Source organism: Sphingopyxis indica, from assembly GCF_900188185.1.
GTDB lineage: Bacteria > Pseudomonadota > Alphaproteobacteria > Sphingomonadales > Sphingomonadaceae > Sphingopyxis > Sphingopyxis indica.
The window spans coordinates 167534-222607 of sequence record NZ_FZPA01000004.1; the positions used below are offsets into that span (position 1 = coordinate 167534).

A 55074-nucleotide genomic window follows, 5' to 3' on the forward strand; every position below is an offset into this window, starting at 1 on the left:
CGGTTGCATCCACTTCATCGTCAATAACCAGATCGGTTTTACGACGAGCCCGCAATTTGCCAGATCGTCCCCCTATCCGTCGGACGTCGCGAAGGGCGTCCAGGCGCCGATCCTGCACGTCAACGGCGACGATCCCGAGGCGGTGACCTTTGCGTGCAAGCTCGCGATCGACTTCCGCCAGCAGTTCAAGCGCGACATCGTCATCGACATGTGGTGCTATCGCCGCTTCGGCCACAATGAGGGCGACGAGCCGGGCTTCACCCAGCCGCTGATGTACAAGATCATCCGCAAGCATCCGCCGGTCAGCGAATTGTTCGGCGCGCGGCTGGTCGATGAGGGCGTGATCGACGGCGATTATGTCGCGACGCACCGCCGCGAATTCGTCGCGCACCTCGAAGAAGAGTTCGAGCTCGGCGCGAGCTACAAGGCGAACAAGGCCGACTGGTTCGCGGGCCGCTGGTCGGGGCTCTATGCGCCGAAGGACGAAGGCAATACGCGCCGCAACGTCGATAGCGGGGTGACAAGCAAGCTGTTCGATGCGGTCGGCCGCGCGATCACGACGATCCCCGACGATGTCGATGTCCACAAGACGCTGCGCCGGGTGATCGACGGGCGCGCCGAAATGTTCCGGTCGGGCGAGGGCTTCGACTGGGCGACCGGCGAGGCGCTCGCCTTTGGCACCCTGCTCAGCGAAGGCTATCAGGTGCGCCTGTCGGGTCAGGATTCGGGCCGCGGCACCTTCAGCCAGCGCCATGCGGTATGGGTCGACCAGACGACCGAGGCGAAATATGTGCCGCTGAAGACGCTGCCGCACGGCCGCTTCGAAGTGCTCGACAGCCCGCTTAGCGAATATGGCGTGCTCGGTTTCGAATATGGCTATGCGATGGCCGATCCGAAGAGCCTCGTGCTCTGGGAAGCGCAGTTCGGCGACTTCGCCAACGGCGCGCAGATCATGATCGACCAGTTCATCGCATCGGGCGAAGCGAAGTGGCTGCGCGCCAACGGCCTCGTCCTGCTGCTGCCGCACGGCTACGAAGGGCAGGGCCCCGAGCACAGCTCGGCGCGCCTCGAACGCTTCCTGCAGCTGTGCGCGGGCGACAATATCCAGGTGTGCAACATCACCACGCCGGCGAATTATTTCCACGTCCTGCGCCGCCAGATGCTCCGCGACTTCCGCAAGCCGCTGATCATCATGACGCCGAAGTCGCTGCTCCGCCACAAGCTCGCGGTCAGCAGCCGCGACGAGTTCCTCGGCGACAGCCACTTCATGCGCATCAAGTCCGACATGACGCCCCCCGCCGACGACAGGATCAAGCGGCTGGTGCTCTGTTCGGGCAAGGTCGCCTATGACCTGATGGAAGCGCGCGACAGCGCCGGCCTCGACGATGTCAGCGTGGTGCGGATCGAACAGCTTTACCCCTTCCCGGGCGAAGCGCTCGCGGTGCGCCTCAAGCGGATGACGAATCTCGAAACGGTCGTCTGGGCGCAGGAAGAGCCGCGCAACAACGGCGCCTGGTTCTTCGTCGAATCGCTGATCGAGGAATCGCTGGACGAAGCCGGGCACAAGGGTATGCGCCCGCGCTACGCCGGCCGTCACGCCGCCGCCTCGCCCGCGACCGGCCTGATGAGCCGCCACCAGACCGAGCAGGCGGCGCTCGTCGCCGACGCGCTCGGCCTCAGCGTCCGCGCCGAAATCCGCCGCACCAAGAACAAAGCCTGATCCCCAAGGAACGAACCCCATGAGCACCGAAGTCAAAGTTCCCACCCTCGGCGAAAGCGTCACCGAAGCGACGATCGGCGAATGGCTGAAGCAGCCCGGCGAGGCGGTCGCGGTCGACGAACCGATCGCCAGCCTCGAAACCGACAAGGTCGCGGTCGAAGTGCCCTCGCCGGTCGCGGGTGTGATGGGGCAGCAGGTCGCCGCGGTCGGCGACACGGTCAATGTCGGCGCGGTGATCGCGACGATCGAAGCGGGCGACGGAAAGGCTGCTCCGGCAGCGGCGCCTGCGCCGAAGGCAGAGGCTAAGGCCGAAGCCGCCGCGCCTGCGCCTGCCGCGACCGGCGGCGAGAGCGTCGATACCGTCACCACCATGTCGCCCGCGGTGCGCCGCCTCGTCCTCGAGCATGGGCTCGACCCGACGAAGATCAAGGGCAGCGGCAAGGATGGCCGGCTGACCAAGGAAGATGTGCTCGCCGCGGCCAACGCGGCGCCCGACGCATCGCCCGCGCCGAGCCCCGCCGCCGCCGCCGCCGCGCCGGCGAGCGCCCCCGGCCGCCAGGAAGAGCGCGTCAAGATGACGCGGATGCGCCAGACGATCGCCAAGCGGCTGAAATCGGCGCAGGACACCGCGGCGATGCTGACGACCTTCAACGACGTCGACATGTCGGCGGTGATCGAGGCGCGCACCCGCTACAAGGATCTGTTCGAAAAGAAGCATGGCGTGCGGCTGGGCTTCATGGGCTTCTTCACCAAGGCGGCGTGCCTCGCGCTCAAGGATATTCCGGCGGTCAACGGCCGGATCGACGGCGACGAGATCGTCTACAACAATTTCATGGACATCTCGGTCGCGGTCAGCGGCCCCGCGGGCCTGGTCGTGCCGGTGATCCGCAACGCCGAAACCCTGAGCTTCGCCGAAATCGAAAAGACGATCGGCGACTTCGGCAAGCGCGCCAAGGACGGCACGCTGACGATGGAGGACATGACCGGCGGCACCTTCACCATCTCGAACGGCGGCGTGTTCGGGTCGCTGATGTCGACCCCGATCATCAACCCGCCGCAGTCGGCGGTGCTCGGCCTCCACCGCATCGAGGACCGCCCGGTCGTCGCCAATGGCGAGGTGGTCGTGCGCCCGATGATGTATCTGGCGCTCAGCTACGACCACCGGCTGATCGACGGCCGCGAGGCGGTGACCTTCCTGAAGACGATCAAGGAAGCGATCGAGGATCCGACGCGGCTGCTGATCGACCTTTAAGGATGGCTGGGCGCGTCGGCGCAAAGGAGAAGGGCATGAGCTTGCAGTCGTTCGCCGCGCGCCGCGCCCTGCTTCCGCTTGCCGGGCTCGCCGCGCTGACGGGGTGCGGCGAGGCCGAAAAGGCGTTCGACGACGGCTACAAGACGCAGTTCGTCGAATCCTTCACCAAGACGTGCCAGTCGAGCGCGACCAAGGGCGGCGCGCCGGCCGATGTCGCGGCAAGCGTGTGCCAATGCGCGGCGGACGAACTGGTCGCCAAATATGGCCCGGGCGAGCTGCTGTCGCTGTCGGACGAGGAAGCGCTGCCGGTGATGCAGGGCTGTGCGCGGCAGGCGGGGCTGGAGGTTTAGACCGATGGTCGCGGCGCACGAACCGCTGTTCGCCTATGGCAGCCTGCAACGCGCCGACGTGCAGCGCGAGCAGATCGGGCGGCAGCTGGTCGGGACGGCGGACGCGCTCGCGGGCTTCCGCCTCGGACGCCTCGCGATCGACGATCCCGAGGTCGTGCGGCGGAGCGGCGAGACGCATTATCCGGTGCTCACCGAGGACGCCGCGGCTTCGCAGCGCGTCGCGGGCACCCTATATTGGCTGACGAAGACGGAATTGGCCGCGGCCGACGCCTATGAGGCCGAAGATTATGAGCGAAGGCGGGTGACGCTGGAATCGGGCCGCACGGCCTGGGCCTATGTCGCGGCGCCGGGGCTCGAAACGGAGTGAATGATGGCTGACTATGATTATGACGTGCTGGTGATCGGTGCCGGTCCCGGCGGCTATGTCGCGGCGATCCGCGCGGCGCAGCTCGGGCTCAAGACCGCGTGCGCCGAAGGGCGCGAGACGCTGGGCGGCACCTGCCTCAACGTCGGCTGCATTCCGTCGAAGGCGATGCTCCACGCCTCCGAATATTATGACGCCGCCGCGAACGGCGCGATGGAGAAGATGGGGATCAAGGTGAAGCCCCAGCTCGATCTCGACACGATGCACGGCCAGCGCAAGGACGCGGTCAAGGGCCTGACCGGCGGCATCGAGTTTCTGTTCAAGAAGAACAAGGTCGACTGGCTGAAGGGCTATGCCAAGTTCACTTCGGCCGACACGGTCGAAGTCGCGGGTAAGGCGGTCCGTGCGAAGAATATCATCATCGCCACCGGCTCGTCGGTGACCCCGCTTCCCGGCGTCGAGGTCGACAATGACAAGGGCGTGATCGTCGATTCGACCGGCGCGCTCGAACTCGCCAGAGTGCCGGGGCATATGGTCGTGATCGGCGGCGGGGTGATCGGGCTCGAGCTTGGCAGCGTGTGGCGCCGGCTGGGCGCCAAGGTCACCTGTGTCGAGTTCCTCGACCAGATCCTGCCGGGCATGGACGGCGACGTCCGCAAGGAAGCGAACAAGATCTTCAAAAAGCAGGGTATCGAGTTCAAGCTCAAGACCAAGGTGACCAAGGCCGAGGTGAAGGGCAGGAAGGCGGTGCTGACGCTCGAACCCGCCGCGGGCGGCGACGCGGAAATGCTCGAGGCCGATGTCGTGCTGGTGTCGATCGGGCGGCGGCCGAATACCGACGGCCTTGCGCTCGACAAGGCGGGTCTCGCGACCAACCAGCGCGGCCAGATCGAGGTCGACCATGATTTCCGCACTGCGGTCGACGGCATCTGGGCGATCGGCGACGTCGTGCCGGGGCCGATGCTCGCGCACAAGGCCGAGGACGAAGGCATCGCCTGCGCCGAGAATATCGCGGGGCTGACCGGAATCGTGAACCATGACGTCATCCCGTCGGTTGTCTATACCATGCCCGAAATCGCCGGTGTCGGCCTGACCGAGGAGGCGGCAAAGGAAAAGGGCGAGGTCAAGGTCGGCAAATTCCCGATGCTCGCGAACAGCCGCGCCAAGACCAACCACGAGCCCGACGGCTTCGTGAAGGTGATCGCCGATGCCAAGACCGACCGCGTGCTCGGCGTGTGGTGCATCGCGAGCGTCGCCGGCACGATGATCGCGCAGGCCGCGCAGGCGATGGAATTCGGCGCGACGAGCGAGGACATCGCCTATACCTGCCACGCGCATCCGACGCACAGCGAGGCGATCAAGGAAGCCGCGATGGCGGTCACGGGCAAGCCGATCCACATCTGATCGGGGCGCCCCGGCGGGAACGATAGAAAAAGGGCGGCAAGGTCACTCCTGCCGCCCTTTTGTTTTCGGCAGGATGCCGAATGCAGACTAGGCCTGCGGTTCGGAGTCCGGTTCCTCCGTCGGAGCGGGTGCCGGATCGTCGGTCGGCGCCGGTGCCGGCTCTTCGGTGGGCGCGGGAGCCGGCTCGGTGGTCGGATCGCTGGAGGGATCGGTCGTCGGTTCGGGGGCCGGAGCCGGCTCTTCGGTCGGTGCCGGGGGCTGGGTTTCCTGGGCAATCGCAGCCAGCGGCGAAACGACGAAGCTCGCCGCTATGACGGACATAATCGCAATCTTACGCATGATATCTCCTGTGAGTTGAGCGATGAGGTCGGAACCGGACCGCCTCGATCGCGCCGGGCTTGCCTTTTTCCGCAAACCGTGGGCCGCAACGTGCCCGCCTCCGCCATGGTTCCGGCCCGCCGCCGGCTCCGCGTTCATTGTGGGACGGATGCCTCGATTCGTGCGGCGGGTCGTTCGTATCGGACCGAACGGCCTCGGCCCAACCGACGGTCAGCGCTGCATCAACGCGCGCCAGCGCATCCGGGCCGCATCGCTCCACACGCCTTCGGCCGACGGATAGAATTCGGCGAAGACCGGCACGTCGTCGGGGAGGATCACCCACGGCTGCTTGCTGCTCGTGAAAATATGGACGTCGGGCGGGAAGGGCGCCGGATCGTCGAGCGTTCCGACGCGGACGAAGGACGAGCGCCGTCCCGACGTCGCATAATGACTCCACAGGGCGACGCGGCAGATCGGACAGCGCGCGATTTCCTGTCCCTTGCCGCTTTCCGAAGGGGTCGGAACATAATCGGGCGTCCCTTCGACCTCCAGCCGGTCGCTTTCGATCACCGCGTTGACAACAAAGGCGCTGCCGGTCTCGCGCTGGCACCAACGGCAATGGCAGCAGTGAACGATCATCGGCGCGTCGGTCATCCGGTAGCGGACCGCGCCGCAGCTGCATCCGCCTTCCATCGCCCGCTCCTCTCCGTTGTGCGCCGACGCGTGCGATGATAGCGCCGCAGGCGATGGATGCGCAAACCCTCGTTCGCCTGCTCGACCTTGCCGGCATCGGCGTCTTCGCGCTGACCGGCGCGTTGATGGCGGTGCGCCTCCGCCAGACCTTCGTCACCGCGGGCTTCTTTGCGCTCGTCACCGGGGTCGGCGGCGGCAGCGTTCGCGACCTGCTCATCGGCGCACCGGTGTTCTGGGTGCAGGACGGCGCGGTCGCCGCGGTGTGCATCGCGATCGCGCTGATCGTCTGGGTGACCCCCGAGCGCTGGTGGCGGGGGGATTTGCTCGAATGGGCCGACGCGGTGGGGCTCGCGGCCTATAGCGTGTTCGGCACCTGGAAGGCGATCAGCTGGGGGGTGCCGGTCGTGCCGGCGCTGTTGATGGGGATCATCACCGGCTGTGTCGGCGGCATCATCCGCGACGTGCTCGCGAGCGTGCCGTCGATCCTGTTGCGCCCCGAAATCTATGTGACCGCGGCGGCGCTCGCTTCGGGTCTTTATCTGCTCTTGTTGTGGGCCGGCGCGAGTACCGTCGCCGCCGCCGCCTCCGGCGCCCTCGCCGGCTTCGCGCTGCGCGGCGCGGCAATCCGCTGGTCGCTCGCGCTCCCCGTCTATCGCGCGGGCGAGGATAAAGAGTTTTAAATTGTCATATTTTTCGTTAAGCAGGAACCTAATGATACCGGGATGACGCCCCGGTGAAAGAAACTGATCGAGGGTCGCAACCATCCTCCCGGGTTCATGAATTTCCTTTTGCTTTCCTTCGGCGCCGGCGTGGAGGCACCCCCCTGCACCGGATCATGCTCGAATGACGGGTTCGCGGTGTCCGCGCTGGTCCTGCTGTCGGCGCTGACGCTCCTCTGGTTCGCCGGACGCGCATTGATGCCACATTGGCGCAGCCTTGCGGCGAGGATCCTTCGGTCGCGGACGTCGAGCATCCGGATGCGGTCCGAAAGGCTCTGGATCGACGCACTCTTTTGAAAGAAGCCACGCCAACGCGGGGACCCATCTTCTGACGATCAACCCCGGGGCCGTCCGAAGATGGGCTCCCGCCATCGCGGGAGCGCACGGTTCATTCAATCAAACCTGACCCCGCGCTAGTTGAGCAGCAGCGCGATGCTGGCAAGCCAGCCCTTCGTCCCGGCCGCCCGGCGCGGCAGTGCTGGCTGATAGGCGCGGCAGTCGAGGCACGCGGCCTGCACCGACCCCGCATCGGTCAGCAGCGACAGATCCTGCACCAGCCGCCGCTCGGTCAGCTGGCGGTTCAGCGCCGCGAGACCGAACCAGCCGCGCGGCGCGCGCGCCGTCTGGTCCTTGTCGGGACCGAACAGCTCGGCCAGCATCTTCGAAAATTCGCTCGGCTCGTCCTCGAAATATTCGGCGTGATAGTCGCCGTCGATCTTCGCGAGCTTCGCCGCCGCCGCCATCGCGTCGGGCAGCCCGCCGAACTGATCGACGAGGCCGATCTGGCGCGCGGTGCCGCCCGCCCACACGCGCCCTTCGGCGATCGTGCGGACCTTTTCGATCGGCTGCTTGCGGCTCTTGGCGACGAGGCCGGTGAAGCGCGCGTAGATATCTTCGACGCTCGCCTGCGCGAGCTGGTTGAACGTCTCGTTCACCCCGCCGAGCAGGTCGGGCTGGCCCGACAGCGGCGTCGTCGCGATGCCGTCGGCGTTGACGCCGATCTTGGCGAGCGCCTTGTCGAAGCTCGGCAAAATGCCGAACACGCCGATCGAACCGGTGATCGTGTCGGGCTCGGCAAAGATGCGGTCGGCGGGGGTGGAGACCCAATAGCCGCCCGACGCGGCGACATTCGCCATCGACACGACGATCGGTTTCTTCTTCGCCTTCGCGGCGAGCAGCGCCTGGCGGATCTGTTCGGATGCCATCACCGAACCGCCGGGGGAGTCGACGCGCAGCACGATCGCTTTCACAGCGTCGTCGCTCGCCGCGTCGAGGATATGGTTCGCGATCGTCTCGCCGCCCGCCGTGCCGTTCGACGCCTCGCCATCGACGATCTCGCCGACGACGGGGACGACGCCGATCGTGCTGCCCTTCTCTTCGGGCGGGTTGGCCGCAACCCAGGTGTCGAGCGGGATCGCGTTATAGTCCCACGGCCGGCTGTCGTCGGACACGCCGCTGATTTCGGCGACGCGCTCGTCGAACGCCATGTGGCTGCCGAGCTTGTCGACGAGCCCGGCATCGAGCGAGGCTTTCGACAGGTCGTTGCCTGCCGCCTTCACCAGCCCGGGCGTGTCGGCGATGAAGGCGTCGAGCTTTGCCTTGGACCGCGCCTTCTTCACCTCGCCCAGCCAATCGTCCCACAACACGCCCGCATAGGCCAGGTTGGCTTCGCGCGCCTCGGGCGACTGGTCGCTGCGCAGAAAGGGTTCGACCGCGCTCTTGAAGGTGCCGACGCGATAGATGTGCGCCGTGATGCCGAGCCGGTCCATCAGCCCCTTGTAATAGAGCCGCGACCCGCCCGGCCCGGCGATCGCGACGCCGCCGATCGGGTCCGACCAGATTTCGCTCGCGTGCGCGGCGAGCTGATAGCTGTCGGTCGTGTAGGCGGTGGCAAAGGCCAGCACCGGCTTCTTCTTCGCGCGCACCTTGTCGATCGCGGCACCGATCTCGGACAGCGACACCTGCCCGCCGCCAAGGAAGCGATCGAGGTCGAGCACCACCGCGCTCACCCGGTCGTCGTCGGCCGCGGTCTCGATCGCATGAACGACGTCGCGGACGCGAAATTCGCGCAGCTGTTGCCCGCCCGACAGCGCGGCGAGCGGATCGACCTCGGCGGGCTGCTCGGTGACGACCCCGTCGAGTTCGAGCACGAGCGCGCCCTTGCTTACCGGCAGCGCGGCATTGGGGCGCCCGGTGAGCAGGCCGAACAGGACGACGAAAAACAGCAGCAGAAAGATCAGCGCGAGCCCATCCTTGATCGCGACGAGCAGGTTCCAGACCTTGCGCGGAAAGCTGGTCGCAGGGCGCGGCGCGGGGGCGCCCGGCGGCGCGGCGCGCACGGGGATGGCCCAGGGACCCTGGCTGTTCGGCGGCGTAGAGGTGGTGTCGGTCATGTCTGCAGAAGTAATCGCGGCATCCACCCTTGGCAATGCACGCTTCGACGGACGACGTTTGGGGCCGGATCTAGAGCCAGCCCTCGCGTCGATACCAGCGAACGGTTTCGGCGAGCGCGTCGTCGGTCGCGATTTCGGGTTGCCACAGATCGGACGGCGGACAGGCGCCATCGGCGACCACCCAGTCGGGATGCGCGATATAGCGCGCGCGGTCGGGGGTCAGCTTGGCGCGGCCGCGGCGCAGCAGCGGGTCGAGCCGCCCGCCGGCTTTGAGCAGCGATGCCGGAATGGCGAGCGTCGAGACGCGGCTGCGCCCGACCGCGCGGCCGATCGCGCGCGCGAAGGCGCGGTGGGTCCAGCCGCCCGGCTCGCCGTCGTCGGGTTCATAGACCTGCGCGATGCTCGCCTCGCGATCGGCGGCGAGTGCGACGAGCAGCCGCGCGAGCTCGTCGACATAGATCGCCGACATGCGCCCGGCGGGGGGAAGCAAGGCGATGCCGCGCCGCGCCATGCGAAACAGGTCGAGCATCTCGGTGTCGCCGGGTCCGAAGACCGCGGGCGGGCGCACGATCGTCCAGTCGAGCCCGCTTTCGCACACGATCGTTTCGGCGCGCGCCTTCGACCAGCTATAGTTCGACAGTTCGGCCTCGCGCGCGGCGAGCGAGGAGACATGGACGAAGCGCGCGACCCCCGCCGCGCGCGCGGCGTCGACGACATGGCGCGTCGCGGTCGCATTGCCCGCCTCGAAATCGGCGCGCGTCGGGACGTTGACGACCCCCGCGATATGCATCACCGCGTCGCTGCCCTGCGTCATCGCGGCGAGCGCGTCGGGCCGGTCGAGCGCGCCCGCGATCCAGGTCACGCCTTCGCGCTCGGGCTGGGGGCGGCGGGTGAGCGCGCGGACGTGCCAGCCCGCCGCGACCGCCCGCGCCAGCGTTGCCCGGCCGACGAAGCCGGTCGCGCCGGTCATCGCGAGGGTGGGGGTCATCTTCCCCCCTCCCGCTTGCGGGAGGGGCAGCGAGACTTGCGAACTTGTTCGCTAATCGCAGCGGGGTGGGCCGTTGCAACGTCGCTGCCCACCCCCAACCCCTCCCGCAAGCGGGAGGGGGGAGGCATCGCCCTGTGCCTATGCGATTGCCCGCCCCCCTGAAGGGAAGGGGCTTCAAAAGATCGGCTGGCCTTCACAGCAGCACCAGATGATCGCGGTGGACCATTGCGCTGCGCGGGGCATAGCCGAGCGCGGCGGCTTGCGCCTCGCGCCCGAGGCCCAGGATCGCGGCGGCGTCGGCGGCGGGATATTCGGACAGGCCGCGCGCGACGGTGCGGCCGTCGGGGCCGGCGATGTCGAGGATGTCGCCGCGCGCGAACTCGCCGCTCGCGCTTGTGATCCCCGCGGCGAGCAGGCTCGCGCCGCCCTGCAGCGCCTTGACCGCGCCCGCGTCGATGACGAGCCGGCCCCTGGCGGTGAGCCCGCCGGCGAGCCACGCCTTGCGCGCGCTCGCGCCCTTTTCGGCGACGAAGATCGTGTGCCGCGCCGCGGTCGACAGCGGCCGCTCGATGCGGCCCGAGGTGATGGCCAGATGCGCGCCGGCCGCGCCGGCGATGCGCGCTGCGGCGATCTTCGATACCATGCCGCCCGATCCCATGCCCGACGCCGATCCCGCATCGGCCATCGCCTCGATCTCGGCGTCGATGCGCTCGACGCGCGCGATATGCTGCGCGCCCGCCAGCGCCGGGTTGCGGTCGTAAAGCCCGTCGATGTCGGACAGCAGCACGACGCCCTGCGCCCCCGCCGCCTGCGCGATGCGCGCGGCGAGCCGGTCGTTGTCGCCGAAACGGATTTCCTCGGTCGCGACGCTGTCATTCTCGTTGATCACCGGCACCACGCCAAGGCCGAGCAGCCGGCCCAGCGTCGCGGCGGCGTTGAGGTAGCGGCGGCGATGCTCGAGGTCGTCCAGCGTCACGAGCATCTGCGCCGCGGTCAGCCCCTCGGCGCCGAGCACCTCGGCCCACACCTGGCTCAGCGCGATCTGCCCGGTCGCCGCGGCCGCCTGCGCGTCCTCGAGGCTCGCGCGGCCGCCCTTCGGCAGTCCGAGCCGCCGCGCGCCGAGCGCGATCGCGCCCGACGATACCACCGCGACCTGCTGCCCCGCACGGGCGCGTTCGGCGATGTCGGCGGCGATCCCTGCCAGCCAGTCGCGCCGCACCGCGCCGCCTTCGTCGACGAGCAGCGCCGACCCGATCTTGACGATCAGCCGCGGGCAGGAGGCGGGGGCGAAAAGGCTCATGCCTGCGCCGATAGCGCGGCATCGGGGGAGTGCCAATGCGAATGTCTGCACTGGTGGCCGGGATATGCTATGCTGTCGCTCTCATCGAGCCCTTCTGGAGAGTCGCGCTACCCCATTTGGAGGAGCGGAACGATGACGACCGAACTGAACGAAGAAAAGCTGCACGCCTTCGTCGGCAAGATGCTCGGCGACGTCGGCGGCGGGATGAGCGTGCCCACGGTGCGGCTGGGCTTCCGGCTCGGGCTGTTCGAGGCGCTCGCCGGAGGACCGGCGACGGCGCGCGAGCTCGCGGCGCGCGCGGGTGGGCTGCACGAACGCTATGTCCGCGAATGGGCGCTCGCGCAGGCGGCGAACGGCTATATCGACTATGATGCGGACGCCGATCGTTTCAGCATCTCGCCCGAACAGGCGATGGTGTTCGTGAACCCCGACAGCCCCGTCTATCTGGCCGGCGCGTTCGAGATCATCGCGGCGATGATCGAGGCCGAGGCGAAGGTCGAGGAATGTTTCCGGCACGGCTCGGGCGTGCGCTGGGGCGATCATGCCGGCTGCCTGTTCTGCGCGACCGGCGCCTTTTTCCGCCCCGGCTATGTCAACAATATCGTCCAGGCGTGGATCCCGTCGCTGGGCGGCGTCGAGGCGAAGCTCAAAAAAGGCGCGCGCGTTGCCGACGTCGGCTGCGGCGTCGGCTTTTCGACCCTGCTGATGGCCGATGCCTATCCCGAAAGCGAATTCGTCGGCTTCGATTTCCACGAACCGTCGATCGAGGAGGCGCGGCGCCACGCCGAAGGCCATGGCTATGGCGACCGCGTGCGCTTCGAGGTCGCGACCGCGAAGGAGATCGCCGAGGACGGCTTCGACCTGATCACCATGTACGACTGCCTGCACGACATGGGCGACCCGCGCGGCTGCGCCCGGCATATGCGGCAGATATTGGCGCCCGAGGGAAGCTGGATGATCGTCGAGCCGATCGCGGGCGACAATCCGGAGGAAAATATGAACCCGGTCGGCCGCCTCTATTACAATGCCTCGACGATGATCTGCGTCCCCACCTCGCTCGATCAGGAAGTGGGCGAGGGGCTCGGCGCGCAGGCGGGCGAGGCACGGCTGTCGCAGATCGTGCGCGAAGGCGGCTTCCGCAATGTACGCCGCGCGACCGAAGGGCCGTTCAACATGGTGCTCGAGGCGCGCTGAGCCGAAGCAAACTCCACCGTCTCCCCGAGCGAAGACGAGGGGCTCGTTCGAGCGGAGCGAGAACCGCAGCGTCGCAGCCTCGACTTCGCTCGGCCGAGCCCCTCGTCTTCGGCCAATGGCCGAAGTTTATCCTGAGCGCCCGCCAGGGCAGTCGAAGGGCTCGGGGAGACGGAATCCTCTGGATTTTCTGCATTCGCCTAAATCGGCGACCAGTCGCCCGGCGCCTCGTCTTCGGCTTCCTCGTCGGCGCCGGGTTCGGGCTGGCCGACGGCTTCGAGCAGCTTGTCGAGCACTGCTTCGACCCCCGCGCCGCTCGCGCCCGACAGCGCCATCACCGGCGCGCCGCTCGCTTCGGCGAGTTCGGCCGAGAGCGCCGCGATCAGCTCGTCGTCGAGCGTGTCGATCTTGTTGAGCGCGACGATCACCGGCTTGTCGATCAGATCGGCGCCATAGGCTTCGAGCTCGTCGCGCACGATGCGATAGCTCGTCGCGACGTCGGCGTCGTTCGCATCGACGAGGTGCAGCAGCACGCGGCAGCGCTCGATATGGCCGAGGAAACGGTCGCCGACCCCGGCGCCGTCGGCGGCGCCTTCGATCAGCCCCGGAATGTCGGCGATGACGAACTCATGCCCCTTGTGGCTGACGACGCCGAGCTGCGGGCGCGTCGTCGTGAAGGCATAGGCGCCGACTTTCGCCTGCGCATTGGTCACCGCGTTGATGAAGGTCGACTTGCCGGCGTTGGGCAGGCCGACGAGCCCCGCGTCGGCGAGCAGCTTCAGCCGCAGCCACACCCACATCTCCTCGCCCGGCCAGCCGGGACCGTGCTGGCGCGGCGCGCGGTTGGTCGAGCTTTTGTAGCTCGCATTGCCGCGTCCGCCATCGCCGCCGCGCAGAAAGACGACGCGCTCGCCCTCTTTGGTGAGGTCGGCGAGCAGCGTGCGCTCCTCGTCGTCGGCGAGGATCTGGGTGCCGATCGGCACCTGAATGACGAGGTCGGGGCCGCCCGCGCCGGTGCGGTCGCGTCCCGCGCCGGGCGTCCCGCGTTTCGCCTTGAAATGCTGGGTATAGCGAAAGTCGATCAGCGTGTTGAGGCCCGCGACCGCTTCGAACACGATATCGCCGCCCTTGCCGCCGTTGCCGCCGTCGGGACCGCCATATTCGATATATTTCTCGCGCCGAAAGCTGACGGCGCCGGGGCCGCCGTCGCCCGACTTCACGAAAATCTTGGCCTGGTCGAGGAAGTGCATCGCCGCCCTTTAGGGGGAAGGCGGGGATTTGGCTAGGTGGCGCCGGATTTCGCAGGCAGCGGGATCAAGCGTCGGTATGGGGATTTTTGAGGTAGGGGGAGCGGCCATATCCCAACCCCTCCTCTTCAGAGGAGGGGCAGCGAGACTTGGGCGCTTCGCGCCCTAGTCGCAGCGGGGTGGTGCTCGAAGCCTTGCGCGCTGTCGCGCGCCACCACCCCAACCCCTCCTCTGAAGAGGAGGGGCTTACTATACTTGCAGCCGTTCAAAGCCCGTCACTCGCGCTATGCTTTCAGCTCTCCGCCTTCCCGCCCTGCTCCGCCCAGAAGGCGGTGATGCGCCCGGTGATCAGCTCGGTCGCAAGCGCGCGCGCCGTGTCGCGCGGCAGGCCGAGCGCTTCGGCCATCGGGCCGCCGAGCTGGGCATCGCCCATCGCCATCAGCACGAGCGCCAGCGTATCCTCGTGCATCAGGCGCTTTTCGTGCGCGTCGGGGGTCATGCCGTCGATCAGGCGGTGGATCGCGCCGATGATCGGGTCGAGCGCATCGTCGTTGCCCGTCGCCGCCATCCATGTCGAAAGCGCGCCCGCGCCGCCGCTGTCGAACGCATCGAAGGCGAGGTCGACGATCTCGCGCACATTGCGTTCGCCGGGCGGCGATCCGGTCATCTTGGCCGCGATCGTGTCGCATACCGTTTCGGCGAGATAGGCGGCGAGCGCCTTTTGCAGTCCCGCGGCGCTGCCGAAATGATGGAGGAGATTCGCGTGCGTGCGGTCGATTCGCGCCGCGACGGCCTTCAGCGTGACCGCCTGCGGCCCCATTTCGATCAGGATCTGCCGCGCCGCTTCGAGCGCGACCGACCGGCTCTCTTCCGGGCTCAGACGCTTCTTGGCTATTGACACCACTGTAAGTAATTCCTAGATATTCGACCCTGAGGCTTTCCCGCGCCTGCCACACCTAAACGCTGCCGAGGAACATATGTCCAGCCTTTCGCACACGCCGACCCCGCAGGACCTTTCGATCACGCCGCGCGATCGCCGCTTCGGCCGCGACGACAGGCAGGGGCGCTGGTGGCTGAACGGCGACCCCGTCGCCTCGGCCTTCCACACCGCGCTGTCGGTGACCTTTCCAAAGGGCGAGGCGATGTTCATCGAGGCGGTGAAGGCGCACCGCGACGGTGTGCCCGACAAGCTGGCGCGCGAAATCCGCGCCTTCACCCAGCAGGAAGTCATCCACAGCCGCGAGCATGTCGTGTTCAACCGCAAGGCGGCGGAGGCGGGTTACGATCTTTCGGAGCTCGAGGGCGACGTCGATCAGGTGATGGAACTGATCAGGCAGCGTCCGCCGATCGTCAACCTGATGGCGACGATCGCGCTCGAACATTATACCGCGATGCTCGCCGCGATCATGCTGTCGAACCCCAGGATGTACGAAGGCGCCGAGCCCGAATGGGGCGCCTTGTGGAAATGGCACGCGATCGAGGAGATCGAGCACAAGGGCGTCGCCTATGACACCTGGCTCCATGCGACGAAGGACTGGAGCCGCTGGCGGCGCTGGAAGGCGAAGTCGCTGATGATGCTGGTCATCACCACGCGCTTCTGGCCGAGGCGGGTCAAGGGCATGAAGGCGCTGCTCGCGCAGGACGGGCTCACCGGCTGGCGCGTGACGGCGCGCATCTGGTGGTATCTGCTCGGCTCGCCCGGCGTGCTGCGCAAGAGTTTCCTGCCCTGGCTCGCCTATTTCCTGCCCGGCTTCCACCCGTGGAACCACGACGACCGCGCGCTGATCGGCAGATATGAAGGCGATTACGCCGACGCGCTGATGCCCGGCGACAAGGTGGCGGCCGCAGCCTGACGGCTTGTCCCCGCATCGGCGGGGTCGGGGTACGAGGGCGGTTCCGATAGGGTTCGCGCAAAGGCGCTAAGAGCGCAAAGAGGCCGGTTCGGGCCGGCAGGCCCCATTTCCAGCTTCGTTGCGGCATCCGCACCGTCGATCGGCAAACCCGCTTCGCGGGCTCGCGCAACCTCTTTGCGTTCTTTGCGCCTTTGCGCGAACTGAAAATAATATCAAGTTCGGGCCTACTTGCCGCCCGCGGGGCGCGCTGATAGCGCAGCATCATGCCCGCCTCGCCCCCCGTCATCGAAACCGCGCGCCTGCGCCTGCGCGAACCCCGCCTAGCCGACAAGGACGACCATATCGCGATGTGGGCCGACGCGCGCGTGACGCGCTTCATCGGCGGCGAGCCGCGCGCGCCCGACGTCAGCTGGGGAAAGTTCCTGAGTTCGGCCGGGCTATGGCCGGTGATGGGGTTCGGCTATTGGGTCTTTGCCGACAAGGCCGATGACGCGCTGATCGGCATGGGCGGTCTGTCCTATTTCTGCCGCGGCATAGCCGAACTCGAAGGATTGCCCGAAGCCGGCTGGGCGTTCGATGCCGACCATTGGGGCGGCGGGCTCGCGACCGAAGCGATGACCGCCGCGCTCGGCTGGGCCGACGCGCATCTCGACGCCAAAGAAGTGCGCTGCATCATCGACCCCGGCAATGCCGCGTCCGAACGCGTCGCGGCGAAACTGGGCTTCGCCCGCATCGGCGACAGCGATGCGCTGGGGCATGTCGTGGCGATCTATTCACGGCCGCGGGGCGGCTGAATTGGTCGTCATTGCGAGCGGAGCGAAGCAATCCAGAGAGGTTTGCGCTACGCTGGATTGCCGCGTCGCCTTCGGCTCCTCGCAATGACGACTTGGATCACACCGCCTCGACCACCAGCACGCCGCCGTCGGCACTGACGACGCGGACCTTGGTGCCCTCGGCGGCGTCGGGGCCGCGCACCGGCCATTCGCCGTCGCCGACCTTCGCGCGGCCGCGGCCGTCCTCGATTGCCTGCGTGACCGTCAACACCTCGCCGATCAGGCGGCCGCCGCGCTGGTTGAGCAGCGGGTCGGTCGAAACGATCGGATTGTCGCGCAGCCATTTGCGAGCGCCATAGAGGATGATGACCGCCAGCACGGCGAAGATACCGAGCTGAAGCGGCACGCCGATCGGCAGCACCCATGCGACGATGCCGGTGATGACCGCTGCGCCGCCGAGCCAGATCAGGAAAAAGCCCGGCGCGACGATCTCGGCCGCGGCGAGCAGCACGCCGAGCGACAGCCACGCCCAATGCGGTTCCATGTTCGCGATCCAGTCGGGCATGTCAGCGCGCTCCCGCCTCGCCGCGCTTGCCGAGCGCATCCTTGGCAAGTTCGCCGATCCCGCCCAGCGTGCCGATCAGCTGCGTCGCCTCGACCGGGAAGAGGATCGTCTTGCTGTTCGGGCTCGTCGCGAACTGGCTCACCGCCTCGACATATTTCTGCGCGACGAAATAGTTGATCGCCTGCGCATTGCCGCTCGCGATCGCGTCCGACACCATCTGCGTCGCCTTGGCCTCGGCCTCGGCCTCGCGCTCGCGCGCCTCGGCGTCGCGAAAGGCGGCTTCGCGGCGGCCTTCGGCCTGCAAGATCTGGCCCTGCTTCTCGCCCTCGGCGCGCAGGATTTCGGAGGCGCGCAGCCCCTCGGCCTCGAGGATCGCGGCGCGCTTTTCGCGTTCGGCCTTCATCTGCCGCGCCATCGCGTTCGAAATGTCGGCGGGCGGGCGGATGTCCTTGATCTCGACGCGGGTGATCTTGACGCCCCACGGCGTCGTCGCATCGTCGACGACGTGCAGCAGCCGGGCGTTGATCTCGTCGCGCTTCGACAGCGTTTCGTCGAGGTCCATCGAGCCCATGACGGTGCGCAGGTTCGTCGTCGTCAGGTTCATGATCGAGAGATAGAGGTCGCTGACCTCATAGGCCGCCTTCGCGGCGTCGAGCACCTGAAAGAAGACGACGCCGTCGACCGCGACCATCGCATTGTCCTTGGTGATGATCTCCTGCCCCGGAATATCGAGCACCTGTTCCATCATGTTCACCTTGCGCCCGACGCGGTCGAAGATCGGCATGATGAAGTTGAGGCCCGGCTGCGCGGTGTGCGTGTAGCGGCCGAAGCGTTCGATCGTATAGGCAAAGCCTTGCCGCACGGGCGTCAGCGCCCAGATCAGGAAGACGAGTGCGAGCAGCACCAGCGCGAGCGCGAAATACATGATCATCCCCTCTTGCAAATTGCCCGCCCACTATTGCGGCAACCGCCGCGCTGCGCCACAGAAAAGCGCATGACCCAGGCCGATTTCGCTCCCCGCTCTTTGCTCTACGTCCCCGCCTCGAACGCACGCGCGCTCGAAAAGGCGCGGGGCCTCGCCGCCGACATGCTGATCATCGACCTCGAGGATGCGGTGCCCGAGGATCGCAAGGACGAAGCGCGCGCGGCGATGCGCGCCGCGGTGGCCGAAGGCTATCCGGGCAAGCGCGTCGCGGTGCGGATCAACGCCAGCGGCAGCGTGCATCAGGCCGCCGATCTGGGCGCGGTCGCGGGCCTCGCGCTCGACGCGGTGGTGCTGCCCAAGGTCGATGCGCCCACCGATCTCGATGCCGTGCGCGGCCTCGGCGTGCCGATCCTCGCGATGATCGAGACCCCCGCGGCGATCTATGCCGCGCGAGAGATCGCCGCCGATCCGGCGGTGCGCGGGCTGATCGCCGGGCTCAACGACCTCGCGCACGCGCTGAGACTGCCCGGCGGCGACCGCGGCGCGATGAGCCTTTCGATCCAGGCGATCGTCCTCGCCGCGCGCGCGGGCGGCGTCTGGTGCTTCGATGGCGTCTATAATGCGATCGACGACGCCGGGGGGTTCGCCGCCGAGGCGGCCGACGGGCACCGGCTCGGTTTCGACGGCAAGACGCTGATCCACCCCTCGCAGGTCGATCCGTGCAACCGCGCCTTTGCGCCCACCGAGCGCGAGGTGGCCGCGGCCGAAGCGCTCGTCGCCGCCGCGACCGGCGGCGCGCAGCGGCACGAAGGCCGGATGATCGAGGATATGCACGTCGCGGCGGCGCGCGCGCTGCTCGCGCGGGCCGGGCGCTCGTAAATCGGGCGAGGGACGCTGGCTGATTTCGCGCAGAGGCCGCAGAGAGCGCAGAGGGGCTGAATCTTGTTCACGCGGAGACGCGGAGACGCGGAGATGGCCCGGCCGACAGGCCTCTTCATCTCTGCGGCCCTTATCTGGAACGCGGGAATCGGAAAAAAGGCCGCTCCGCGGCATGCTCCAATTCTCCGCGTCTCCGCGTCTCCGCGTGAACCGAAATCTCTGCGCTCTCTGCCGTCTCTGCGCGAATCCAATCCCGCCGCCGCCCGTCGAACGCGCCTTGCCTAGCCCACCCCGCCGTGCCATGCGGCCGGTCCATGCAGAAATCCGCTTTTCGTGCCGCGGTCGCGGCCGTCGCTTTCCTCGCCTTCGCCGCGCCCGCTGCTCATGCCAAGGGCGCCGATACGCGCATCGCCGAAGCCGATCTCGCCGCGCATATCCGCACGCTCTCGAACGACGCCTTCGAGGGGCGCGCGCCGGGCACCGAGGGGGAGGATCGCACCATCGCCTATATCGTCGGCGAATGGGCGAAGGCGGGGCTCGAGGCGGTGCCGGGCAGCGCGACGCCGTGGCTGCAGCCGGTGCCGCTCGTCGAAAGCGAGGCGCTGGGCGGCACGGCAAAGTTCAAGGTGCGCGGCCGCGATGCGAAGCTCGAGGAGGACGGGATCATCGTCAGCGGGCGCGACGCATCGGTGTCGCTAGAAGACCTCCCGGCGCTTTTCGTCGGCTATGGCGTCGATGCCGCAGGCCGGCCCAATGCCGACGTGCGCGGCAAGCTCGCGATCATGCTGATGGACACGCCGCCCTTTGGCGAGGCGCAGCCGCGCTATCGCGAGCGGCGGCAGATGCTCGCCGATGCCGGCGCGACCGGGGTGCTGGTGGTCGCGACCGACGCGGTGCCGTGGACGCAGCTTCGCGACGCGCTGGGCGGCAAGACGGTGCGCCTCGGCGGCGACGCCGGCGCGGGGCCGCAGGTCAGCGGCTTTATGTCGCTCGAAGCCGCCGACGCGCTGTTTACGCGCGCCGGCCTCGACGGAGCGGCGCTGCGCGAGGCGGCGCGCGCAGCCGATTATCGCGGCGTGGTGCTGCCGGTGACCGCCGACATCGAAACGCGCACCGCGGTGCGGTCCTTCGCGAGCCACAATGTCGTCGCCCGGCTGCCCGGCGCCAATCCCGACGGCAAGGCGGTGCTGTTTCTCGGCCATTGGGATCATCTGGGCATCTGCCGCCCCGACGACGACGCCGACCGCATCTGCAACGGCGCGGTCGACAATGCGAGCGGCATTGCCGTGCTGATCGAGGTCGCGAAGCGGCTCGCCGCGGGCGCGCGTCCCGATCGCGACATCTATTTCCTCGCGACGACCGCCGAGGAGAAGGGGCTGCTCGGCGCGCGCTGGTTCGCCGATCATCCGGTCGTGCCGCTCGGCGACATCACCGTCGCGCTCAACCTCGACACCGTCGCGATCGCGCCGCGCGGCACGCCGGTCGCGACGATCGGGCGCGGCAAGCCGGCCTATGACGCGCTGGTGAGCAAGGTCGCGGCCAGGCTGGGCCGCACGATCGACGACGACGGCGAGGCCGATGCCTTCGCGCAGCGGCAGGACGGCTGGGCGCTCGGCGCCAAGGGGGTCACGGCACTGATGGTCGGGGGCAGCTTTTCGGACATGGGGCTGCTCGAGGCTTTCCTTGGCAGCGATTATCATCGGCCGGCGGACGAGTTCTCGGACAAGATCCCGCTCGGCGGCGCGGCCGAGGACGCCGATCTGCACGTCGCGCTGGGGCGGGCGTTCGCCGACCGCAAGCGCTGGCCGGGCGAGTAAGCCCGGATCAGCGCGTCAGCACGTAATAGGCGACGTAGAACCAGCTGAAGAGCCCGTGGACGATCGCCCACAGCACCGACTTGTGCGTGGTGAAGCTGATCGCGATCGCCAGCGCGCTGCCGAAGCCGACGCCGCTGCGGATCACCTCTTTCTGCACGATGACCCGCCGTTCGGTCATGCCGCCTGTTTCGCGCGCTCGGTCATTTCCTGATTGAGCATTTCGGCAAGCAGGAACGCCAGTTCGAGCGACTGCCCCGCGTTCAAACGCGGGTCGCAATGCGTGTGATAGCGATCGGCAAGATCCATCTGCGTCACGTCCATCGCGCCGCCCGTGCATTCGGTGACATTCTGCCCGGTCATCTCGATATGGATGCCGCCGCCGTGCGTGCCCTCGGCGCGGTGGACGGCAAAGAAGCCGCGCACTTCGGCGAGGATGCGCTCGAAGGGGCGCGTCTTGTAGCCGGTCGAGGTCTTGATGACGTTGCCGTGCATCGGGTCGCACGACCAGACGACGGGATGGCCCGATTCCTTCACCGCGCGCACCAGCCTGGGCAGATGCGCCTCGATCTTGTCGTGACCATAGCGCGTGATCAGCGTCATGCGCCCCGGCACATGGTTGGGATTGAGCGTGTCGAGCAGGCGCAACAGCGTGTCGGGCTCGAGGGTCGGGCCGCATTTCATGCCGACCGGATTGCCGATGCCGCGCAGATATTCGATATGCGCCGAACCTTCGAAACGCGTGCGGTCGCCGACCCACAGGAAATGGCCCGAGGTGTCGTACCAGCCGCCGGTCAGGCTGTCCTGCCGCGTCAGCGCCTGCTCATAGGGGAGCAGCAGCGCCTCGTGGCTGGTGTAGAAGCTCGTGCCCTTGATCTGCGGCACCGTCTCCGGCGTCACGCCGCACGCTTCCATGAAGGCGAGCGCTTCGGAAATGCGCGCCGCGGTTTCCTGATATTTCTTGGCCCACGGGCTGCGGTCCATGAAATCGTGCGTCCAGGCGTTGACCTGATGCAGATTGGCATAGCCGCCGTGCGCGAAGGCGCGCAGCAGGTTCAGCGTCGCCGCCGACTGGTTGTACGCCTTGATCATCCGCTTCGGATCGGGCTCGCGCCCCTCGGCCTCGAAAGCGATGTCGTTGATGATGTCGCCGCGATAGCTCGGCAGTTCGGTGCCGTTCACCTCTTCCATGTCGGCCGAGCGCGGCTTGGCGAACTGGCCCGCCATGCGGCCGAGCTTCACCACCGGCATCTTCGAGGCAAAGGTCAGCACGACCGCCATCTGGAGCAGCACGCGGAAGGTGTCGCGGATATTGTTCGGATGGAATTCGGCGAAGCTTTCGGCGCAGTCGCCGCCCTGAAGCAGGAACGCCTTGCCCTCCGCGACGCGCGCGAGTTCGCTCGTCAGCTCGCGCGCCTCGCCCGCAAAGACGAGCGGCGGATAGCCGGCGAGTTCGCGCTCGGCGGCGGCGAGGGCGGCTTCGTCCTTATAGGTCGGAAGCTGTTTCGCCTCGTGCGAACGCCAGCTTTGCGGTTGCCAATTCTGCGTCATAATCGGGTCTTTGCTGTCCATTAACGAATCGCGCGCTGCCTTGGCGCGATTGGGCGCGCTAGGCAAGGGCAAGGAAATTAGCATTGTCGGTGCTTTTCCGCACCTATGCTTTTCTTGGGGGCGCGAAACTGTTAATTTGCTATGGATCACAGAGGGCGCGCGTCCGGGGGCGACGTCCCATGTTCGGCAATCGTTAAGGCAATTTGCTTAGGTCCCTAAGCGGGACCGCAACGCGAAAACGATGGGCGATGGGGAATATGGACCCGGCTTGGTTCGGCTATGCCGCCCTTTTGTCGCTTCTGGCGATGGGTTTCCTTGCCCGAATCGAATTTATCCGGCTGGCGCTCGCGATCGCGGCGCTGCTCGCGCTGCCCTTCGCGCTGTTCGAATGGCACAGCATCGGCGCGGCGGCGCTGCTCGTCGCGATTCTGGCGCTCAATCTCGCGCTCGCCGCGCGCGGCTGGTATCGTGACGTCGGCACGCATTTCACGGCGGAAGAGCTTGCGCTGCGCGGGCTGCATTTCGACCGGCTCGGCGCGAATGATGCGCGCCGGCTGATCGACCAGGGGCACTGGATCTCGGCGAAGCGCGGCGAAGTGCTGATCCGCGAGAATCAGGCGGCGCCGAGCCTCTTCTACCTCGCCGAAGGGCGCGCGCTGATCCAGCGCGACGGCGCCGACGTCGGCACGCTCGCCGACGGCGCGCTGATCGGCGAAGCGACGGTGCTCGACGGCAGCCATGCGACGGGAACGGTGATCCTGACCAGCAACGCGCGGCTGTGGTTCGTCCCCGCCGCGGCGCTGCGTGCCTATCTCGCCGCCAACCCCGACATCGCCGCGGTGCTGCACGAAGGCTTCGCGCGCGCGCTGCGCGGCAAATTGGCGAGCGCAAACACTCGCATTGCCGATATGCCGCCGCTATCCTGACCGCATGGACCTGATTCTCTATGGCATTCCCAATTGCGACACGGTGAAGAAGGCGCGGCGCTGGCTCGACGCGGCCGGCGTGCCCTATCGCTTCCACGATTTCCGCAAGGACGGACTCGACCCCGAAAAGCTGCAAGGCTGGATCGACGCGCTCGGCTGGGACAAATTGCTCAACAAGAGCGGCACGACCTTTCGCAAGCTGCCCGAAGCCGACAAGGCCGGTCTCGACGCCGCAAAGGCGAAGGCGCTGATGCTCGATCAGCCGGCGATGATCCGCCGCCCGGTGGTCGAGGCGCCGGGCGGTGTGAGCGTGGGCTTTGCGGCCGATGACTGGCAAGCGCGCTTTGCGGCATGAGGCGATGGCGCGCCGCGCTCCTCGCCCTGCTGCTGCCAGCGGCGTGCAGCGCTGAGCCGATGGCGGCCGAGCCGACCCTTGACGGCAAGCCGCCGATCGTCATCGCCCATCGCGGCGCGTCGGGCGAACGGCCCGAACATACGCTCGCAAGCTATGAGCTCGCGATCGAACAGGGCGCCGACTTTATCGAACCCGACCTTGTCCTCACCAAGGACGGCATCCTCGTCGCGCGGCACGAGAATGAGATTTCGGAGACGACCGACGTCGCCGATCACCCCGAGTTCGCCGCGCGCAAGGCGACCAGGACGATCGACGGCAAGGCGGTGACCGGCTGGTTCACCGAGGATTTCACGCTCGCCGAACTCAAGACCCTGCGCGCAAAGGAGCGCATCCCGCGGCTGCGCGGCACCGCCTATGACGGCCGGTTCGAAATTCCGACATTCGAGGAAATTCTCAAGCTGCTCGCCCGCGTCAACAAAGGGCGCGCGCATCCGGTCGGCGTCTATCCCGAAACCAAGCACCCGAGCTATTTCGCGTCGATCGGCCTGCCGCACGAAGCGCCGCTGCTCGCGCTGCTCGATAAATATGGCTATCGCGGCCGCGCCGCCCCGGTGTTCATCCAGAGTTTCGAGGTCGGCAATCTGAAGGCGCTGCGCGCAAAGAGCGACCTGCCGCTGATCCAGCTGATGGACGGCGAGGGCGGTCCCGCCGACGATCCGGAGATGAGCTACGCCGCAATGGCGACTCCGGCGGGGCTCAAGGCGATCGCCACCTATGCCGACGGCATCGGGCCCAACAAGACGATGGTGATCCCGCGCGGCGCGCTCGGAACGCTGGGGCAGCCGACGCGTCTCGTCGGCGATGCCCATGCGGCGGGGCTGAAGGTTCATCCCTGGACCTTTCGCCGCGAAAATTATTTCCTTCCGCTTGCCGGCAAGGGTGGCCTCGACCCCGCCGGGCACGGCAACCTCGCGGCAGAGATCGAAGCCTATCTGGCGACGGGCGTCGACGGGCTGTTCAGCGACAATCCGCGCGAAGCGGTGCCCGCGGCGAAGCAAGGAGCAAAGCGATGACCGAACGCGCATTGGGCCGGAGCGGCCTCTCGATCCGTCCCTTCGTCCTTGGCGGCAACGTCTTCGGCATGACCGCCGACAAGGCCGCGAGCTTCGCGGTGCTCGACCGCTTCGTCGAACTCGGCGGCGGGATGATCGACACCGCCGACGTCTATTCGGCGTGGGTGCCGGGGCACAGGGGCGGCGAGTCCGAAAGCATGATGGGGGCTTGGCTGAAGGAGAGCGGCGCGCGCGACCGGGTGCTGATCGCGACCAAGGTCGGGATGATGGAGGGCGGCCTCAAGCCCGACCGCATCCGCAGCGCGGTGCGGGGCTCGCTCGACCGGCTCGGCATCGACACGATCGACCTCTATTTCGCGCACAAGGACGATCCCGACGTGCCGCTCGACGAAGTGCTCGGCGCGTTCGGCGAACTCGTCGACGCGGGCACGGTGCGCGCGATCGGCGCGTCCAACTATTCGGCCGGCCGGCTTGCCGAGGCACTGCGCGTGTCGGCCGAAAAGGGACTGCCGCGCTTCACCGCGATGCAGCCCGAACTCAACCTGATCGACCGCGCGCAATATGAAGGGCCGCTGCAACAGCTCTGCATCGCCGAGGGGCTGGGCGTCGTCACCTATTTCAGCCTCGCCTCGGGCTATCTGACCGGCAAATATCGCGACGAAGGCGACCTCGGCAAAAGCCCGCGCGGCGGCCGCGTCGCACCCTATATGAAGGGCCAGGGGCCGGCGGTGCTCGCCGTCATGGACCGGATCGCGGCCGAAACGGGTGCGACGCTGTCGCAGATCGCACTCGCCTGGGTCGCGGCGCAGCCCGGCGTCACCGCCCCGATCGCCAGCGCGACGTCGGTGGCGCAGCTCGACGAGATCATCGGCAGCCTCGACGTGATGCTGACCGCCGAACAGATTGCGGCGCTCGACCAGGCGGGCCGCGCATAGGGGCTGGCCCCGCTTCGTCCCCGGCATTGCCGCACATATCTCGTGGCGGCGTCATTCGTCGCTCCACCGGAACACCGCCTCGATCGGCTTGCCGAAGACGCGCGCAAGGCGGTACGCGACCTCGAGCGACGGGGAATATCTGCCCTGCTCGATCGCGGCGATCGTCTGGCGGGTGACCCCGACGCGCTTGCCCAGCTCGGTCTGCGTCATTTCTGCGGCGTGGAATCGTAGCGTTCGGATGTCATTGAGGAACGGCGGCTTCGTCACGGCTTCGCATCTCCTCGCCAATGCTCCCGAGCCAATGTCATATAAACTTAACATCGAGTCAAATCCATATAACAAGAACGGCGGAACTGCTTTTGCACTGCAACATCGGCGGCTACCCCGGCGCCATGTCCACGCTTCCCAAAACGCTCACCCTCGACACGTCCACCAGCCGCGCCAATCCGACGCCGCAGCCGATGAAGCGGCTTACCGTGCCGCGCATCCGCCAGCGCAAGGGCGGCGAGCCGCTCGTCATGCTGACCGCCTATACGGTGCGGCAGGCGCAGCTGCTCGACCCGCATTGCGACATGCTGCTTGTCGGCGATTCGCTCGCGCAGGTGATCTATGGCCTGCCGCACACGGTCGGCGTCACGATGGAGATGATGGCGCTGCACGGCGCCGCGGTGGTGCGCGGCAGCTATCACGCCGCGGTCATCGTCGACATGCCCTTCGGCAGCTATGAGGGCAGCCCCGAGCAGGCGTTCGACAATGCCGCGCGGTTGCTCAAGGAAACCGGCGCCGCGGCGGTGAAGGTCGAGGGCGGGCGGGTGCTCGCGCCGACGATCGAATTTCTGACCCAGCGCGGCATCCCGGTGATGGGGCATGTCGGATTGACCCCTCAGGCGGTCAATATCCTCGGCGGCTATGGCGTGCGCGGCAAGAGCGAAGAGGAAGCGCGCGCGATCGTCGACGACGCCGTCGCGGTCGCGCAGGCCGGCGCCTTTTCGATCGTCATCGAAGGCGTGCTCGAATCGATCGCGATCGAGATCACCGGCAAGGTCGCCTGCCCGACGATCGGCATCGGCGCCTCGGCGCAATGCGACGGGCAGGTGCTGGTCACCGACGACATGCTCGGCATGTTCGAGCGCGTGCCCAAATTCGTCAAACGCTATCAGGACATGTCGGGCGTGATCAGCGGCGCGGTCAAGGAATATGCCGACCAGGTCAGGTCCCGTTCATTTCCCACCCCCGATCAGATCTACGCCGGCTGACCATCGCGTCGCCGGACGGGCGCGGCCGAGTGAAACGCTTGGCCTTTTGCCGTGCCGTCGCTAAGGAACCCAGCGGCGCGCCGTGCGCCCGGCGTCCGAACGACGAGATGGAGGATTGATTGGCCCTGAGCCCGACGAACAATGCCGCGCTGTTGCAGGAAGTCGACGAGGCCGTCCGCAGGGACCGGCTCGATTCGATCTGGAAATCCCACGGGCGCCTGATCGTCGCGGCGGTGGTCGCGGCGCTGCTCGCCTTTGGGGGCTACCTCTTCTGGCAGCACCGGCAGAATGAGGCGCGGGGCGAGCGCGCCGAGGCGCTGGTCGCCGCGCTCGACAAGCTCGACGCCAACCAGCCGCGCGGGGCGACCGCCGATCTTGAAAAGATCGCCGCGGGCGACGACGCCGCCTATCGGTCGATCGCGCTGATCCAGCAGGCGAATATGCAGGCCGAAAAGGGCGACATGAAGGGCGCCGCGGCGCTTGTCGCAAAAGTTGCCGCCGACCAGGACATCGACCCGGCGCTGCGCAACATGGCGCTGGTGCGCCAGACGGCATTCGAACTCGGCACGATCAAGCCCGAAACGGTGATCGCGCGGATGAAGCCGCTCGTCGATGCGAAAGACCCGGCCTCGCCGTGGTTCGCGAGCGCTGCCGAGCTGACCGCGATCGCGCACTACAAGCTCGGCCAGTTCGATCAGGCGGGCGCGCTCTACGGCCGCATCGCCAAGCTGCCCGACATTCCGAAGTCGCTCCAGTCGCGCAGCGTGCAGATGGCGGGGATGCTGGGGGTCGACGCCGTCGCGGACCGCGCCGACGACAGCGCCGCCAAGGACCGGAAAGGCGAAGCCGCGCCCAAGGCAGCGGCCGCCGCGAAAAGCGAGGAAGTCCAATAATATGCGGAAAAGGCAGTTTGTACTGACCGCGGCGCTGTTCGCGCTGCCGCTGGCCGGATGCAGCGTGTTCAAGGGCGATGGCCCCAAGAAGACCCCGACCGTCGGGGAGCGCGTCTCGATCCTGTCGGACGACAACAGCATCAAGGTCGACCCGTCACTCGCCGAAACCGCCGTCGTGCTGCCCGAACCGGTGGTCAACGCCAGCTGGGCGCAGTCGGGGGGCAATGCCTCGAAATCTATGGGCCACCTCGCGCTCGCCGCCTCGCGCAGCCTGGTCTGGAGCGCAGAAGTCGCGGGCAGCACCAAGGCGCAGCGCCTCGCCGCGTCGCCGGTGATTGCGGATAACCGGCTGTTCGTCGTCGACACCGATGCGGTCGTGTCCGCCTTTGCCGCCGATACGGGCGCAAAGCTTTGGAACACCGCGATCGGCAGCACGGGCAAGGATTTCAAGGATTCGCTGTTCGGCGGCGGCGCCGCGGTCGAAGGCGACGTGGTCTATGCGACGAGCGGGGTCGGCGACGTCGCCGCGCTCAATGCCGCCGACGGATCGGTGATCTGGAAGGTGAAGCCCGCAGGCCCGCTGCGCGGCGCGCCGACGATCGCCTTCGGCGGCGTCTATGTCATCACGCAGGACAATCAGATCATCGCGCTCAACGCCGCCAACGGCGCGGTGCTGTGGCAGGCGACCGCCTCGCTCGAGGCGGGCAGCGTCTTTGGCGCGGCGTCGCCGGCGGCGGGCGAAGCGACGATCGTCGCCGGCTTCTCGTCGGGCGAGGTGCAGGCCTATCGCTACGAGAATGGCCGCGATCTGTGGGAGGACGCGCTTGCGCGCACCTCGATCGCGCTGTCGGTCTCGACGCTGACCGACGTCGACGCCGACCCGGTGATCGACCGCGGCCGCGTCTTCGCGCTGGGGCAGGGCGGCCGCATGGCGAGCTACGAGCTCAACACCGGGCTTCGCAGCTGGGAAATCTCGATCGCCGGCATTTCGACCCCCTATGTCGTCGGCGAATGGGTCTATGCGCTCACCGACGATGCGAAGCTGCTCTGCGTCGCGCGCGCGTCGGGCAAGATCCGCTGGATCCGGCAGCTCCGCCGCTACCGCGTCGACAAGGAAAAGAAGAAAGAGGATCCCGTGCGCTGGACCGGCCCGGTGCTTGCGGGCGGGCGGCTGATTGCGGTGAACAGCCTTGGCGAGCTTGCCGAAATCTCGCCGGCCGACGGCTCGACGATCGCGACGCAGGAGTTCGATTCGCCCCTGTCGCAGACGCCGGTGGTCGCCAATCAGACGCTCTATATCCTTTCGGACGACGGGCGGATCACCGCCTGGCGGTAACGACTGAATTGGATTCACACCGTTCGTCCTGAGGAGGGACTGAGCCCGTCGAAGGCCCGTCTCGAAGGACGCGAGAGTTGCGCTACCGTCCTTCGAGATGCCATTTCGACAAGCTCAATGGCTCCTCAGGACGAACGGCTGTGGTCTTGTGCGGCTGCGATGCCGCAAGGAAGATAGGATAAAAGCATGGCGCGATCCGCGACGGTCGCCATTGTCGGCCGGCCCAATGTCGGCAAATCGACGCTGTTCAACCGGCTCGTCGGTAAGCGCCTCGCGCTCGTCGACGACCAGCCGGGGGTGACGCGCGACCGGCGCGAGGGCGACGGGCAGCTGCTCGGGCTCAATTTCCGCATCGTCGACACCGCGGGGTTCGAGGACCACGACGCCGCGACCTTGCCGGGACGGATGCGCGTGCAGACCGAAAAGGCGGTGCGCGAGGCCGACGCCGCGCTGTTCATGATCGACGCGCGCGCCGGCGTCACTCCGCTCGACGAGGAAATCGCGCGCTGGCTGCGCAGCGAGGACACGCCGATCATCCTCGTCGCCAACAAGGCCGAGGGCAAGCAGGGCGAGGCGGGGCTGATGGAGGCCTATGCGCTCGGTTTCGACAATCCGCTCGCGCTCAGCGCCGAGCATGGCGAGGGGCTCGTCGAGCTGTTCGACGCGCTGCGCCCGATCGTCGAGCCCTTCATGGAAGCCGAAGAGGCGGAGACCGCGGACCTCGACGAGGAGGGCGAGGAACCGCTCGGGCCCTTGAAGCTCGCGATCGTCGGCCGGCCGAACGCCGGAAAATCGACGCTGATCAACCGGATGATCGGCGAGGACCGGCTGATCACCGGCCCCGAAGCGGGGATCACGCGCGATTCGATCCGCGTCGACTGGCAATGGGAAAAGGATGGCGCGGTCCATCCGATCCAGCTGTTCGACACCGCGGGAATGCGCAAGCGCGCGAAGGTGCAGGACAAGCTCGAGAAATTGTCGGTCGCCGACGCGCTGCACGCGGTCGATTTCGCCGAAGTCGTCGTGCTGCTGCTCGACGCGACCAAGGGGCTCGAGGCGCAGGATCTGCGCATCGCCGACCGCGTGCTCGAGGAAGGACGCGCGCTGATCGTCGCGCTCAACAAATGGGACGTTGCCGACAATCCATCGGCACTGTTTAATGGCGTGCGCGCCGCACTCGACGACGGGCTGTCGCAGATCAAGGGCGTGCCGCTGCTCAGCATCTCGGGTGCGACGGGCAAGGGGATCGACACGCTGGTGCGCGTCGCGTTCGAACAGCGCGACATCTGGACGCGCCGCGTATCGACCGCAAAGCTCAACCGCTGGTTCGAGGGCGCGGTCACCGCCAATCCGCCGCCGGCGCCGGGCGGCAAGCGGATCAAGCTGCGCTATATGACGCAGGCGCGCACCCGCCCGCCGACCTTCGTGATCTTCGGCAGCCGCACCGACGCGCTGCCCGCGAGCTATCATCGCTATCTCGTCAACGGGATGCGCAAGGAACTGGGCTTTCAGGGCGTGCCGATCCGCATCAACTTCCGCAACACGCGCAACCCCTATGGCGAGTGACCGCGCCGACGAGGCGGGACCGGTTATCGTCGACGCGCGCGGGATGCGCTGCCCGTGGCCGGCGCTGCGGCTCGCGCGCGCAATGCGCGGCGCCAGTGACGTGCGGCTGATCGCCGACGATCCGCAGGCGGGGCGCGAGGTGGCCGCGCTCGCCGCCGAGCGGGGCTGGTCCGTCGAAACCGAGGGCGCGGAGCGCTGGCGCGTTCGCCGCTGACCCATTTCGGGACTCGGCGCGCGTGCGCCGCTTCGGCTGTAACGCCTTTTTTACCCCCTTTCGGCATGAAGGCGCCGGGACCAAGGACCGATTTTGAACACCGAGGAACGCAACGTTGGACGAGACCCTGGTCGATTGGGAGGAATTCCGCGCGACGCGTAGCCAGCTGGGCGCCGCGTTCATCCGGATTCTCGGCTATTTTCGCGAAGACGGCACCAAGTCGGTCGCCGCGATCGAGGAGGCGATGCGCGCCCGCGACGCGCGCGGCCTCGTCATGCCTGCGCATACGTTGAAGAGCGAGGCGCGCCAGTTCGGCGCCGAACGGCTCGGCGCGCTGTCCGAAGACATCGAAATGTTCGCGCGCCGCTGCGTCGAAAGCCAGGTCAGCCCCGAGGAATATCTGCCGCGCGTCGTCGAACTGCGCACATTGTTCGAGCAAACGCTCGGCGCGCTCGAACGCGAGGCCAATCCGCTCGTCCAGCGCCGCCCGGCCAGCTTCGGCCGCGCTGCTCCCAGCTATTGAAGCGCGCGCCGCCGCATCGGTTGCAGCTTCGCACGCGCCAGGCTGCGCCATAGCCATTCGAACGGGCCATAATGGAAGCGGTCGAGCCACGGCTTCGACCACAGCAGCATCGCCGCCCACATGCCGAGGCAGAAGAGATAGAGCGCCGCGCGTCCGACGCTGCCGAACAGGCCCAGGCCATAGCCGTAAAAGATCGACGTCATGACGATCGAGGTCGTCAGATAGTTGGTAAAGGCCATGCGCCCCGCCGCGGCGAGCCGCACGCGCACGGACGCGCTCGCCCTTGTCCGGATCAGCAGCATGATCAGCGCCGCCCAGCCGACGGTCATCAGCGTGTCGAACGGCACCGATAGCGCGATCGTCGAGCCGAAGATCGCCACCGCGTCATAACCCGCCCGCATCTGATAGACGGCAAGGCCCGCCAGCGGCGGCGCGGCGACCAGGAAGCAGATCAGTGCCCATTTGCGATAGCGCGCCGCCTCCCACTCGCCGGTCAGCATGCGCGATTTGAACAGCGCCATGCCGATCAGCATCAACCCCATTGTTTCCCACAGGAACAGGCTGAGGAAGAAAAGCGGGTCGCCGGCCATTTCGCTGGTGCGATGCGCGACGATGCTGGAATAGCTGCCGAGATAAAGCGCCATGTCCTTCGCATAGGCCGGCGTCGAAGGGCCCATGTCGGCGTTCATCTGCGCGAGCGCCTCCTTCATTCCCGCGGCCGCCTCGGGCGGCAAGCTGCCCGTCTGCGCCATCGACAGCATCGACCACAGGCTGGCGGGCAGGCCGATGCCGATCAGGAAGAAGGGGATCGACCAGAGAAGCAGCGCCCTCACCGAAAGGTTTCGGAACAGGAAAAGCAGCAGCCCGCACATCGCATAGAGGAAGAGGATGTCGCCGAACCAGATCAGATAGAAATGCGCGAGGCCGAAAAGCGCGAGCCAGAACATGCGCGAATAATGGGTGCCCGCTGCGCTGCGGCCCGCAGAGGCGGCGCCGTCGATGACGAGCAAGGTGCTCGCCCCGAACAGCATCGAGAAAAGCCCGCGCATCTTCGAATCGACGAACACGAAATTGAAGAACCAGGTCGCGACGTCGGCGCTGCCCGGCGGCCCGCCTGCGGCGGGGTTCGCATAAGCTGAAAAGGGCAGGGCAAAGGCGACGATATTCATCGCCAAAATCCCCATCACCGCGACGCCGCGAATGGCATCAAGGCTCTGATACCGCGTCGGCGGCGGCGATGCGGCCATGGTCTTTCCCCTGCTGTGTTGCTGCGACACTACGCCTTGAGCGCCGCACGGTCCAGCGCTTTGCGGGCCGCTGCAAAGATGTATTGACATTTATGTCAGTAGTGATAGATTGGATGTAATGTGATTCTGCGCGAGACCCGACATGACCACGCTCCCCTTCTCCCATCCCGATCGCACCGACACGGGTTTCCGCCCGCTGAAGGCGCTGCACCATTTTCGCAAGCTGATCGCCGACAAGGAGGACACCGAACAGGTGTTCCACATCATCGACGCGCTGCGCGACAGGCGTTTCGATCGTTCGGCGCGGGCGTTTTTCGCGACCGCGGAGGGCAAGAAGATTCTCGCCGAGCGCCCCTATCTGCCCGCGATGCTCGACGACCATGACGCGCTGCGCAAGCTGCCCGAGGGCAGCGTCGGGCGCGTCTATGTCGACTTCATGGAGCGCGAAGGGCTGACCGCGCAGGGGCTGGTCGATGAATCGCTGAAATTCCGCCACGGCAAGCCGCGGTACGACGACCAGCTCGAACTCTATGGCGAGCGGCTGCGCGACACGCACGACTTGTTCCACATCCTGACCGGCTATGGCCGCGATGCGCTCGGCGAACAATGCGTGCTCGCCTTTTCGTACAGCCAGAACCCCGGCTGGGGAACGCTGTTCATCGCCTGGGCGGGCGCGCGCGAGATCCGCAAGGGTCTCGGGAGCCGTTATCCGATCTACGCCGCGGTTCGGGAGGGGCAACGCATCGGCCGCGCGGCCCAGCCGATCGCGCATCAGGATATTGCGGCGCTGCTCGCCGAACCGCTCGATGCGGCGCGGACGCGGCTCGGCATCGCCGACCCCGCGACCTATAAACAGGTTCACGCGATGATGCGCGCCGACGGTGTCGATCCCTATGATCTGCTCGGCAAGAAAGCGGCCGAGGCGGGCGCGGTGCCAGAGCTCGCGCAGGCGGCCTGATCGGGCCATCGGACATTGAATTTTATCCGTTCGCATCGAGCGAAGTCGAGATGCCCCTCGCGATAGCGCAAGGTCGATGGGTGTCTCGACTTCGCTCGACACGAACGGAAACTATGGAATCCCGATTTAACGCGCGATCCTTTATGGCTCGCGCTCGAGTTTCGCGATCAAGGCCTGCGCCGCGGCGGGGTTGCGCACCTTGGCGCCGGCGATGAAGAAGAGATAGACGTCGCGGCCGCCCGCGGCCCAGCCGCGCGCGCGCTCCGCCCAATGGTCGAGCGCCTCGCCGGCATAGCCGGTTTCGACATCGTCCTGCGATCGCTGGAGGCGGGCATAGGTAAAGTCGGCGGTTTGCTCGTCGATACACGGAAATTCGTCGCTGTCGGCAAAGACGATCGCCATGTTCCGCTCGCGCGCGAGTTCGACGAACGCCGGATCGCGGAAGCTTTCGTGCCGCACTTCGAGCGCGTGGCGCAGCGGCAGGCCGTCCTGCGTTTCGGGCAGCAGGTCGAGGAAAGCGGCGAAATCGTCGCGCTCGAACTTTTTCGTCGCCATGAACTGCCACAGGATCGGGCCGAGTCGGTCGCCGAGCCGCGTCAGCCCCTGCGTCAGAAACTTCTCTATCGACGCCGCGCCATCGGCGAGTTGCTTGCGGTTGGTGCAGAAACGCGACGCCTTGACGCTGAATTGGAAGCCATCGGGGACCGCGGCGGCCCAATTGGCGAAACTTTCGGGCTTCTGGCTGCCGTAATAGGTGCCGTTGATCTCGATGCCGGTCAGATGCTGCCCGGCATATTCCAGTTCGCGCTTCTGCGGATGTTTCGGCGGATAGAAGGTCCCGCGCCACGGCTCAAAGGTCCAGCCGCCGATGCCGATATGGATGCTCATGACTCGGTTCTCTCCCGCGAACGGCTGTGCTTGTCTCCTAATCTCGCACAAAGCCACGAAGCCACAAAGGGGGTGAGCCGATCCGACGTTCATCGCCCTTTGCGAGGGCCGCCCGTTATAGTGCTACGCGCATCGGCGCATGACGTCGCAGCTACGCACCCCTTTGTGGCTTCGTGGCTTTGTGCGAGTCGTTCTTGCAGGCATCTCAGGCCAGCGCCGCGTCGGCCCCCATCAAATTCGGGAAAAAGCCTTCGTGCGCCTCGCGCAGTTCGGCCAGCGTCACCTGATGATCGCTTTCGGGCAGTTCAAAGACGATGCGGTCCTTGATCGTGCGGCCGAGCGGGTCGACCGGCACGTCGGCGCGGCCCGCGGCATCGAGGAAGTCGGCGAGGCAGGTGTCGCAGACCGTGACGAGATAGAGGCCCTGATCCTCGCCGAAGAAGCTCTCGGCGACGCCGAAGGGCTGCTCCTCGCTGACCAGCACGCCGATGTTCGACTTCAGCGCCATTTCGGCGAGCGCCACCGCGACGCCCCCGTCGGACACGTCGTGGCAGGCGGTGATCCAGCCGGCATTGATCGCGTCGCGGATGAAATCGCCGGTGCGCTTTTCGGCTTTCAGGTCGACGGGCGGCGGCGGGCCTTCCTCGCGGCCCAAAATTTCGCGCAGCCAGATCGACTGGCCGAGATGGCCCATGCGCTCGCCGACCGCGAGGACGATGTCGCCGGTGCGCTTGAAGCCGATGCCGACCGCCTTGCCCAGATCGTCGATCACCCCGACGCCGCCGATCGCGGGGGTCGGCAGGATCGCGCTGCCGCCGCCGGTCGCCTTGCTCTCGTTATAGAGGCTCACATTGCCCGACACGATCGGATAGTCGAGCGCGCGGCACGCCTCGCCCATGCCGTCGAGACAACCGGTGATCTGCCCCATGATCTCGGGCCGCTGCGGGTTGGCGAAGTTCAGGCAGTTGGTGATCGCGAGCGGCGTCGCACCGACCGCGCTGATGTTGCGCCAGCTTTCGGCGACCGCCTGGCGGCCGCCCTCGAACGGATCGGCATAGCAATAGCGCGGGGTGCAGTCGGTCGTCATCGCGAGCGCGCGGTTCGTCCCGTGGATACGCACCAGCGCGGCATCGCCGCCGGTCTGCACCGTGTCGGCGCCGACCTGGCTGTCATATTGCTCCCAGATCCAGCGGCGGCTCGCGATGTCGGGGGTGCCCATCAGCGTCCTGAGGTCGGCGGCGACATCCTTCGTTTCGGGAACGTCGGTCAGCGGTGCCTGTTTCGGTGTCAGCACATGCGGCCGGTCATAGAGCGGCGCGTCGTCGGCGAGGGGGCCAAGCGGAATATCGCAGACGATCTCGCCATGATGTTCGAGCACCATGCGGCCGGTGTCGGTGACGGTGCCGATGACCGCGAAGTCGAGCTCCCATTTCTCGAAGATCGCCTTGGCGAACTCTTCCTTGCCGGGCTTGAGCACCATCAACATGCGTTCCTGGCTTTCCGACAGCATCATTTCATAGGCCGTCATGCCGGTCTCGCGCTGCGGCACATCGTCCATCCTGAGGTGGAGGCCGACGCCGCCCTTCGATGCCATCTCGACCGACGAGCTGGTCAGCCCCGCGGCGCCCATGTCCTGGATCGCGACGATCGCGTCCGACGCCATCAGCTCGAGGCACGCCTCGATCAGCAGCTTTTCGGTAAAGGGGTCGCCGACCTGCACCGTGGGGCGCTTTTCCTCGGCATCCTCGCCGAAGTCGGCGCTCGCCATCGTCGCGCCGTGGATGCCGTCGCGCCCGGTCTTCGAGCCGACATAGACGATCGGATTGCCGACGCCCGAGGCCGCCGAATAGAAAATCTTGTCCTGCTCGGCGACGCCGACGGTCATCGCATTGACCAGGATATTGCCGTCATAGGCCTTGTGAAAATTGACCTCGCCGCCGACCGTCGGCACGCCGACGCAATTGCCATAGCCGCCGATGCCGTGGACGACGCCCGAGATCAGATGCTTCATCTTGGGATGGTCGGGGCGGCCGAAACGCAGCGCGTTGAGGTTCGCGACCGGCCGCGCGCCCATGGTGAAGACGTCGCGCAAAATGCCGCCGACGCCCGTCGCCGCGCCCTGATAGGGTTCGATATAGCTCGGATGGTTGTGGCTCTCCATCTTGAAGATGGCGGCAAGTCTTTTGCCGTCCGGCCCTTCGCCGATGTCGATCACGCCGGCATTCTCGCCGGGGCCGCAGATCACCCACGGCGCCTCGGTCGGGAGCTTCTTCAGGTGGATGCGCGAACTTTTATAGCTGCAATGCTCGGACCACATGACCGAGAAGATGCCGAGTTCGACGAGATTCGGTTCGCGCCCGAGCGCGTGGAGGACGCGCTCATATTCCTCGGGCGAAAGCCCATGGTCGGCGACGATTTCGGGGGTGATGGCGGGCGCGGGCTGAGTCATGGCGCGCCTTTAGCGTCGCGCGCGCGATAGGAACAGACCCCATGTGGCCGAAACCGGCCGCATGGGGTCCAAATATGTCCGGCTCAGCGCGAGGCGAGCGTCGTCGCGGGCTTGTCGAGCGGCTGGACGTCGCGCAGCGAAAAGCTGACCTGCTGCGAACCGACCGTCCCGCGCACGCGATGTTCGCCGACGCGCAGCTTGAACGTCTTGCCCGTGCGCTCTTCGACGCCGCGGATCACGCGGTAGCCATCGGCTTCTTCGACCGTGTAGCTGTAGATGTGGCCGTCATGCTCGAACCGCTGCGGGGCGGCCTCATCGGCATGGACGGCGGGCGCCAGCGCTGCAAAACCGAGCGCGATGGGGAGGAAAATGGTTTTCATGATGCAAGTCCTTGTCTTTGAGAACAAAACTTGCCTTTAAGCCCCTCTTGTGTTGTGCAGTGCAACATGACCCGCTTTGGCCTGCGAGGCAATTGCAAAAAGTCGAAACGGGATTGTGCTGGAGACCGTCCTGTTCAGCTTGAACCGAAGCCCTGAGCCTGTCGAAGGGCGCTTCTCGTCGGGAGGCGCCCTTCGACAGGCTCTGGCTTCAGCGCGCGGCGGCGGCGCGTCCGCGTCCTGCCCACCAGGCGGCGAGCGCGAGCGCGGCATAGGCGAACAGCATCGTCGCCGGAATCGCGAGCGAATAGGCGGATTGCTTCGGCCCGAACCAGTCGATCGCCTGAAACAGCGCGAGCAGCGCCGCGAGCACCCACAGCCGGCCGTTGCCGCGCTCGCTGCCGGTGCGGCGCGCATAATAGAGGAGCGCCCCGCCCGCGAGCCCGATCTCGAGCGGCATTTCGATTTCCGGATGGTTCCACAACCCGAACCCGAGCCTGGGCGGCGCTCCGAACAGGGTGAGGTCGGGGATGTGGACGGCGAGGTCGAGCAGCCAGTGCGACAGCACGACGAGCCCCGCGCCGATCGCCGCCTCGCGCCGCCGCGTCGCAAACCAGACGGCGGCGCCGAACAGCAGGCCCCACAGCATCGCGCCGAGCAGGCTGTGCGTATAGGGCATATGATAGAGGTCCATCGGGTTCATCGCGGCGATGCCGGGGACGATGCGCATCGCCTCGACCCCCGGCACGAGCAGCCCCGCAAAGCCGATGTCGACGAGCTGCGCCGCGACGAACAGCGTGCCGAGCCCCGCGGCGCGCGGGCGCGAAGCGGCGACCAGCGCCGGGGCGAAATGGCCGATGAACATGAACGGAAGCTATCGCCCCGGCTGGCGACGTCAAGCTTGACCGCATGGGGGCGAAGGGGCCAAAGCAGGGGCCATGACGGATCTGCCCGACGCCCCCGCCGCCCCCGCCATCGCCTCCTTGTCGTTCGAGGCCGCGATGGGCGAGCTCGAATCGATCGTGCGGCGGCTCGAAAGCGGCGACGTCAGCCTCGAGGAATCGGTGACGCTTTACGAGCGCGGCCATGCGCTGCGCGCGCATTGCGAAGCGCGCCTCGCCGCCGCGCAGGCGCGGATCGAACAGGTCAGCCTGGGCGCCGACGGCGCGCCGGCGGGAACCACGCCCTTCGGCGAAAGCTGACCGGTGGCGGAGCTCGTCGGGGATGATTCGGCGAAAGCGGCGTTGTTGCTGCGTGCGGCGCAGGCCGACGTCGCATCGGGTATCGACGCGCTGTTCGACCAGCTCCTCCCGATCCCCGCCGATCCGCGCAGCACGCTCTATGAAGCGATGCGCTATGCCGCGATCGGCGGCGGCAAGCGGCTGCGCCCGCTCCTCGCGCGCGCGGCGGGCGATCTCTATCACGTCGATCGCGCGCTTTCGCTGCGCGTCGGGGCGGCGGTCGAGGCGATGCATGTCTATTCGCTGATCCACGACGATCTGCCCTGCATGGACGACGACGATCTGCGCCGCGGCAAGCCGACGGTACACAAGGCGTTCGGCGAAGCGACCGCGGTGCTCGCGGGCGATTCGCTGCATGCACTCGCCTTCGAATGGCTCGTCGATCCCGCGACGCACAGCGATCCGTTCGTGCGCGCCGAGCTGATCCGCGAACTCGCGCACGCCGCGGGACCGGCGGGCATGGCGGGCGGGCAGATGATGGATCTCGCGGCCGAGACCGCCGAATTCGACCTGCGCACGGTGACACGGCTCCAGCAGCTCAAGACCGGTGCGCTGATCGGCTTTTCGGTCGAGGCGGGGGCGATCCTCGCGCGCATCCCCGAGGAAGGGCGCCGGCCGCTGCGCGGATATGCGCGCGACATCGGGCTCGCCTTCCAGATCGCCGACGACATCATGGACGTCGAAGGCGACGAGGCGCTCGCGGGCAAGGCGCTGCACAAGGACGATGCGGCGGGCAAGGCGACCTTCGTGACGTTGATGGGCCTGGGCCGCGCACGCGAACAGGCGCGGCTGCTCGTCGAGCAGGCGGTCGATCATCTCGCGAATTTCGGCGAAGAGGCCGCGCTGCTGCGCGCCATCGCGCGCTATGTGGTGGAAAGGGACCGTTGATGCGCATTGGGGTTTATCCCGGAACATTCGATCCGATCACGCTCGGGCATATGGACATCATCCGGCGCGGCGCGAAGCTCGTCGACCGGCTCGTCATCGGCGTGACGACCAACATCGCCAAATCGCCGCTGTTCGACGACGACGAGCGGATCGCGATGGTGCGGCGCGAGGTCGAGGCGATCGAGGGCGACATTCACGTCGTCGGCTTCAATTCGCTGCTGATGGACTTCGCCGAGCGTGAAGGCGCGACGGTGATCGTGCGCGGGCTGCGCGCGGTCGCCGACTTCGAATATGAATATCAGATGGCGGGGATGAACCAGCAACTCAACGACCGCATCGAAACCGTCTTTCTGATGGCCGACGTCGGGCTTCAGCCGATCGCGTCGCGGCTGGTCAAGGAAATCGCGATCTTCGGCGGCGAGATCCACAAATTCGTGACCCCAGCGGTGCGCGGGGCGGTCGAGCGCCGCATCGCCGAACGCGGGCTGCGGCAGGGCGACGCCTAAGCCGATCATTGAGCATTCAGCTTTTTCCCGCTAGGCCGCGCCGGACGGGGCGCCAGACGGATATAGTGACAAAGGTCGACGAGATATGACATTCAGTTTCCGCCCCTTGCTTCTGGCCGCGATGGCGCTCGGACTGACGGTAGCGGCCGTCGCGCAGGAGGTGCCGCCCGCGCCCTCGCCGAACCCGGACGAAGCGCCCGCCGAACCGCCCGAGCCGGCCCCGCCGCCGCTGACCGAGGCACCGCCCGCCGAGGCACCCGAGGCCGCCGATGCCGCGCCGACCGAGGTAGCCCCCGCCGCGCCGACGATCACGCCCGAACAATATATGGGCAACCCCGAATATATGCTGAACCTCGACCTTTCGACCGGCGGCCGCGTGGTGATCCAGCTCTATCCCGACGTCGCGCCGCACCATGTCGAGCGCGTCAAGCAGCTCGCACGTTCGGGCTTTTACAATGGCGTGAAATTCCACCGCGTGATCGACGGCTTCATGGCGCAGACGGGCGATCCGACCGCGACCGGGCAGGGCGGGTCGGACCTGCCCGACCTTCAGGCCGAATTCAACGACAAGCCGCATCTGCGCGGCACCGTCTCGATGGCGCGCGCCAATGATCCGAACAGCGCCAACAGCCAGTTCTTCATCATGCTCCAGCCGCGCTTCTCGCTCGACCATAATTATACCGTCTTCGGGCGCGTCGTGTCGGGGATGCAATATGTCGACGCGATCCATAAGGGCGAGCCGCCCGAAGTGATGTCGCGCATGGTCCAGGTGTCGGTCGCCGCCGACCAGAAGCCCGTGCCGCCCGCGTCGATGCTGGTCGAGGACAAGCCGGCCGCGCCCGACATCTCCGCCGACGATCTCAACGCGCCGATCCGGTAAGCGAGGCGCAGGGGAGGGCTCCGCGGAGCCTGCCCCAATCGAAATCAGCCCTGAGCTTGTCGAAGGGCGCTTCTCGTCGATAGGCGCCCTTCGACAAGCTCAGGGCTACGGTTCAATCTGCCGAACGGACTTCAGCCGATGCGCGTCGACGATTTCGACTTCGACCTTCCGCCCGAGCGGATCGCGCTGCGCCCGGCGCGGCCGCGCGATGCGGCGCGGATGCTCGTCGTCGAAGGCCGCGCGATGCGCGATGCGGGGGTGCGCGACCTGCCCGCGCTGCTGCGCGCGGGCGACTGCCTCGTCTTCAACGACACGCGCGTCATCCCCGCGCAGCTCGAAGGCCAACGGGGCGTTCGACGTGACGGCGCGGCGAGCGCGCCGGGGGCCAAGATCGGCGCCACCCTGCACAAGCGCGTCGACCTGCGCCGCTGGCAGGCGTTCGTCCGCAATGCCAAACGGCTGCGCGTCGGCGAAACGGTCGATTTCGGTTCGGGGGTCGAGGCAGTCGCCGAGGAACGGCTCGCCGACGGCAGCTTCATACTCGCCTTCGCGGGCGACGAGCCGGTCGAACTGCTGCTCGAACGCGCCGGCACGATGCCGCTGCCGCCCTATATCGCGGGCAAGCGGGGGGCCGACGACGCCGACCGCGCCGACTATCAGACGATGTTCGCGCGTGAGGACGGCGCGGTCGCGGCGCCGACCGCGGCGCTGCATTTCACCCCCGGCCTGCTGGACGCGATCGCCGCCGCCGGCATCGCCACCGAAACGCTGACCTTGCACGTCGGCGCGGGCACTTTCCTGCCGGTCAAGGCCGACGACACCGACGATCATGTGATGCACGCCGAATGGGGCCGTATCGAGCCCGAGACCGCGGCGCGCCTCAACGCGGTGCGCGCCGCCGGCGGGCGGATCATCGCGGTCGGCACGACCAGCCTGCGCCTGCTCGAAAGCGCGGCCCGGACCGACGGCACGATCGCGCCCTTCGCGGGCGACACGTCGATCTTCATCACGCCGGGCTATCGTTTTCGCGCAGTGGGCGGATTGATGACCAATTTCCACCTGCCGCGATCGACCCTGTTCATGCTGGTCAGCGCGCTGATGGGATTGGACGTGATGCACGCGGCGTACAGCCACGCGATCGCGGAAGGTTACCGCTTCTACAGCTATGGCGATTCCAGCCTGCTGCTGCCGGAGCGATAGCGGCGACCATGCTCTTCCGCGGCACCGGCGATCAGGCCGGCACCGTGCTCTCGTCGAAGAACAGCACCTGCGAAATCGCCGCGCGCAGCGTCGCGGGCTGATAGGGCTTGGTGAGCAGGAAGGCGGGCTCGGGCCGATCGCCGGTGAGCAGCCGTTCGGGGAAGGCGGTGATGAAGATCACGGGCACCTTCGTCTCGCTCAATATTTCCTGCACCGCCTCGATCCCCGAACTATTGTCGGCGAGCTGGATGTCGGCGAGCACCAGGCCCGGCTGGTGCGTCTGTGCGTCGGCGACGGCCTCGCGGTGTGTCGTCGCCACCGCGACGACCTCGTGCCCCAGGTCGCGGACGATCATTTCGATGTCCATCGCGATGATCGGCTCGTCCTCGATAATCAGGATGCGCGCACGCGTCTGGCGGTCGATCTCGTCCATCGCATCGGCGACCAGCTTGTGGACATCATCGACGTCGCGGCCGATGATCCGGCCGGTTTCGGCTTCGCTGAAGCCTTCGACCGCGGTCAGCAGCAGCGCCTGCCGCGCGAGCGAAGGAATGCGGCGAAGCCGCGCGTCGGCGATCCGCGCGTCGGGAGCCGCCGCTTCGTCGGCAGCGGCGGCTTCGGCGATCACCCCGAAATTGTCGTGGATCATGCGATAGAGCTGGATTCGAAGGTCGCCGCCCGCGTCGATTGCGTCGGGATGCGAGACGAGCGTTTCGAGCAATTTCGCGACGAGCGCGTCGCCGCTCGCCTGGCTTCCCGAAATCGCGCGGCCATAGCGCCGCAGATAGGGGAGATGCGGCGCGATCGCCTGGCCCAGTGACATAGAAATTACCCTCCTGATGCAGACGGTTCGCCCGCTTGAAATCCGCAGAAACCCGCAGATGGCAATAAAAAATCCATCCGCGTTCGGCATAATTTTACCGAAGTGGAACGATTCGGCGATAAAATGGTTTCATATAAAAGGTTCAGGTGCCATTGCGATTTGGTAAAGGCGCGGTTAGCAGAAGGCCCCATGTCCAACGGATGTCGCGATAATGTCGTCTGAATCCGGTTCGCCCGACCATAAGGCTGCCGGAAAAGACGCCAAAAAGAAGGTGTCGGGAAAGGGGCGGGACGTCAACATCGCCCTGCGCCGTGCCTATGAGTCTGCGCTCGACGAATCGATTCCGAAGTCGATGCTCGATCTGCTCGCCAAGCTCGATTGACCTCAGCGGCGATAGCGCGCCGCGAAATCGCTCTGAAATTCCTTGAAACGCCCTGCGGCGATCGCCTCGCGCATCGCCTGCATCAGCGCCTGATAGAAATGCAGATTATGCTGCGTCATCAGCATCGCGCCGAGCATCTCGCCCGAGCGGACGAGATGATGCAGATAGGCGCGCGACCAGCTGCTGCACACCGGACAGTCGCACGCCGCGTCGAGCGGGCCCGGATCCTCGGCATGTCTGGCGTTGCGGATATTGACCGGTCCGTTCCAGGTGAACGCCTGCCCGTTGCGCCCCGAGCGCGTCGGCAGCACGCAATCGAACATGTCGACCCCGCGCGCGACCGCGCCGACCAGATCGTCGGGCTTGCCCACCCCCATCAGATAGCGCGGCTTGCCGGCGGGTAGCTGCGCGGGCGCATAGTCGAGCACGCCGAACATCGCCTCCTGCCCCTCGCCGACCGCCAGCCCGCCGATCGCATAGCCGTCGAAGCCGATGTCGATCAGTGCGTCGGCCGACCGCTGGCGCAGCGCTTCATCGAGCGAGCCTTGCTGGATGCCGAACAGCGCCGACCGCGCCGCATGATCCTCGCCCGCGTCGAAGCCCGCGCGGCTGCGCGCCGCCCAGCGCATCGAGCGCTCCATGCTCGCCTCGGCCCGCTTCGCGTCGACGCCATTGGGCGGGCATTCGTCGAACGCCATCACGATGTCGCTGCCGAGCAGCCGCTGAATCTCCATCGAGCGTTCGGGGGTGAGCATGTGGCGCGAGCCGTCGAGGTGGCTCTGAAAGGCGACGCCTTCCTCGCTCTGCCTGGTGAGCGCCGACAGGCTCATCACCTGATAGCCGCCGCTGTCGGTCAGGATCGGCCGCTCCCACCCCATGAAGCCGTGCAGCCCGCCGAGCCGCGCGACGCGCTCGGCGCCGGGGCGCAGCATCAGATGATAGGTATTGCCCAGAATGATGTCGGCACCGGTCGCGCGCACCTCGTCGGGGCGCATCGCCTTCACGGTCGCGGCGGTCCCGACCGGCATGAAGGCCGGCGTGCGGATGTCGCCGCGCATCATGCGGATCGTGCCGGTGCGCGCCGCGCCGTCGGTCGCGGCGATCGAGAAGGCGAATCGTGTCGTCATCGGGCGCGCCTATGGCGGGCGGGCGCCCGAAAGTCGAGCGCCGGCCCTATTCGCGCTCGTCGTCGCTCGACGGCTCTTCCTCGGCGGCCTTGACCTTCTCCTTCGGCTTTTGCTTTTCGAAAGTCGCGAGCAATTTCGACTTTTCGGCCTCCGAGAGGTCCTTCTCGGCCGCGGGGAACATCTCGTCCTCTTCCTCGTCGATATGGTGGAGATAGCGGTCCTTCATCGTGCGAAAGCGGGTGAGCCAGCCGGTCGAGGCGAAGTCCATCTCATAGAGTTCGGTCAGCATATCCTCGATCTCCTTATGCTCGGAGACGCTGTGCTGCGCGTCGTCGCGCAGGCCGGGCTTGGCGAGCATCGTCGCATAGAGCGACATTTCCTCCGACGCGGCGTGCGCGGTCACCTCGATGCGGAACGCCTCGAACAGCCTTTCGCGCTCGGGGCTGTCGCCGTGCGTCTCGTCGATCTGACGCAGCAATTTGCGGTGGCGGTCGTGATCGGCCTTCAGCCGGGCGAAGATTTTGGTCTCGGCCATGATATGCTCCGTTCTGCGAGTAAGTTCGCAGGTCGGAACGGCCGATCGGCGGCACGGTTCCGGTCAGGCGGCCCGCCAGCCGGTCGTCGTCGTAAAGGCGGGGAGGCGACAGGTTGCGGATGAGGTCGAGCTGGTCGAGCGATTCGATGCCTTCGGCGGCCGTCTCCATCGCCAGCGCCTCGGCGAGCGCGACGATCGCGGCGTTGCGCGATCCCTTCGCGGTCGCGCCGCGCACGAAGCTCTGGTCGATCTTGATCTTCAAACCTCGACCGGCCAATTTATGGGTCGACGTCCTAGCCCCGGCGCGGCCCCGGCCATGCACCGCAAAGCCTTGCCATAATATATATAATCGGTTCGCACGGGGGTAAGCGATCACCCCTGTTCTTCGCGGCACGCCGTGCATCTTGTAAAGGCGCGCGGCGCGGGCGATAGCGGCCGGCGATGACCCTGCCGCCCTCCACCCGCCGGTCGGCGCTCGACCGGCTCACCGCCGACGCGCCTTTCCTCGCGCGGCTCGCCGAGCTTTTTCCTGAGGATGTCGCGCGTTTCCTCGCCGACGGCACCGACACCGCGCTGGCCGCCGTGACAGCGCCCGCGGTCGACGAAGAGGTCATGCGCACGCTCCGCCGCTGGCGCGGCCGCACCGCCTTGCTGCTCGCGCTCGGCGATCTTTCGGGCGAGCATGATGTCGCGGCGACGACGCGGCGCCTGTCCGAATTTGCCGATACCGCCTGCGACCTCGCGCTCGCCGCCGCCTTTGCCGAACGCGTCCCCGACGCCGCGCCGCAGGGCCTCGCAGTGATCGCGCTCGGCAAGCTCGGCAGCTTCGAACTCAACTATTCGTCGGACATCGACCCGATCCTGATCTTTGATCCCGCAACGCTGCCGCGCCGCGAGCGCGACGATCCGGACGAGGCCGCAGTGCGGATCGCGCGGCGCTTCGTCGAGATTCTTTCGGCGCGCACCGCCGACGGCCATGTGCTGCGCGTCGACCTCAGGCTGCGTCCGCATCCCGAAGTGACGCCGATCGTGCTGCCGGTGAACGCCGCCATCTCCTATTATGAATCCGAAGCGCTCGCATGGGAGCAGGCGGCGTTCATCCGCAGCCGCGCCTCGGCGGGCGACCGCGCGCTCGGGACGCGCTTCCTCGAGGCGATTCAGCCCTTCATCTGGCGGCGCAGCCTCGATTTCCGGCAGCTCAAGGAAATCGGGGCGATGAGCGACCGCATCCGCGACCATTTCGCGCAGGGGCAGGACTTCGGCCCCGGCTATGACTTGAAGCGCGGGCGCGGCGGCATCCGCGAGATCGAATTTTTCGCGCAGGTTCATCAGCTCATCTATGGCGGGCGCGACCCCGCGCTGCGCGCCCCCGCGACGGTCGATGCGCTCGCGGCGCTTGCCGGCGCGGGCCGTGTTGCCCCCGACGTCGCGGCGCGCCTGTCGGACCATTATGCGACGCTGCGCCGTATCGAGCACCGCTTGCAGATGATCGACGATCAGCAGACGCACAGCCTGCCCGTCCAGCCGGACGCGCTCGACGCGGTCGCGCGCCTCGACGGCGAGGCGGACGGTGCGGCGCTCCTCGACACGCTGCGCCCCGTCGTCGGCGATGTCGGCGCCTGCTATGACAGGCTCGTCGCCGACCGCGCGGTGGCGACCGGCCTGCCGCGCGACGAAAGCGAGCTGGCGGCGGCGCTCGCCGCGGCGGGCTTCGAGCCGCCCGATCCCGCGCTGCGCACGATCGCCGAATGGCGCAGCGGCAAGCTGCGCGCGCTGCGCAGTCCCGCGGCGCTCGAAGCGCTCGAAACCATGCTCCCCGAGCTGATGAAGGCGATCGGCGCGGCGCCCGATCCGGCGGCGACGCTGATCCGCTTCGACAAGCTGGTGGCGGGCCTGCCGAGCGCGGTCAATTTCTTCCACCTGCTCGCGGCGCAGCCCGCGCTCGCCCGCGTCGCGACGCGCATATTGTCGCTCGCGCCGACGCTCGCCGACGCGCTCGCCGCGCGCGTCGAACTGATCGACGGACTGATCGACGCGCGCGCCTTCGACGCGCCGGCGGACAAGGCGGAGCTGATTGCCGAATGGACGCCGGGGCTCGCCGGGCTCGACTATGAACGGCTGCTCGACCGCGTGCGCGACCGCGTTGGCGAGCGGCGTTTCGCCTATGGCGCGCAGCTTGTTGCAGGCGCCGCCGACCCGCTGATCGTCGCGCGCGGCTATTCGGATCTCGCCGAAGCGGCGTTGCAGCTGCTCGCCGACGCGACGGTCGCCGAATTCGTCGAGGCGCACGGGCGCGTGCCGGACAGCGAACTCGTGATCCTCGCGCTCGGGCGCTTCGGCGGGCAGGCGCTGACCCACGCCTCCGACCTCGACCTCATCTATCTGTTCACCGGCGACCATCTCGCCGAATCGGACGGCCCGCGCCCGCTCGGCGCGACGACCTATTACAACCGCCTCGCGCAGCGCGTGACCGCGGCGATGTCGGTGCCCACCGCGGCGGGCAAGCTCTATGATGTCGATGTGCGCCTGCGGCCGCAGGGCGCGCAGGGGCCGCTCGTCGTCACCGTCGACAGTTTCGAACGCTACCAGCGCGAAGAGGCCTGGACGTGGGAGCATATGGCGCTGCTCCGCGCGCGCCCGGTCTATGGCAGCGACGCGGCGCGCGGCGAGGTCGCGCGCGTGATCGCCGACGTGCTCGCCCGTCCGCGGGGCGGCAGCGTCGCCACCGAAGCCGCGGCGATGCGCGCGCGGATCGCCGCGCACAAGCCGCCGGCGGGGCCGCTCGACGTCAAGACGGGGGCGGGGGGGCTCGTCGACCTCGAATTCGCGATGCAGGTGGTGCAATTGCAATCGGGCCGCTGCCACGATCCGCATATCCCGACCGCGCTCGCCTGCCTTGCGGCGGCGGGGCTTGCGCCGGATGCGATCGTCGCGGCGCACCGCCTGCTCGCGCGGCTGCTCGTGATGCTGCGGCTGACCGCGCCCGACGGCGAGCCGCAGGCGGCGGCGGCGCGGCAGCTTGTCGCGGCGGCGTGCGGCTGCGACAATTGGCCGGCGCTGCTTGAAGCGCACGACGCCGCACGGCAGGAGGTCGCCGGCTGGTGGGCGGCGATTCGCCCCGCCGACGAACAGCAGGAGACGAAATGATGAGCGCAATCGCCCTCGGGGATGCGATTCCCCCGGTAAAGCTCGCCGATGCCGACGGCGCGACGATCGACCTCGCCAGCCTGAAGGGCGCGCCGCTGATCGTCTATTTCTATCCGAAGGCCGATACGCCCGGCTGCACCGTCGAGGCGCAGGATTTCACGCGGCTTTCGCCCGATTTCGCGCATCTCGGCGCGCATGTCGTCGCGGTGTCGCGCGATGCACCGCAAAAGCTGTGCAAATTCCGCGACAAATATGGGCTCACCGTGCGGCTCGCCTCGGACGAGGATGGGGCGGTGTGCGAAGCCTTTGGCACCTGGGTCGAAAAGACGAACTACGGCCGAACCTATATGGGGATCGAGCGCTCGACCTTCCTGTTCGGCGCCGACGGAAAGCTCGCGAAGCTATGGCGCAAGGTCCGCGTCAAAGGCCATGCCGAGGCGGTGCTGGAGGCGGCGAAGGCGCTTTGACCGTGCCATTTTGCCCTTCCGTTTGTCCTGAGGAGCCATTGAGCTTGACGAAATGGCGTCTCGAAGGACGTCAGCACTGCGCCTCTGTCCTTCGAGACGGGGCTTCGGCAGGCTCAGCCCCTCCTCAGGACGAACGGGTCGGATCATGACCACGCTCGGCGAAGCCGCGCGCGCGGTCCTGCTGACGCCGGACCCGCACGCCAAGCGCCGCGCGGCGCGGGCGCTCGCGCGCGGCTGGCGGCGCGGCGACATCGCGCATCGCTGCGACGTCCCGCTCCCCGACCGGCCGGCATGGCCCGCGGCGCCCGAACTGCTCGCGCCGGCGCAGATGCCGCGCCGCCGCAAGGGCGGGTCCGAACGCGGCCGCATAGCGATGCTCCACGCGCTCGCGCATATCGAATTTGTCGCGATCGACCTCGCGGTCGATCTCGTCGGGCGCTTCGGGGGAGAATTTCCGCGCGGTTTCGTCGACGACTGGCTCGGCGTCGCGGCCGACGAGGCGATGCATTTCGCGCTGCTCGACCGCCGCCTGCGCGCGCTCGGCAGCCATTATGGCGCGCTCCCCGCGCACGCGGGTCTGTGGGAAGCCGCCGAGGCGACCGCCGACGACGCGCTGGCGCGGCTCGCGATCGTGCCGATGGTGCTCGAAGCGCGCGGGCTCGACGTCACCCCGGCGACGGTGACGCGCTTCCGCGACGCGGGTGACGAAGCCTCGGCGAAAATCCTCGAACGCATCTATGCGGACGAGATCAGGCACGTGGGGGCGGGGACGAGCTGGTTCGAATGGCTGTGCGACGAACGGCAAATGGAGCCGCGCGCGACATGGCAAAGCCTAGTAAAAGCGCGCTTTCGCGGGAGTTTGAAGCCGCCGTTCAACGACTCGGCGCGCCGGGACGCCGGTTTAACGCAAGAATACTACGCGGTTATTGCTTAGTAACCATTGTCCATGCACCAAGGCTCGCGAGCGGGGAATGAACCCATTCAGACAAGCAACCGGCACCGGTGACGCGCGCGAATGCGTCGCCGGCGACATGGCGAATAGCGGGGTCGATACGTGCGAAACGAAAGCTTTACGCAGAAGTTCCGTCTCGGATTCATTTTTTGTGCAATGGCTCTCGCAGGCGCCGCCGCCCCGGCCGCCCATGCGGTCGAGAACAGCGCCGATGCCGGCGTGATCGTCCCCGACGAACCCGATGACGACAGCTTCGACGCGGGCGTCGCGCCGTCGGTCGGCGAAGACAGCGAAGCGCGCGCGGTGTTTCAGGCGTGGAAGCGCCTCGACACCGGCCTGACCGCTTCGCTCGGCGTCGCAGTGCCCTCGCGCCGCCCGATCGAGCAGATGTCGCTTTCCTCGTCCTATGGCATGCGCGTCCATCCGATCACGGGCAAGGTCGCGCGCCACAACGGCATCGACATTCCGGCGCCCTATGGCACGCCGATCTATGCGACCGCGGACGGCATCGTCGGCCGCGCGCAGCGCCTCGGCGGCTACGGCAATTATGTCGAAATCAACCACGGCAACGAAATCCAGACGCGCTACGGCCATATGTCGCGCTTCGTCGTCCATGCAGGCGAGCGGGTGAAGAAGGGCGAGGTCATCGGCTATGTCGGCTCGACCGGCCGTTCGACGGGCAACCACCTTCACTACGAAGTCCGCATCGAAGGCTCGCCGGTCAACCCGCTGCCCTTTGTCCGCTCGGACCAGATGGCCGTCGCTGCGCTGTCGGGCGACCAGGCCAGGATGGCGATGGGCGGCCCCGAGGAATAGGAATCCTTCAAGGGTTCGGAGAGGAGGGGGCGTCCTCCGGCCCGCGGCCGAGGCGCCCTTTTCTTTTGCGCCTCCGCTCCCTATCTTGACCATATGGCCACGCAGCTTTCCGACATCACCCTGTCGCCCGCGGCGGCGACCCGCGTCCGCTGGATCGCCGAGCGCAAGGGCGGGGCACAGCCCGCGCTGCGCCTCGCGGTCGACGGCGGCGGCTGTTCGGGTTTCACCTACCGCTTCGAACTTGCGACCAGCATCGACGCCGACGACATCGTCACCGAAACCGACGGGGTAAAGCTCGTCGTCGACCCGGTCAGCATCGACCTTGTGCGCGGCTGCACGGTCGATTTCGTCGATTCGCTCGGCGGCTCCTCGTTCAAGGTCGACAACCCCAACGCCGCGGCCGGCTGCGGCTGCGGGTCGAGCTTCGCGATCTGACGCCTTTCTTGGGCGCGCGCTTCCTGTCATAGGGGGCGCATGAAAATCGCGACGTTCAATATCAACGGCATCAAGGCACGCCTGCCGCGCCTCGTCGAATGGCTCGAAGAGACGCAGCCCGACATCGTGTGCCTTCAGGAACTCAAGTCGAGCGACGAGACGATCCCGGCCAGGGAGATCGAGGCGGCGGGCTATGGCGCGCTCTATCACGGGCAAAAGGGGTTCAACGGCGTCGCGATCCTCGCGCGCGGGGCCGAGCCGGTCGAGATCCAGCGCGGCCTCGCCGGCGAGGAGGAGGATGAGCAGTCGCGCTATCTCGAAGCCGATATATTCGGCGTGCGCGTCGCGTCGATCTATCTGCCCAACGGCAATCCGCAGCCCGGCCCCAAATTCGATTACAAGCTGCGCTGGATGGCGCGGCTGCGCGCGCGCGCGCAGGCCTTGCTGGCCGCCGAAATCCCCGCCGTGCTCGCGGGCGACTATAATGTCATTCCGCACGACGACGACGTCTGGGACCCGCGCGCCATGGCCGCCGACGCGCTGATACAGCCCGAATCGCGCGACGCATATTTTCGCATCCTCGGCGACGGCTGGACCGACGCGCTGCGCAGCCGCCACCCCGCCGGGCATGTCTGGACCTTCTGGGACTATCAGGCGGGCGGCTGGCAACGCGACCATGGTTTCCGCATCGACCATCTGCTGCTCAGCCCGGCGATGGCCGACCGGCTGATCGACGCGCGGGTCGACAAGGCCTATCGCGGCCGCGAAAAGGCGAGCGACCACGCGCCGACCTGGGCGCAGTTCCGATAGTCGCGCCGCTCCTTGTCTTGAAGGACGTCCCGGTCTAATTGAGAACGACTCGCAACAGGAGTTTTTCATGCCGGAAACAAGCGCCTATCAGGTCGCGGACTGGAACGGCCGGAACGGCGAGCAATGGGTCGCCAATCAGGCGCGGCTCGACCAAATGCTCGCCGTCTTCGGCGACGCCGCGATTGCGGCGGCGGCGCCGGCCGCCGGTGACCGGGTGCTGGACGTCGGCTGCGGCGCGGGCACGACCAGCATCGCGCTCGCCGCCCGCGTCGGGTCGCGGGGGCGCGTGCTGGGCGTCGACATTTCGGAGCCGCTGATCCGGCATGCGCGCAGCAGGGCGCCGGCCGGGACGCCGCTGACCTTCGAACTGGCCGACGCCGGCCGCACCGCGCTGCCGGCGCAGAGCTTCGACCTGCTCTTCTCGCGCTTCGGGACGATGTTCTTCGACGATCCGGCGGCGGCGTTCGCGCATATGCGCAGGGCGCTAAGACCCGGCGGACGGCTGGCGTTCGTGTGCTGGCGCGCGGCGGCGGAGAATGACTGGGTGCGGTTGCCGATGGGGGCGATCCGCGACCTCGTGCCTCCACCTCCGTCCCCCGATCCCGAGGCGCCCGGACCCTTTTCCTTCGGCGACCGCGATCGCGTCGCGCGCATCCTGACGGCCGCGGGCTTCGCCGATGTCGCGATCGCGCCGTTCGACCATGAGCTTCCGTTCGGCGAGGGCGCGACGCGCGCGGCGGCGATCGACGATGCGGTCGACATGGCCTTTCAGGTCGGCCCGCTGTCGCGCGCGCTGTCCGATCAGCCCGACGCCGTCCGCGCGCCCGCGGCGGAGGCGGTCCGGCGCGCCTTTGCGGCGCGGCCGGGTGAGCGGTCGGTGATGATCGACGGCGCCGCGTGGATCGTCACCGCGCGCAATCCGTCCTGACCGGCGATTCGCATGATGACCCTTCGGCACATTCGACAAGGGCGGGCTTCGGGCTTGGCGATTCAGGGCTCGTCCTGCTGTCCTGTGCCTCAGGCCAGAACCTTGTCGTAGATGCGATAGACGCGATTCTCGGTCGCCTCGATCGCCCTGGCGACCGCGATCATCCCCTGATTGTCGTCGAGCACCCAGCCGATGTCGCCATATTCGGCGCCATAGGTGGCGACGCCGTCGCGGCGGATGAATTCGATCATCATGAAGGCGAGGGTGCTCGCCATGCGGCTGTTCTGCAGCTTCTTGACCACGCCCATCAGCGGCACGCGCAGGGTGCGGCTCTTCGGCTTCCTGAGCCACCAGAGCAGCCGCGCCCAGCCGAAGGGGAGCAGCGAGCCGTCCATGTCGATCAGCAGCTCGTTGATGTTCGGCAGCACGATCATGAAGGCGACGGGCTCGCCGTCGAGTTCGGCGACGCGGATCAGATCCTCGAACACCAGCGCTTTCAATTTCTTGCCGACAAAGGCGATCTCGCTGTCGGTCAGCGGGACGAAGCCCCAATTGTCCGACCAGGCGTCATTGAGGATGCCCATGATCAGCCGCGCCTCGGCATCGAACCGGCGCTTGTCGACGCGGCGGATGCGGATGCGCTCATTCTTTTCGCCCGCCGCGACGATGCGGTTGACGATCGGCGGGAAGCCGTCGGCGATCGGCACCTTATAGTTGAGCAGCGTCTTGACGGGGCGATAGCCGGCGCCCTCGACCCATGGGCGATAGAGCGCGCTGTTGTGGCCGAGCATGATCGTCGGCGGCGTGTCGAACCCCTCGACGAGCAGGCCCGGCTCGTCCCAGATCGAGATCGACAGCGGGCCGAGCGAGCGCGTCATCCCCTGATCGCGCAGCCACGCCTCGGCGCGCGCGAGCAGCGCCTGCGCGATGCCTTCGTCCTCGGCCTCCAGCAGCCCCCAGTTTCCGGTCCCCGGCCCCATCCCCTGCCCGGCGGGCTGGGCGAGCGCGAGTTCGTCGATATGCGCCGAAATGCGGCCGACGGTGCGCCCGTCGCGGCGCGCGAGGAACAACTGCGCCCGACCATGTTCGAACCACGGATTCTTGCCGGGGGTGAGGAGGTCGAAGGCTTCGCTCCTGAGCGGCGGCACCCACGCCGGGTCGCCGCGGTTCAGCCGAAAGGCCAGCTCGACGAATTCGCGTTTGTCGGTCTTCGTCCTGACCGGAATGATGCTGACGGGGCCCTGGGCGTGTGCGGCCATCTCTGGTTTCCTGGTTGAAATCACTTATATTCGGTGGATGCGCATTAGAGCCTGATGACATGAAATTGAACCACCTTGATCGCGCAGTGAAGCCCGCCGGCGAGGAGCGGGGCGCCGCGCGGGCCGGGAGCCCGTGCAAGACCCGCGACGGTGTCCGGCGGGCTTCACTGCGCAACCCCGGAGGGGCGGGCCGCTTTTGGCCCATTGCTGCGTTGCTCGTCGGGCACGATGATCCGCATCGCACCTCTCCTCGCGCCTTGCACTGGGCCAAAATCGGCTCCGTCAAGGTGGTTCAATTTCATGTCATCAGGCTCTGAGGCATAGATGCGGCGCTGGCGACCCGCATTCGGCCATTTTGCTGCCACGAAATCATGGTGAAACGCCCGATATGACGACGATGACTCCCCCCGCCGATCGCGCCGCGCCGCGCGCTGCGGCACCGACGGTCAAGACGCCGAAGTCGGCGATCGCCGACGATATGGCGATGATCCGCGCCGCGTCGGAGCTGACGCGCGACCTCGTGACGCCCGGCGCGCGCATCTATTGGACCGATTTCCTCGCTTCGGCTTTCGTCGGCTATGCCGGCGTCGCCGCGGCGATCCTCGCGCCGTCGACCGGCTGGATGCTCGTCGCCGCGCTGGTAGCGGTGCTCGCCCTCTATCGCGCGGGCAGCTTCATCCACGAAATCACGCATATCCGCAAAAATGCGCTGCCGGGCTTTCGCCTCGTGTGGAACATGCTGATCGGCGTGCCGCTGCTGATCCCGTCCTTCATGTATGAAGGCATCCACAGCCTGCACCACAACCGCACCAAATATGGCACGGTCGAGGACCCCGAATATCTGCCGCTCGCGCTGATGAAGCCGTGGACGGTGCCGCTGTTCGTCGTCGCGGCGGCGTTCGCGCCGCTCGCGCTCGTCTTTCGCTATGCGGTGCTCACTCCGCTCTCTTTCCTGATCCCGCCGCTGCGCCGGCTGGTGCGCGAGCGCTATTCGGGGCTCATCATCAACCCGCTGTTCCGCCGCAAGCCGCCCGAGGGTGAATTCCGCCGCCAGTGGGCATGGCAGGAAGGCGGCGCCTGGGCGTGGTCGACCTTGCTGATCGCCGCCGGCGTCTTCGGCTGGGTGCCGCTGCGCGCGCTCGTCATCTTCGGCGCGATCGCCTCCGCGACGGTGGTGCTCAACCAGATCCGCACCCTCGTCGCGCATCTGTGGGAAAATGACGGCGAAGTGCTGACCGTGACCGCGCAGTTCCTCGACAGCGTCAACGTCCCGCCGCCGGGGCTGCTGCCCGAATTATGGGCGCCGGTGGGCCTGCGCTATCACGCGCTCCACCATTTGCTGCCCGGCGTGCCCTACCATGCGCTTCCCGAGGCGCACCGCCG

Annotated in this window: 57 protein-coding genes (2 of these 57 only partly in view); 36 read left to right on the top strand and 21 right to left on the bottom strand. The window is 67.4% G+C overall.

What is annotated here, in order from left to right:
• The 5 genes in view from CHB69_RS07990 to lpdA are tightly spaced (at most 35 nt apart) and all read left to right on the top strand, a layout consistent with a single transcriptional unit that may run on beyond the window.
• Window positions 1–1720, top strand: the 3' portion of a protein-coding gene (locus CHB69_RS07990; RefSeq protein WP_089215461.1) for a 2-oxoglutarate dehydrogenase E1 component. The gene continues 1094 nt to the left of window position 1, outside the view; only the last 1720 of its 2814 coding nucleotides appear in the window; its start codon lies off the left edge, out of view; its stop codon occupies window positions 1718–1720.
• Between the two features lie 19 nt (window positions 1721–1739).
• Window positions 1740–2972 carry a 2-oxoglutarate dehydrogenase complex dihydrolipoyllysine-residue succinyltransferase gene (odhB, locus tag CHB69_RS07995; protein ID WP_089215462.1) on the top strand — a complete coding sequence of 411 codons (1233 nt, stop codon included), beginning with the start codon at window positions 1740–1742 and terminating at the stop codon, window positions 2970–2972.
• Window positions 2973–3007: 35 nt separating this feature from the next.
• Window positions 3008–3322, top strand: coding sequence for a hypothetical protein (locus CHB69_RS08000; protein ID WP_141133936.1), 315 nt, complete (start codon window positions 3008–3010; stop codon window positions 3320–3322).
• Between the two features lie 4 nt (window positions 3323–3326).
• Entirely contained in the window at window positions 3327–3689 is a 363-nt protein-coding gene (locus CHB69_RS08005; protein WP_089215464.1) for a gamma-glutamylcyclotransferase family protein, read from the top strand.
• A 3-nt stretch (window positions 3690–3692) separates the two neighbouring features.
• A complete protein-coding gene (gene lpdA, locus CHB69_RS08010; protein WP_089215553.1) occupies window positions 3693–5090 on the top strand; it encodes a dihydrolipoyl dehydrogenase in 1398 nt (465 codons plus the stop codon).
• A gap of 87 nt (window positions 5091–5177) precedes the next feature.
• Here the strand turns inward: lpdA and CHB69_RS08015 are convergent, their stop codons facing one another.
• Both CHB69_RS08015 and CHB69_RS08020 read right to left on the bottom strand, forming a co-directional pair.
• The gene (locus tag CHB69_RS08015) at window positions 5178–5429 is read right to left on the bottom strand and encodes a hypothetical protein (RefSeq protein WP_141133937.1); all 252 of its coding nucleotides are present in this window, start codon (window positions 5427–5429) and stop codon (window positions 5178–5180) included.
• Between the two features lie 210 nt (window positions 5430–5639).
• The gene (locus tag CHB69_RS08020) at window positions 5640–6101 is read right to left on the bottom strand and encodes a GFA family protein (protein WP_089215466.1); all 462 of its coding nucleotides are present in this window, start codon (window positions 6099–6101) and stop codon (window positions 5640–5642) included.
• 35 nt (window positions 6102–6136) lie between these two features.
• On the opposite strand from CHB69_RS08020, the gene CHB69_RS08025 reads away from it, so the two are divergent.
• Window positions 6137–6781 carry a trimeric intracellular cation channel family protein gene (locus tag CHB69_RS08025; protein WP_245836622.1) on the top strand — a complete coding sequence of 215 codons (645 nt, stop codon included), beginning with the start codon at window positions 6137–6139 and terminating at the stop codon, window positions 6779–6781.
• A 452-nt stretch (window positions 6782–7233) separates the two neighbouring features.
• On the opposite strand, the gene sppA is transcribed toward CHB69_RS08025, so the two are convergent.
• From sppA to proB, 3 genes are all read right to left on the bottom strand, one after another.
• A complete protein-coding gene (gene sppA, locus CHB69_RS08035; protein WP_089215468.1) occupies window positions 7234–9213 on the bottom strand; it encodes a signal peptide peptidase SppA in 1980 nt (659 codons plus the stop codon).
• Between the two features lie 70 nt (window positions 9214–9283).
• Window positions 9284–10201, bottom strand: a complete 918-nt coding sequence (locus tag CHB69_RS08040) for an NAD-dependent epimerase/dehydratase family protein (protein ID WP_170935479.1) — start codon at window positions 10199–10201, stop codon at window positions 9284–9286.
• A 193-nt stretch (window positions 10202–10394) separates the two neighbouring features.
• On the bottom strand, window positions 10395–11501 hold the full coding sequence (gene proB / locus CHB69_RS08045; RefSeq protein WP_089215469.1) for a glutamate 5-kinase: 1107 nt from the start codon (window positions 11499–11501) through the stop codon (window positions 10395–10397).
• 132 nt (window positions 11502–11633) lie between these two features.
• On the opposite strand from proB, the gene CHB69_RS08050 reads away from it, so the two are divergent.
• A complete protein-coding gene (locus CHB69_RS08050) occupies window positions 11634–12695 on the top strand; it encodes a class I SAM-dependent methyltransferase (RefSeq protein WP_089215470.1) in 1062 nt (353 codons plus the stop codon).
• A gap of 197 nt (window positions 12696–12892) precedes the next feature.
• On the opposite strand, the gene obgE is transcribed toward CHB69_RS08050, so the two are convergent.
• Window positions 12893–13942 (bottom strand): GTPase ObgE, encoded by a 1050-nt coding sequence (gene obgE, locus CHB69_RS08055; RefSeq protein ID WP_089215471.1) that lies wholly within the window; start codon window positions 13940–13942, stop codon window positions 12893–12895.
• Window positions 13943–14231: 289 nt separating this feature from the next.
• The gene (locus CHB69_RS08060; protein ID WP_089215556.1) at window positions 14232–14840 is read right to left on the bottom strand and encodes a TetR/AcrR family transcriptional regulator; all 609 of its coding nucleotides are present in this window, start codon (window positions 14838–14840) and stop codon (window positions 14232–14234) included.
• Window positions 14841–14916: 76 nt separating this feature from the next.
• Between CHB69_RS08060 and CHB69_RS08065 the strand changes: the two genes are divergently transcribed.
• Entirely contained in the window at window positions 14917–15792 is an 876-nt protein-coding gene (locus CHB69_RS08065) for a metal-dependent hydrolase (RefSeq protein WP_089215472.1), read from the top strand.
• A gap of 263 nt (window positions 15793–16055) precedes the next feature.
• Window positions 16056–16586, top strand: a complete 531-nt coding sequence (locus CHB69_RS08070) for a GNAT family N-acetyltransferase (RefSeq protein WP_089215473.1) — start codon at window positions 16056–16058, stop codon at window positions 16584–16586.
• Between the two features lie 97 nt (window positions 16587–16683).
• Here CHB69_RS08070 and CHB69_RS08075 read toward each other — a convergent pair whose 3' ends face one another.
• Window positions 16684–17130: an NfeD family protein gene (locus CHB69_RS08075; protein WP_089215557.1), complete on the bottom strand. Its 447-nt coding sequence runs from the start codon at window positions 17128–17130 to the stop codon at window positions 16684–16686.
• Window position 17131: 1 nt separating this feature from the next.
• Window positions 17132–18061 carry an SPFH domain-containing protein gene (locus tag CHB69_RS08080; protein WP_089215474.1) on the bottom strand — a complete coding sequence of 310 codons (930 nt, stop codon included), beginning with the start codon at window positions 18059–18061 and terminating at the stop codon, window positions 17132–17134.
• 63 nt (window positions 18062–18124) lie between these two features.
• On the opposite strand from CHB69_RS08080, the gene CHB69_RS08085 reads away from it, so the two are divergent.
• Both CHB69_RS08085 and CHB69_RS08090 read left to right on the top strand, forming a co-directional pair.
• Window positions 18125–18934, top strand: coding sequence for an HpcH/HpaI aldolase/citrate lyase family protein (locus tag CHB69_RS08085; protein ID WP_089215475.1), 810 nt, complete (start codon window positions 18125–18127; stop codon window positions 18932–18934).
• Between the two features lie 314 nt (window positions 18935–19248).
• Window positions 19249–20751: a M28 family peptidase gene (locus tag CHB69_RS08090; protein WP_089215476.1), complete on the top strand. Its 1503-nt coding sequence runs from the start codon at window positions 19249–19251 to the stop codon at window positions 20749–20751.
• Between the two features lie 7 nt (window positions 20752–20758).
• Here the strand turns inward: CHB69_RS08090 and CHB69_RS20080 are convergent, their stop codons facing one another.
• Window positions 20759–20929, bottom strand: coding sequence for a hypothetical protein (locus CHB69_RS20080; protein ID WP_170935480.1), 171 nt, complete (start codon window positions 20927–20929; stop codon window positions 20759–20761).
• Window positions 20926–22299: a class II 3-deoxy-7-phosphoheptulonate synthase gene (locus CHB69_RS08095; RefSeq protein ID WP_089215558.1), complete on the bottom strand. Its 1374-nt coding sequence runs from the start codon at window positions 22297–22299 to the stop codon at window positions 20926–20928. Before CHB69_RS08095 ends, CHB69_RS20080 begins: the two co-directional genes overlap by 4 nt.
• A 248-nt stretch (window positions 22300–22547) precedes the next feature.
• On the opposite strand from CHB69_RS08095, the gene CHB69_RS08100 reads away from it, so the two are divergent.
• From CHB69_RS08100 to CHB69_RS08115, 4 genes are read left to right on the top strand one after another with little or no spacing between them, the layout of a single operon-like run.
• On the top strand, window positions 22548–23225 hold the full coding sequence (locus tag CHB69_RS08100) for a Crp/Fnr family transcriptional regulator (protein WP_089215477.1): 678 nt from the start codon (window positions 22548–22550) through the stop codon (window positions 23223–23225).
• Window positions 23226–23229: 4 nt separating this feature from the next.
• Entirely contained in the window at window positions 23230–23580 is a 351-nt protein-coding gene (locus tag CHB69_RS08105) for an ArsC family reductase (protein WP_089215478.1), read from the top strand.
• Window positions 23577–24653 carry a glycerophosphodiester phosphodiesterase gene (locus CHB69_RS08110; RefSeq protein WP_089215479.1) on the top strand — a complete coding sequence of 359 codons (1077 nt, stop codon included), beginning with the start codon at window positions 23577–23579 and terminating at the stop codon, window positions 24651–24653. The genes CHB69_RS08105 and CHB69_RS08110 overlap by 4 nt, the downstream gene beginning before the upstream one ends.
• A complete protein-coding gene (locus tag CHB69_RS08115) occupies window positions 24650–25588 on the top strand; it encodes an aldo/keto reductase (protein WP_089215480.1) in 939 nt (312 codons plus the stop codon). The genes CHB69_RS08110 and CHB69_RS08115 overlap by 4 nt, the downstream gene beginning before the upstream one ends.
• A gap of 51 nt (window positions 25589–25639) precedes the next feature.
• Here the strand turns inward: CHB69_RS08115 and CHB69_RS20505 are convergent, their stop codons facing one another.
• Window positions 25640–25855 (bottom strand): helix-turn-helix transcriptional regulator, encoded by a 216-nt coding sequence (locus CHB69_RS20505; RefSeq protein ID WP_281252658.1) that lies wholly within the window; start codon window positions 25853–25855, stop codon window positions 25640–25642.
• A gap of 125 nt (window positions 25856–25980) precedes the next feature.
• Between CHB69_RS20505 and panB the strand changes: the two genes are divergently transcribed.
• From panB to CHB69_RS08150, 6 genes are all read left to right on the top strand, one after another.
• Complete coding sequence (gene panB, locus CHB69_RS08125) at window positions 25981–26844, top strand: 3-methyl-2-oxobutanoate hydroxymethyltransferase (RefSeq protein WP_089215482.1); 864 nt, start codon at window positions 25981–25983, stop codon at window positions 26842–26844.
• Window positions 26845–26963: 119 nt separating this feature from the next.
• Window positions 26964–27737: a tetratricopeptide repeat protein gene (locus tag CHB69_RS08130; protein WP_089215483.1), complete on the top strand. Its 774-nt coding sequence runs from the start codon at window positions 26964–26966 to the stop codon at window positions 27735–27737.
• Between the two features lies 1 nt (window position 27738).
• The gene (locus tag CHB69_RS08135) at window positions 27739–29073 is read left to right on the top strand and encodes an outer membrane protein assembly factor BamB family protein (RefSeq protein ID WP_089215484.1); all 1335 of its coding nucleotides are present in this window, start codon (window positions 27739–27741) and stop codon (window positions 29071–29073) included.
• Between the two features lie 186 nt (window positions 29074–29259).
• A complete protein-coding gene (der, locus tag CHB69_RS08140) occupies window positions 29260–30639 on the top strand; it encodes a ribosome biogenesis GTPase Der (protein ID WP_089215485.1) in 1380 nt (459 codons plus the stop codon).
• Entirely contained in the window at window positions 30629–30853 is a 225-nt protein-coding gene (locus CHB69_RS08145; protein ID WP_089215486.1) for a sulfurtransferase TusA family protein, read from the top strand. Before der ends, CHB69_RS08145 begins: the two co-directional genes overlap by 11 nt.
• A 115-nt stretch (window positions 30854–30968) precedes the next feature.
• On the top strand, window positions 30969–31376 hold the full coding sequence (locus CHB69_RS08150) for an Hpt domain-containing protein (protein WP_089215487.1): 408 nt from the start codon (window positions 30969–30971) through the stop codon (window positions 31374–31376).
• Here the strand turns inward: CHB69_RS08150 and CHB69_RS08155 are convergent.
• Window positions 31370–32623: a DUF418 domain-containing protein gene (locus CHB69_RS08155; protein WP_089215488.1), complete on the bottom strand. Its 1254-nt coding sequence runs from the start codon at window positions 32621–32623 to the stop codon at window positions 31370–31372. The two genes, CHB69_RS08150 and CHB69_RS08155, sit on opposite strands and share 7 nt — an antisense overlap.
• Before the next feature lie 142 nt (window positions 32624–32765).
• On the opposite strand from CHB69_RS08155, the gene CHB69_RS08160 reads away from it, so the two are divergent.
• Window positions 32766–33581, top strand: a complete 816-nt coding sequence (locus CHB69_RS08160; RefSeq protein WP_089215489.1) for a Coq4 family protein — start codon at window positions 32766–32768, stop codon at window positions 33579–33581.
• Window positions 33582–33722: 141 nt separating this feature from the next.
• On the opposite strand, the gene CHB69_RS08165 is transcribed toward CHB69_RS08160, so the two are convergent.
• The 4 genes from CHB69_RS08165 to CHB69_RS08180 form a co-directional block, all read right to left on the bottom strand.
• Complete coding sequence (locus tag CHB69_RS08165; protein ID WP_089215490.1) at window positions 33723–34469, bottom strand: DUF72 domain-containing protein; 747 nt, start codon at window positions 34467–34469, stop codon at window positions 33723–33725.
• A 205-nt stretch (window positions 34470–34674) separates the two neighbouring features.
• Window positions 34675–36918: a phosphoribosylformylglycinamidine synthase subunit PurL gene (purL, locus tag CHB69_RS08170; protein WP_089215491.1), complete on the bottom strand. Its 2244-nt coding sequence runs from the start codon at window positions 36916–36918 to the stop codon at window positions 34675–34677.
• Window positions 36919–37001: 83 nt separating this feature from the next.
• The gene (locus CHB69_RS08175; RefSeq protein WP_089215492.1) at window positions 37002–37298 is read right to left on the bottom strand and encodes a hypothetical protein; all 297 of its coding nucleotides are present in this window, start codon (window positions 37296–37298) and stop codon (window positions 37002–37004) included.
• Window positions 37299–37506: 208 nt separating this feature from the next.
• A complete protein-coding gene (locus CHB69_RS08180) occupies window positions 37507–38160 on the bottom strand; it encodes a hypothetical protein (protein WP_089215493.1) in 654 nt (217 codons plus the stop codon).
• Window positions 38161–38233: 73 nt separating this feature from the next.
• Here CHB69_RS08180 and CHB69_RS08185 point away from each other — a divergent pair, with 73 nt between their 5' ends.
• The 5 genes from CHB69_RS08185 (at window position 38234) to queA (ending at window position 42010) form a co-directional block, all read left to right on the top strand.
• Window positions 38234–38497: an exodeoxyribonuclease VII small subunit gene (locus tag CHB69_RS08185; RefSeq protein WP_089215494.1), complete on the top strand. Its 264-nt coding sequence runs from the start codon at window positions 38234–38236 to the stop codon at window positions 38495–38497.
• Window positions 38498–38500: 3 nt separating this feature from the next.
• Entirely contained in the window at window positions 38501–39424 is a 924-nt protein-coding gene (locus CHB69_RS08190) for a polyprenyl synthetase family protein (protein WP_089215495.1), read from the top strand.
• Window positions 39424–39930 (top strand): pantetheine-phosphate adenylyltransferase, encoded by a 507-nt coding sequence (coaD, locus tag CHB69_RS08195; protein WP_089215496.1) that lies wholly within the window; start codon window positions 39424–39426, stop codon window positions 39928–39930. Before CHB69_RS08190 ends, coaD begins: the two co-directional genes overlap by 1 nt.
• An 85-nt stretch (window positions 39931–40015) precedes the next feature.
• The gene (locus CHB69_RS08200) at window positions 40016–40810 is read left to right on the top strand and encodes a peptidylprolyl isomerase (protein WP_245836625.1); all 795 of its coding nucleotides are present in this window, start codon (window positions 40016–40018) and stop codon (window positions 40808–40810) included.
• Window positions 40811–40948: 138 nt separating this feature from the next.
• A complete protein-coding gene (gene queA / locus CHB69_RS08205) occupies window positions 40949–42010 on the top strand; it encodes a tRNA preQ1(34) S-adenosylmethionine ribosyltransferase-isomerase QueA (RefSeq protein ID WP_089215497.1) in 1062 nt (353 codons plus the stop codon).
• 31 nt (window positions 42011–42041) lie between these two features.
• On the opposite strand, the gene CHB69_RS08210 is transcribed toward queA, so the two are convergent.
• The gene (locus CHB69_RS08210; protein WP_089215498.1) at window positions 42042–42833 is read right to left on the bottom strand and encodes a response regulator; all 792 of its coding nucleotides are present in this window, start codon (window positions 42831–42833) and stop codon (window positions 42042–42044) included.
• A gap of 211 nt (window positions 42834–43044) precedes the next feature.
• Between CHB69_RS08210 and CHB69_RS20085 the strand changes: the two genes are divergently transcribed.
• Window positions 43045–43215, top strand: coding sequence for a NepR family anti-sigma factor (locus CHB69_RS20085; protein WP_170935481.1), 171 nt, complete (start codon window positions 43045–43047; stop codon window positions 43213–43215).
• Window positions 43216–43217: 2 nt separating this feature from the next.
• Here the strand turns inward: CHB69_RS20085 and tgt are convergent, their stop codons facing one another.
• Entirely contained in the window at window positions 43218–44342 is a 1125-nt protein-coding gene (gene tgt / locus CHB69_RS08215; RefSeq protein ID WP_089215499.1) for a tRNA guanosine(34) transglycosylase Tgt, read from the bottom strand.
• 46 nt (window positions 44343–44388) lie between these two features.
• On the bottom strand, window positions 44389–44877 hold the full coding sequence (locus CHB69_RS08220) for a hemerythrin domain-containing protein (RefSeq protein ID WP_089215500.1): 489 nt from the start codon (window positions 44875–44877) through the stop codon (window positions 44389–44391).
• 441 nt (window positions 44878–45318) lie between these two features.
• On the opposite strand from CHB69_RS08220, the gene CHB69_RS08230 reads away from it, so the two are divergent.
• From CHB69_RS08230 to CHB69_RS08260, 7 genes are all read left to right on the top strand, one after another.
• Window positions 45319–48024: a bifunctional [glutamine synthetase] adenylyltransferase/[glutamine synthetase]-adenylyl-L-tyrosine phosphorylase gene (locus tag CHB69_RS08230; RefSeq protein ID WP_089215502.1), complete on the top strand. Its 2706-nt coding sequence runs from the start codon at window positions 45319–45321 to the stop codon at window positions 48022–48024.
• A complete protein-coding gene (locus CHB69_RS08235) occupies window positions 48024–48491 on the top strand; it encodes a peroxiredoxin (protein WP_089215503.1) in 468 nt (155 codons plus the stop codon). The genes CHB69_RS08230 and CHB69_RS08235 overlap by 1 nt, the downstream gene beginning before the upstream one ends.
• A 145-nt stretch (window positions 48492–48636) precedes the next feature.
• Window positions 48637–49425 carry a ferritin-like domain-containing protein gene (locus tag CHB69_RS08240; RefSeq protein ID WP_089215504.1) on the top strand — a complete coding sequence of 263 codons (789 nt, stop codon included), beginning with the start codon at window positions 48637–48639 and terminating at the stop codon, window positions 49423–49425.
• Window positions 49426–49599: 174 nt separating this feature from the next.
• A complete protein-coding gene (locus CHB69_RS08245) occupies window positions 49600–50259 on the top strand; it encodes a M23 family metallopeptidase (RefSeq protein ID WP_089215505.1) in 660 nt (219 codons plus the stop codon).
• 93 nt (window positions 50260–50352) lie between these two features.
• Window positions 50353–50694 carry an iron-sulfur cluster insertion protein ErpA gene (gene erpA, locus CHB69_RS08250; protein WP_089215506.1) on the top strand — a complete coding sequence of 114 codons (342 nt, stop codon included), beginning with the start codon at window positions 50353–50355 and terminating at the stop codon, window positions 50692–50694.
• Window positions 50695–50733: 39 nt separating this feature from the next.
• Window positions 50734–51504: an exodeoxyribonuclease III gene (xth, locus tag CHB69_RS08255; protein ID WP_089215507.1), complete on the top strand. Its 771-nt coding sequence runs from the start codon at window positions 50734–50736 to the stop codon at window positions 51502–51504.
• A gap of 67 nt (window positions 51505–51571) precedes the next feature.
• Complete coding sequence (locus tag CHB69_RS08260) at window positions 51572–52432, top strand: class I SAM-dependent methyltransferase (RefSeq protein WP_089215508.1); 861 nt, start codon at window positions 51572–51574, stop codon at window positions 52430–52432.
• 89 nt (window positions 52433–52521) lie between these two features.
• Here the strand turns inward: CHB69_RS08260 and CHB69_RS08265 are convergent, their stop codons facing one another.
• Window positions 52522–53691: an N-acetyltransferase gene (locus tag CHB69_RS08265; protein ID WP_089215509.1), complete on the bottom strand. Its 1170-nt coding sequence runs from the start codon at window positions 53689–53691 to the stop codon at window positions 52522–52524.
• Window positions 53692–54079: 388 nt separating this feature from the next.
• Between CHB69_RS08265 and CHB69_RS08275 the strand changes: the two genes are divergently transcribed.
• On the top strand, window positions 54080–55074 hold the 5' portion of the coding sequence (locus CHB69_RS08275) for a fatty acid desaturase family protein (protein ID WP_089215511.1). Its footprint extends 112 nt past the window's final position; 995 of the gene's 1107 nt are visible here — the first part of the coding sequence; its start codon is at window positions 54080–54082; the stop codon falls past the right edge of the window.

Bases quoted from the DNA above. Each gene is read 5' to 3' on its own strand.
- odhB (WP_089215462.1), top strand. From the start codon at position 1,740: ATGAGCACCGAAGTCAAAGTTCCCACCCTCGGCGAAAGCGTCACCGAA.
- CHB69_RS08000 (WP_141133936.1), top strand. From the start codon at position 3,008: ATGAGCTTGCAGTCGTTCGCCGCGCGCCGCGCCCTGCTTCCGCTTGCC.
- CHB69_RS08005 (WP_089215464.1), top strand. From the start codon at position 3,327: ATGGTCGCGGCGCACGAACCGCTGTTCGCCTATGGCAGCCTGCAACGC.
- lpdA (WP_089215553.1), top strand. From the start codon at position 3,693: ATGGCTGACTATGATTATGACGTGCTGGTGATCGGTGCCGGTCCCGGC.
- CHB69_RS08015 (WP_141133937.1), bottom strand. From the start codon at position 5,429: ATGCGTAAGATTGCGATTATGTCCGTCATAGCGGCGAGCTTCGTCGTT.
- CHB69_RS08020 (WP_089215466.1), bottom strand. From the start codon at position 6,101: ATGGAAGGCGGATGCAGCTGCGGCGCGGTCCGCTACCGGATGACCGAC.
- CHB69_RS08025 (WP_245836622.1), top strand. From the start codon at position 6,137: ATGATAGCGCCGCAGGCGATGGATGCGCAAACCCTCGTTCGCCTGCTC.
- sppA (WP_089215468.1), bottom strand. From the start codon at position 9,213: ATGACCGACACCACCTCTACGCCGCCGAACAGCCAGGGTCCCTGGGCC.
- CHB69_RS08040 (WP_170935479.1), bottom strand. From the start codon at position 10,201: ATGACCCCCACCCTCGCGATGACCGGCGCGACCGGCTTCGTCGGCCGG.
- proB (WP_089215469.1), bottom strand. From the start codon at position 11,501: ATGAGCCTTTTCGCCCCCGCCTCCTGCCCGCGGCTGATCGTCAAGATC.
- CHB69_RS08050 (WP_089215470.1), top strand. From the start codon at position 11,634: ATGACGACCGAACTGAACGAAGAAAAGCTGCACGCCTTCGTCGGCAAG.
- obgE (WP_089215471.1), bottom strand. From the start codon at position 13,942: ATGCACTTCCTCGACCAGGCCAAGATTTTCGTGAAGTCGGGCGACGGC.
- CHB69_RS08065 (WP_089215472.1), top strand. From the start codon at position 14,917: ATGTCCAGCCTTTCGCACACGCCGACCCCGCAGGACCTTTCGATCACG.
- CHB69_RS08070 (WP_089215473.1), top strand. From the start codon at position 16,056: ATGCCCGCCTCGCCCCCCGTCATCGAAACCGCGCGCCTGCGCCTGCGC.
- CHB69_RS08075 (WP_089215557.1), bottom strand. From the start codon at position 17,130: ATGCCCGACTGGATCGCGAACATGGAACCGCATTGGGCGTGGCTGTCG.
- CHB69_RS08080 (WP_089215474.1), bottom strand. From the start codon at position 18,061: ATGATCATGTATTTCGCGCTCGCGCTGGTGCTGCTCGCACTCGTCTTC.
- CHB69_RS08085 (WP_089215475.1), top strand. From the start codon at position 18,125: ATGACCCAGGCCGATTTCGCTCCCCGCTCTTTGCTCTACGTCCCCGCC.
- CHB69_RS08090 (WP_089215476.1), top strand. From the start codon at position 19,249: ATGCAGAAATCCGCTTTTCGTGCCGCGGTCGCGGCCGTCGCTTTCCTC.
- CHB69_RS20080 (WP_170935480.1), bottom strand. From the start codon at position 20,929: ATGACCGAACGGCGGGTCATCGTGCAGAAAGAGGTGATCCGCAGCGGC.
- CHB69_RS08095 (WP_089215558.1), bottom strand. From the start codon at position 22,299: ATGACGCAGAATTGGCAACCGCAAAGCTGGCGTTCGCACGAGGCGAAA.
- CHB69_RS08100 (WP_089215477.1), top strand. From the start codon at position 22,548: ATGGGGAATATGGACCCGGCTTGGTTCGGCTATGCCGCCCTTTTGTCG.
- CHB69_RS08105 (WP_089215478.1), top strand. From the start codon at position 23,230: ATGGACCTGATTCTCTATGGCATTCCCAATTGCGACACGGTGAAGAAG.
- CHB69_RS08110 (WP_089215479.1), top strand. From the start codon at position 23,577: ATGAGGCGATGGCGCGCCGCGCTCCTCGCCCTGCTGCTGCCAGCGGCG.
- CHB69_RS08115 (WP_089215480.1), top strand. From the start codon at position 24,650: ATGACCGAACGCGCATTGGGCCGGAGCGGCCTCTCGATCCGTCCCTTC.
- panB (WP_089215482.1), top strand. From the start codon at position 25,981: ATGTCCACGCTTCCCAAAACGCTCACCCTCGACACGTCCACCAGCCGC.
- CHB69_RS08135 (WP_089215484.1), top strand. From the start codon at position 27,739: ATGCGGAAAAGGCAGTTTGTACTGACCGCGGCGCTGTTCGCGCTGCCG.
- der (WP_089215485.1), top strand. From the start codon at position 29,260: ATGGCGCGATCCGCGACGGTCGCCATTGTCGGCCGGCCCAATGTCGGC.
- CHB69_RS08145 (WP_089215486.1), top strand. From the start codon at position 30,629: ATGGCGAGTGACCGCGCCGACGAGGCGGGACCGGTTATCGTCGACGCG.
- CHB69_RS08155 (WP_089215488.1), bottom strand. From the start codon at position 32,623: ATGGCCGCATCGCCGCCGCCGACGCGGTATCAGAGCCTTGATGCCATT.
- CHB69_RS08160 (WP_089215489.1), top strand. From the start codon at position 32,766: ATGACCACGCTCCCCTTCTCCCATCCCGATCGCACCGACACGGGTTTC.
- CHB69_RS08165 (WP_089215490.1), bottom strand. From the start codon at position 34,469: ATGAGCATCCATATCGGCATCGGCGGCTGGACCTTTGAGCCGTGGCGC.
- purL (WP_089215491.1), bottom strand. From the start codon at position 36,918: ATGACTCAGCCCGCGCCCGCCATCACCCCCGAAATCGTCGCCGACCAT.
- CHB69_RS08175 (WP_089215492.1), bottom strand. From the start codon at position 37,298: ATGAAAACCATTTTCCTCCCCATCGCGCTCGGTTTTGCAGCGCTGGCG.
- CHB69_RS08180 (WP_089215493.1), bottom strand. From the start codon at position 38,160: ATGTTCATCGGCCATTTCGCCCCGGCGCTGGTCGCCGCTTCGCGCCCG.
- CHB69_RS08185 (WP_089215494.1), top strand. From the start codon at position 38,234: ATGACGGATCTGCCCGACGCCCCCGCCGCCCCCGCCATCGCCTCCTTG.
- coaD (WP_089215496.1), top strand. From the start codon at position 39,424: ATGCGCATTGGGGTTTATCCCGGAACATTCGATCCGATCACGCTCGGG.
- CHB69_RS08200 (WP_245836625.1), top strand. From the start codon at position 40,016: ATGACATTCAGTTTCCGCCCCTTGCTTCTGGCCGCGATGGCGCTCGGA.
- queA (WP_089215497.1), top strand. From the start codon at position 40,949: ATGCGCGTCGACGATTTCGACTTCGACCTTCCGCCCGAGCGGATCGCG.
- CHB69_RS08210 (WP_089215498.1), bottom strand. From the start codon at position 42,833: ATGTCACTGGGCCAGGCGATCGCGCCGCATCTCCCCTATCTGCGGCGC.
- CHB69_RS20085 (WP_170935481.1), top strand. From the start codon at position 43,045: ATGTCGTCTGAATCCGGTTCGCCCGACCATAAGGCTGCCGGAAAAGAC.
- tgt (WP_089215499.1), bottom strand. From the start codon at position 44,342: ATGACGACACGATTCGCCTTCTCGATCGCCGCGACCGACGGCGCGGCG.
- CHB69_RS08220 (WP_089215500.1), bottom strand. From the start codon at position 44,877: ATGGCCGAGACCAAAATCTTCGCCCGGCTGAAGGCCGATCACGACCGC.
- CHB69_RS08230 (WP_089215502.1), top strand. From the start codon at position 45,319: ATGACCCTGCCGCCCTCCACCCGCCGGTCGGCGCTCGACCGGCTCACC.
- CHB69_RS08235 (WP_089215503.1), top strand. From the start codon at position 48,024: ATGAGCGCAATCGCCCTCGGGGATGCGATTCCCCCGGTAAAGCTCGCC.
- CHB69_RS08240 (WP_089215504.1), top strand. From the start codon at position 48,637: ATGACCACGCTCGGCGAAGCCGCGCGCGCGGTCCTGCTGACGCCGGAC.
- CHB69_RS08245 (WP_089215505.1), top strand. From the start codon at position 49,600: ATGGCTCTCGCAGGCGCCGCCGCCCCGGCCGCCCATGCGGTCGAGAAC.
- erpA (WP_089215506.1), top strand. From the start codon at position 50,353: ATGGCCACGCAGCTTTCCGACATCACCCTGTCGCCCGCGGCGGCGACC.
- xth (WP_089215507.1), top strand. From the start codon at position 50,734: ATGAAAATCGCGACGTTCAATATCAACGGCATCAAGGCACGCCTGCCG.
- CHB69_RS08260 (WP_089215508.1), top strand. From the start codon at position 51,572: ATGCCGGAAACAAGCGCCTATCAGGTCGCGGACTGGAACGGCCGGAAC.
- CHB69_RS08265 (WP_089215509.1), bottom strand. From the start codon at position 53,691: ATGGCCGCACACGCCCAGGGCCCCGTCAGCATCATTCCGGTCAGGACG.